Here is a 54,833-nt window from a genome sequence, read left to right on the forward strand (position 1 = left end):
GCCCCCAACAGCAACCAGCCCCCAACAGCAACCAGCCCCCAACAGCAACCAGCCCCCAACAGCAGCCAGCAACCACCAGCCAGCGAACAGCTAGCCGCGACGACGGAACCGCAGCGCCAGATGCGCGACAGACCCCCAGATCCCACGCCGGAACAGCAGCACGACGAGCACGAAGATGCCGCCGGTCACCAGGCCGATCGCCTCGAACCCGGAGAACGACAGCCAGTCCTCCAGGCGGACGACGAGCGCCGAGCCGAGCACGCCACCCCACAGCGTGCCGATGCCGCCGAGCACCACGACGATGACCGCCTTGCCGGACGTGGTCCAGTGCAGCACCTCGAGCGAGACGAACCGGTGTCCGATGGCGAAGAGCCCGCCGCCGAGGCCGGCGAGGAAGCCGGAGAGCACGAACGCCGTCAGTTTGTAGCGGTGCACCGGGTAGCCCAGCGCCCGAGCCCGGGCCGGGTTGTCCCGGATGCCGACCAGCACCCGGCCGAACGGCGAGTTGACGATTCGCCAGGCGGCCAGCAGGCCGAGCGCCACGATCGGCAGGATCGCGTAGTAGAAGTAGTAGTCGTCGCTGAGGTCCGTACCGAAGAACTCGCGCGGGACGCCCTGCAACCCGTTCTCACCCTGGGTGACCGAGCGCCACTCGTTCGCGATGTAGTAGACCATCTGCGCGAAGGCCAGGGTGACCATCGCGAAGTAGATGCCGGTCCGCTTCACCGCGAGGTAGCCGATCGGCACGGCCAGCACCGCCGAGGCGAGCGCCCCCGCCAGCACGGCCGCCGGGAACGGCAGGCCGGCGTGGATGGCCACCATGCCCGTCACGTACGCGGAGGTGCCCCAGAACGCGGCGTGCCCGAAGGACATCAGCCCGGTGAAGCCGAGCAGCAGGTCCACCGAGACGGCGAACAGCGCCCAGCAGAGGATGTCCACGGCCACCGCCGGGTACAGCCCGTTGGGCAGCCACAGCGCGGCCACCGCCGCGACGGCGAGCAGCGCGTACCGGACCCAGCCGGGGGCGCGGGCCACCGCGACCAGCCCGGACGGCGGGGTTGGGCGGGTCGCCTCGGCGGGGGTGTCCACGGCACTGGTCATGCCGTCACCTCGCTCCGCTCGGCGCCGTCATGAACTGTGACACTGAGCCGGCTGATTCGCTCGCTGCGCTCGCTCATGCCGGTGCCTCCTCTCGGCCGAACAGGCCGGCCGGCCGCCACAGCAGCACGACAGCCATCACGATGAACACGACGGTCTGGGAGACGAGCGGGTAGTCCGACAGGTACGCCTCGCCCCATGCCTGTACCAGGCCGATGCCGAAGCCGGCGGCGACCGAGCCGAAGATCGAGCCGAGCCCGCCGATCACCACCACCGCGAAGACCACGATGATCAGGTCCGCGCCCATCAGTGGGTTCACCGCGCGCATCGGTGCGGCCAGCACCCCGGCGAGCCCGGCCAGGCCGATGCCGAAGCCGAAGACCGGGGTGACCCACTTTCCCACGTCGATGCCGAAGGCCCGGGTCAGCTCGGGCCGTTCGGTGGCCGCCCGGACGACCATGCCGACCCGGGTGCGGCTGAGCGCCCACCACACGGCGACGCAGAGCAGCACCGTGAAGCCGAGGATGAACACCCGGTACGTCGGGAAGTCGAACAGCCCGAAGTCGACGGATCCTTCCAGCTCGCTCGGCGTGGTGTACGGGCTGGACTGGATGCCGTACCGGGTCTTGACCAGGTCCTGCAGGATCAGCGTCAGGCCGAAGGTGAGCAGGAAGTTGTAGAGCGGGTCGAGCCGGGTCAGCCGGTGGATCACCGTCCGCTCGAGGACCATGCCGAGCAGGCCGAGGGCGAGCGGCATGATCACCAGGGCCGCCCAGAACGGTATGCCCGCCTCGGCGAGCAGCACGTACGCCCCGAACGCGCCGAGCATGTAGAAGGCGCCGTGGGCGAAGTTGACCACCCGCAGCATGCCGAAGATGACCGCCAGCCCGAGGGCGAGCAGGGCGTAGAACGCCCCGCTCACCAGCCCGTTGAACGTGTTCTGCAAAAAGCCTGTCACAGCTTGCAGTCCGGCGACGGGGCGCGGAAAGCCTCCGCTGCCGGGATGGTCTTGAGGACCTTCACGTAGTCCCACGGCTCGCTCACCTCGGCCTGCGGCTTCACCTGGGCCAGGTACGCGTCGTGGACCACCCGGTGGTCCTCGGCGCGGATCTTGCCGTTGCGCAGGAAGAGGTCGTTGACCTCCTTGCCCTCCAGGCCCTTGACCACGGCGTCCGCGTCGTCGGTGCCGGCCGCCTGCACCGCCTCCAGGTACTGCGTGGCGGCGGAGTAGTTGGCCGCGTGCGCGAAGGACGGCCGGGTGCCGGTCTCCTTCTGGAACCGGTCGGCCCACTCCCGGTTCTGCTGGTCGAAGTTCCAGTACCACGCGTCGGTGTAGGTGGTGCCGGCCAGCGCCGCCGGGGTGAGCGAGTGGATGTCGGTGATGAACATCAGGCCCACGGCGAGGTCGATGCCCTTGTCCCGCAGCTTGAACTCGTTGTACTGCTTGACCACGTTGACCAGTTCGGCGCCGGCCTGCATGGTGCCGAGCACCTGCGGCTTCGGGTTGAGCGTCGGGGCCTTGAGCAGGAAGGAGGAGTAGTCACCGCTGGTGTTCGGGAACGGCGCGCCGTCCTTGCCGACCACGGTGCCGCCGGCCGCGCCGATCGCCGTGGAGAAGCTCTTCTCCATGTCCTGGCCGAAGGCGTAGTTCGGATACAGGATGTACCAGTTCTTGCCGACCTGCTGGGTGGTCACCGTGCCGGTGCCGTGGGCCAGCATGTACGTGTCGTACGCGTAGTGGAACGTGTACTTGTTGCAGCTCTTGCCGGTCAGGTCGGTGGTGGCCGCGCCGATGTTGAAGTAGAGCTTCTTCTTCTCCTTGGCGACATCGGCGACCTTGAGGGCGGCCGAGGAGGTCGGCACGTCGAGGATGGCGTCCGCGCCCTTGCGGTCGATCATCTCCTGCGCCTTGCTGTTGGCCACGTCCGGCTTGTTCTGGTGGTCGGCGGTCTCCACCGAGATGTTCTTGGTCACCGCCTTGTCGCCGTACTTCGCCTTGAAGTCGGCGATGGCCATCTCCACGGCCTTGACCGAGTTCTTCCCGGACAGCTCCGAGTACGCCCCGGACTGGTCGTTGAGCACGCCCAGCACGATCTTGTCGCCGGTCAGCTTCTGGTCCCCCGACGACTGGGGGCCACCGCCACCGCAGCCGGCGGCCAGCACCACCGCGGCCGACGCCGCGGCCACACCCACGGTCCTACGCATGTCCGTCCCTCCATCCGCGCACCGCGCGGCTCAGCGTCGACATCAGATTCCGAGGTACGCCAGCAGCTCGCGCTCCCGCGAGCGCACCTCGGAGTTGTCCATCGCCTCCGCGATGCGTCCCTCGGCCAGCAGGTAGTGCCGGTCGGCGACGCCGGTGGCGAAGTGCAGGTTCTGCTCGACCAGCAGCACGGTCACCCCGTGTCGCTTGGCCTCGCGCAGCAGGTCGCCGACCTGCTGCACCAGCAGCGGGGAGAGCCCTTCGGTGGGCTCGTCGCACAGCAGCAGCCGGGCGCCCATCCGCAGCACCCGGGCCAGGGCGAGCATCTGCTGCTCGCCGCCGGAGAGCTGGGTGGCCGCCGAGTCGCGGCGGGCGTACAGGGCGGGGAACGCCTCGTACACCCGCTCCAGCGGCCACGGGTCGGGGCCGACCCGGGGCGGCAGGGTGAGGTTCTCGGTGACGGACAGGGTCGCGTAGCTGCCCCGGTCGTCGGGAACCCAGCCCAGCCCGAGCCGGGCCCGCCGGTGCGCGGGTAGCCGCGTGACGTCCCGGCCGTCCAGCTCCACCGTGCCGCTCTGGCCGGCGTGCAGCCCCATCACGCAGCGCAGCAGGGTGGACTTCCCGGCGCCGTTGCGCCCGACGAGGGTCACCACCTCCCCGGCGGCGACGTCGAGGCTGACCTCGCGCAGCACCCGCGCCTCCCCGTACCAGGCGGAGAGGTTCTCAATGCGCAGCATCGGCGGCTCCCAGGTAGGCGGTGATCACGCGCTCGTCGGCGCGGACCTGCTCGTACGGGCCCTCGACCAGCACCTTGCCGGCCTGTAGGACGGTGACGGTGTCGGCGAGCCGGCCGACCACGCTCATGTTGTGCTCGACCATGACCACCGTCCGGCCCCGCCGGATCCGGGAGATCAGTTCCACGGTGCGGTCGACGTCCTCCAGCCCCATCCCGGCGGTCGGCTCGTCGAGCAGCAGCACCTTGGGGTCGAGGGCCAGCGCGATGGCGAGTTCGAGGGCCCGCTTGCGCCCGTACGCCAGCGCCTCGGCCGGCGCCTCGGCCAGCTCGGCGAGGCCGACCATGCCCAGCAGCTCCTCGGCGCGGTCGCGGTAGCGGCGCATCAGCTTCGCCGAGCGCCAGAACCGCCAGCCCAGCCCGCTGGGCGACTGCAACGCCAGCTCGACGTGCTCGCGCGCCGACAGCTGCGGGAACAGGCTGGTGATCTGGAAGGACCGGGCCACCCCGAGCCGGGCGACCTGCTCCGGTGGCAGGCCGGTGACGTCCCGGCCGGCCAGCTCGATCCGCCCGCCGGTGGGCCGCAGGAAGCCGGTGAGCAGGTTGAACAGGGTCGTCTTGCCGGCGCCGTTCGGGCCGACCAGGGCGTGCACGCTCTCCGGCGCCACGTCGAGGTCGACGCCGTCGACCGCCCGGAAGCCCCGGAAGTCGCGGGTCAGCCCGCGAGCCGTCAGGACCGCTTGCCCGGCCATCGCCACACCCTCCGCAGGTCCGTCGCGACGGCCGGTCGGTGACAGCGGTCACAGGGCCGTCGCGTGCAGGAAACCTACGGCGGGCCGAAGGAGTCGAACCATGTCGATTCCACACACATTCACCCCGACGGATACGGGTATCGCCGCCATAGGGCGCCCACCCGGGCATCCCTCTCGGCGGCCCCTGGGCGGGATCGGTTGCCGCCAATGGATGCGGACATGTGGCGGCGCCACGGCCGACCGGGCGACCCTGGGCCGCCGGCCCAGGGGCAGGCCCGCGCCACCCCGCGACCCCGGGCGCCTTGCCCAGGGCGGCTACTTTGATCAGCAGCTCAGCAAGCCATCCCCCGCGAAAGGCCCCGCACACATGCCGTCCGGCTTCACCCTGGCGATCGTCGTCGCCGTCGCCGCGATCATCGCCCTCGCCGTCGCACTGTTGAACCCGCGCCCGATGGTCCGGAAGCCCGCCTTCCTGACGGCGGCCGGCGCCCTGGTCGCCACCGTCCTGCTCACGGTCGCGTCCAGCGCCCACTCGGTGCCGATCCGCTCGGTCGGGATCGTCACCAGCTTCGGCAAGCCGACCGGCGAGGTCACCGGCTCAGGGCTGAAGTGGGTCGCGCCGTGGCAGCGGGTCGGCGAGTGGGACGCCGGGCGACAGAAGTACGACCACATCGGCAGCGACAAGTGCGTCCGCGTGCGCACCAGCACCCTCGCCGACGCGTGCGTCGAGGTGCTGGTGGAGTGGCAGGTCCGGCCCGAGAACGCCGCGCAGCAGTTCATGAACTACAAGGGCGACTTCGACAGCTTCCGCGGTCAGCGCGTCGGCGTCCAGCTCGACAGCGCCGTGAACGACGCCTTCTCCTCCTACAACCCGCTGGAGCGGATCGACTCGAAGACCGGCAACCTGAACGTCGACCTCAAGCCGTTCGCCGAGAGCATCAAGACCAACGCCAAGGGCCGGCTGGCCGAGGACGTCGACATCCTGTCGGTCACCATCACCCGGGTCAACCACGACGACAAGACCGAGGGCAACATCAAGGCCTTCCAGGACAAGCTCGCCCAGACCCGCAACCTGGAACAGGACCGCCGCAACGCCGAGATCCAGAAGCAGATCACCGAGACCAACGCCAAGGTGGACAAGGTGACCCGCTGCCTGGAGATCGCCGAGAAGAACGGCAGCTCGCCGGGCCTGTGCATCAACCCGGGCATCATCACCGGCGCCGACCGGTGAGCTGTCCGCCCACGCCGGTCACCCGGCGTGGGCGGCATCAGGCGGTCAGCGCGTCGAGGGCGAGGTCGACGTCGGCGTCCGTGGTGTACAGGTGGAACGAGGCGCGGACCCGCCCGGCGCGCACCGCCGCCCGGACGCCGGCCCGCTCCAGCCGCTCCCGGGCGCCGGGCACCTCGACGGTGACGATCGCGCTGTCCCCGGGCGGCCGGCCCAGGCCGGCGAGGAAGCGGTTGGCCAGCGCCACGTCGTACCGGTGCACCGCCGGCACGCCGATCTCGGCGAGCAGTTCCAGGGCGGGCGCGGCCCCGACCCAGCTGAACCATGCCGGGGAGAGGTCGAACCGGCGGGCGTCGTCGGCCAGCCGCAGCGGCGGGCCGTAGTAGGCGGCGTGCGGGTCCGGGGCGGCGTACCAGCTCGCGGCGTCGGGGCGCAGCCGCTCCCGCAGCTCGGGCGCCAGGTACGCGAAGGCGGCGCCGCGCGGCGCCATCAGCCACTTGTACGCCCCGACCGCGACCACGTCCGCCAGGCTCGCGTCGAACGGCAGCCAGCCGCAGGCCTGCGTCGCGTCCACCGCCACGAGCGCGCCGTGCGCGCGGGCGGCGGCCACGATCGCGTCGTGGTCGGCCACGGCGCCGTCGCCGGACTGGACCAGGCTGAACGCCACCAGGTCGGTGTCGGCGTCGACCGCGTCGGCGAGCCGGGCCAGCGGCACCGTCCGCACCTCGACGCCCCGCTCGGCCTGCACCAGCCAGGGGAAGAGGTTGGAGGTGAACTCCACCTCCGGCACCACCACCGTGGCCCCGGGCGGCAGCGCCGCCGCGACCGGGGCGAGCAGCTGGGAGACGCTGCCGCCGATCGCCACGTCGGCGGCCGGGACCCCGACGATCCGGGCGAAGGCCGCCCGGGCGCGCCCGGCCGCGTCGTTCCAGCCCTCCCAGGAGGTACGCCCCACCCGCCAGTCGGCGAGGGCCTCCTGCAGGGCCGCCCACGCCGGTTCCGGCGGCAGTCCGTAACTGGCGGTGTTCAACCAGCCCGGTTCCGGCTGCCACAGCTTCCGCGCCTGTTCCAGCTCCATGCCGCGACGCTAGGACGGCGGGCGCGGGACGGTCAGCGCCCAATTCGCCACCCGTGGCCCCGCCGGCCGCCGGGACATGGTCCGCCCGCCCCCCGCCGGGGTCGTCCGGCGGGGCGGCGGGGTGATCCGGCGGGACTGCGAGGCGCCGGGATCATCCGGCGGGGCGGCGGGGGCGTCCGGCGGAGCGGCGCGTCGGTCAGGCCCGGGCGCCGGTCAGCTGCGGCAGGGACGCGGGCGGCGTGGCCGGGGCCGGGTCGGCGTGGCCGTGGGCGTCGTCCTCGTCGAGCATGGTCGTCTCGTCGAAGGGGCGGGAACCTGGTCGACAACGCCCTGGAGGCGGTCGCCGACACCGACCCGCCCCGCCGGGTCCGCGTCTTCGTCGGCGCGGACGGCGACGCGGTCGTCGTACGGGTCGGCGACAGCGGGCCGGGGCTGGCGCCGGACCGGGTGGACGACGCGTTCCGCCGCGGGTGGTCGACCAAGAGCACCGGCCGTGGGCTCGGCCTGGCGCTGGTCGGCCAGGTGGTCCAGCGGTACGGCGGCCGCGCCGAGGTCGGCCGCTCGGTCGACGGCGGGACACTGTTCACCGTACGGCTGCCGGTCCCCGCCCCGGTCCGGGCGGTGACGCCGTGACGGACATCCGGGTCCTGGTGGTGGAGGACGAGCCGCTGCTGGCCGAGGCGCACCGCGCGTACACGGAGCGGGTGCCGGGGTTCACGGTCGTCGGGGTCGCGCACACCGCCCGGGACGCGATGACGATGCTGCGGCGGCGGGAGGAGCACCCGGTCGACCTCGTCCTGCTCGACTTCCGGCTGCCCGACCTGCACGGCCTGGAGGTGTGCCGGGCGCTGCGCGCCGCCGGCAGTCCCGTCGACGTGCTGGCTGTGACCTCGGCCCGGGACCTGGCCGTGGTCCGCAGCGCCGTCTCCCTCGGGGTCACCTCCTACCTGCTCAAGCCGTTCACGTTCGCGGCGTTCCGGGACAAGCTCAACCGGTACGCCGAGTACCGCCGCCAGGTCGTCGCCGAGGGCGAGGTGGCCGCCCAGCACGAGGTGGACCGGATGTTCGCCACCCTGCGCGGCCCGGCCACGCAGACCCTGCCGAAGGGTCTGGACCAGCAGACGCTGGGGGCGGTGCTCGGCTCGCTGTCGCGCGAGAGCGGCCGGTCCGCCACGGAGGTGGGGCTGCTCGCCGGCATCTCCCGGGTCACCGCCCGGCGGTACCTGGAGTACCTGGTGACGGTCGAGCGAGCGGTGCGCGCCCCCCGCTACGGGACGCCGGGCCGCCCGGAGATGGAGTACCGGACGGCGTGACCGTCGGGCGGGCCGGCCCGACGCCGCCCCGTACGGAGGCGATGGCGGGCACGGGCCGTGGCCGCGCTGTCAGCTGACGTTGGCCGGGCCGAGGACGCTCTTCAGGTCGCCCATCAGCGCGGTGGTCGGCGCGACCCGGAACAGTCCCATCCGCCACGTCTCGATCTTGCCGCCCCTGCGAAGCTTGACGTGCACCTCGGTGTCGCCGGGGTGCAGCACCAGGGTCTCCTTGAGCCGGTCGGCGAGCGGCGGGGTGAGCTTGTTCGCCGGGATGGTGAGGCTGACGGGCTTGCTGGCCGGGTTGCTGGTGATGTCCGGCATCTGCATGTCCATCGCCATGATGCGGGGGGTGTCGTCGCGGCGGTCCACCCGGCCCTTGACCACGACGATGGCGTCCTCGGCGATGTACTGGCCGATCACCTCGTAGGTGTTGGGGAAGAACAGGGTCTCCACGCCGCCGCCGAGGTCCTCCAGGGTGGCCGAGGCCCAGGCGCGGCCCTGCTTGGTGACCCGGCGTTGCACGCCGGAGAGGATGCCGGCGAGGGTGACCACCGCCCCGTCGGGGACGGTGCCCTCCTCCGAGAGCGTGGCGATGGTGCAGTCGGCCGCCGCGCCGAGGACGTGTTCCAGGCCGAACAGCGGGTGGTCGGAGACGTACAGGCCGAGCATCTCGCGTTCGAAGGCCAGCTTGTCCCGCTTGTCCCACTCGCTGTCGCCGATGGTCGGCATCACCGTCGTGGTGGTGGCCGCCTCGGTGTCGCCGAAGCCTGCGCCGAACAGGTCGTACTGGCCGACGGCCTCCTTGCGCTTGACGTCGGCGTACGCGTCGATGGCGTCGGCGTGCACGGCGAGCAGCCCCTTGCGCGGGTGGCCCATGACGTCGAACGCGCCGGCCTTGATCAACGATTCGATGGTCTTCTTGTTGCAGACCACCGCGTCGACCTTCGACAGGAAGTCGTAGAAGTCGGCGTAGGCGCCCTTCTCCTCCCGGCACCGCATGATCGCGCTGACCACGTTCGCGCCGACGTTGCGGATCGCCGCGAGGCCGAAGCGGATGTCGGCGCCGACCGGGGTGAACGGGCCGGCGGAGGTGTTCACGTCCGGCGGCAGGACCTGGATGCCCATCCGCCGGCACTCCGACAGGTACAGCGCCATCTTGTCCTTGTCGTCGCCGACAGAGGTCAGCAGCGCCGCCATGTACTCGGCCGGGTAGTGCGCCTTCAGGTACGCCGTCCAGTACGACACCAGGCCGTACGCGGCGGAGTGCGCCTTGTTGAACGCGTACCCGGCGAACGGCACGAGGACGTCCCACACGGCCTGGATCGCCTCGTCGGAGTAGCCGCGCTCGCGGCAGCCGTCCCGGAACGGCACGAACTCCTTGTCGAGGATCTCCTTCTTCTTCTTGCCCATCGCCCGGCGCAGCAGGTCGGCCTGGCCGAGGCTGTAGCCGGCGAGGATCTGCGCGGCGCGCTGCACCTGCTCCTGGTAGACGATCAGCCCGTACGTCGGGGCGAGGATCTCCCGCAGCGGCTCCTCCAGCTCCGGGTGGATCGGGGTGATCTCCTGGAGGCCGTTCTTGCGCAGCGCGTAGTTGGTGTGCGAGTCCACACCCATCGGACCCGGCCGGTACAGGGCCAGGACGGCGGAGATGTCCTCGAAGTTGTCCGGCTTCATCAGCCGCAGCAGCGACCGCATCGGCCCGCCGTCGAGCTGGAAAACCCCGAGGGTGTCGCCGCGGGCCAGCAGCTCGTACGCGGCCTTGTCGTCCAGCTCCAGCGCCAGGAGGTCCAGCTCCTTGCCGTGGTTGAGCTGGATGTTCTTGACCGCGTCGTCGATGATCGTCAGGTTGCGCAGGCCGAGGAAGTCCATCTTCAACAGCCCGAGCGACTCGCACGTCGGGTAGTCGAACTGGGTGATGATCACCCCGTCGGAATCCCGGCGCATCAGCGGGATGTGCTCGATGATCGGCTCGGCCGACATGATCACGCCGGCGGCGTGCACGCCGGTCTGCCGGATCAGCCCCTCGATACCCTTGGCGGTGTCGATCACCTTGCGCACGTCCGGGTCCGACTCGTACAGACCCCGGATCTCACCGGCCTCGGCGTAGCGGGGATGCTTCGGGTCGAAGATCCCCGACAGCGGGATGTCCTTGCCCATCACCGCCGGCGGCATCGCCTTCGTGATCCGGTCACCGACCGCGTACGGGTAGCCGAGCACCCGCGCCGAGTCCTTGATCGCGGCCTTCGCCTTGATCGTGCCGAACGTGGCGATCTGCGCGACCTTGTCCTCACCCCACTTGTCGGTGACGTACTTGATCACCTCACCGCGCCGACGCTCGTCGAAGTCGATGTCGACATCCGGCATCGAGACCCGCTCGGGGTTCAGGAACCGCTCGAAGATCAGCCCGTGCGGGATCGGGTCCAGGTCGGTGATGCCCAACGCGTACGCCACCAGGGAGCCGGCCGCCGAGCCACGGCCCGGACCCACCGCGATGCCCTGGCTCTTCGCCCATTGGATGAAGTCGGCGACCACGAGGAAGTACGACGGGAAGCCCATCTGCACGATGACGCCCAACTCGTACTCGGCCTGGACGACGTGCCCCTCCGGGATGCCGTTCGGGAACCGGCGGGCCAGCCCGGCGAACGTCTCCTTACGGAACCACGACTCCTCCGTCTCCCCCTCGGGGATCGGGAACCGCGGCATCAGGTTGTGGAACGCGAACATCCCGGCCGGGTCGACCTTCTCGGCCACCAGCAGCGTGTTGCGGCAGCCCTCAAGCCAGGCGTCGGAGTTGTCGACCGCGCGCATCTCGTCGGCGGACTTGATGTAGTAGCCGTTGCCGTCGAAGCGGAACCGGTTCGGGTCGGCGACGTTCGCCGCGGTCTGCACGCACAGCAGCACGTCGTGCGACTCCGCCTGGGCTTCGTACGTGTAGTGGGAGTCGTTGGTGACCACCGGCGGGATGCCCAGCTTGTGGCCGATCTCGAGCAGCTCGGTACGGACCCGGTGCTCGATGGGGATGCCGTGGTCCATGATCTCCAGGAAGTAGTTGTCCTTCCCGAAGATGTCCTGGTACCTGGCCGCGGCCTTCAGCGCCTCGTCGAACTGGCCCAGCCGCAGCCGGGTCTGCACCTCGCCCGACGGGCAGCCGGTGGTCGCCATCAGCCCGTCCGCGTGCTCGGCGAGGACCTCGGCGTCCATCCGGGGCCACTTGACGAAGAAGCCCTCGGTGTAGGCCCGGCTCGTGAGCTTGAACAGGTTGTGCAGGCCGGACTTGTTCGCCGCCCAGATCGTCATGTGCGTGTAGCCGCCGCTGCCGGAGACGTCGTCGCTCTTCTGCTCCGGCCGTCCCCACCGCACCCGCTGCTTGTGGAAGCGCGACTCCGGCGCCACGTACGCCTCGATGCCGAGGATGGGCTTCACACCCGCGTCCATCGCCTGCTTGTAGAAGTCGTTCGCGCCGTGCATGTTGCCGTGGTCGGTCATCGCCACCGCCGGCATCCCCTGACGGCTCACCTCGGCGAAAAGGTCCTTGAGCCGGGCCGCCCCGTCGAGCATCGAGTACTCGGTGTGCACGTGCAGATGCGCGAACGATTCACCCATGCAAGGCCCCCCCGGGTCGAAATCATGGTCGGCCGGAACCGGCCGGGCACCACCCTACCGAGGTCACCGGGGCGGCTCCACCGGCGCGCCGGGGTGTGGTGCGCCTCGCCGGAGGCGCCGCGCGTCCGGCGCTGCGCTGACCCACACCAGGGCATCGAAGATCCGAACAACTTCGGGGAAACTGTCACCTCGAAGCGCGCACCAGGCGACATCTTCCAGGAAGTTGCGCGCTCTCCCGTCAATCGAGGTCGCCGGGCCGGCTGAGCGCGCGGCGGGGCCGGCGCGTTGCCGCGCGACGGCCCCACCGCGCGGGGTCAGCAGGGGACGCTGTCCCAGCCCTCCGGGAGCCGGGGCACCGGCCAGTCGGGGTCGGGGCACCAGCGCGCCCAGGCCGGGTCCCACCACCGCCGCCCCGCGTCGAGCAGCGCGGCGATCCGGTCGCCCTCCGCCCGGATGGCCTCGGCCCTTCCCGGGTAGCGCCCCTCGACCAGACGCTGGGCGAACATCTCCACGTCCTTGAAGACGTACCGGTCGGCGTCCGCCGCCCACCACAGGTCCAGCTCGTGGTCCAGCGTGTCCACCCCGATCGGGGTACGCCGCACCGGATCCTGGAGGTTGAAGTACCAACCGGCGAACTCCCGCTCGGGGCCGGTCCAGAACACGTCGATCGAGTGCGCCTCGCCGGGCCGGTGCAGCATCAGCTTGCCGTGCCCGTGCCACCGGCGGCGCCCCGCCGTCTGCCACGGGTGCCGCCCGCAGGGGAAACTGCCCCGCTCGGGGAACCCGAACTCCGCGCCGGGCGGCAGGTAGAGCGCGAGCAGGCCGGGCGAGTCCTCGACGCAGATCGTCGGCACGGCGAACCAGATCTCTCCGCGCAACACCTCCCGCCGAACGACCACGTCGCCCGGCGCGAACCGCCGCCCGGCCGCCCCTCTGCCCGTTGCGCCCACCCGTTCCGTCCCGTCATCTCGCCCGGTACCAGAGACCTCCGGCCGCGCCTCGTCGGGGACGTCGAACGCGACGGGATCACCACCGCCCGGATTTCCGCGCGGGCCGGAGGGGCGGCGTGATCTGTGCGAGGATCGCCAACCGTGAGTGCGCCGGACCCAACGTACCTGCACACCCTCGCCGACGAGTGCGTGGACCTGGTGTCCCGGCAGTTCGGCCGACTGCTGGACTGGTCGCCGGAGAGCCTGTCGACCCTCGACGAGGTGTGCGCCGGCCTGCTCGCCGACGGGCCGCTGGCCGACGAGCGCCTCGACCTGTGGTGGCGGCTGGTCGGTGCCTACACCGGTGAAGTCACCGTCCGGGCCTACGGTGGCGAGTGGATCGAGCACGAGAGGTCGCCCGGCGCCCCGGCGGTCTCGGCGCTCGGCGTGACCGGGTTCCCGTTCGGGCTGGCCGCGCGGGTCCTCGACGGGGAACCGGACAAGAGCCTCGCCTCGTTCGTACGCGCCCTGCCGGCCATCGCCGAGCGCGCGAGACGCGACTGACGGCCGACGGGTGGTCCGGTAGTACGGTCGCGCGGCAGCAGACACGGAAACGCCGCCGAGCCGACGCGTGATCGGCTCGACAGCACACCAGGCGATTTCAGCCGACCGCCGCCATGACCCGTCACTGACGTCAGAAGGGATCTGATCACAACTCCCGCTGCGGTGGTCAGCTGATCCGTTCCTGACCCAGTTGCGGCACGAGCCTGGCCGCGGTCTCGAAGTCGGCGTCCTGATGAAGTACCACCAACTTCAGGCGGACGGCGGTGGCGATCACCAGGTGGTCCGCCACTGACAGTCCCTGATGCGCACTCTGGCTGGCCAATTCCTGCCGCACCGCCCGCACGACCTGCCAGGCGTCGTCTGGAACCGGAACCCAGGAGTACAGGTCGCGAAGCCCGCGCTCGACCCGGTCGTACGCTTTGGCATCCGCGATGGTCAGGGTTTCCACGAGCACCGGGTCACAGATGGCGATCAGGCCGCGGGCCGCCAGATCCGACCACCGCGGATCGACCTGACGACGGACCATGCGGACCAGAGCGCTCGTGTCGACCAGGTACTTCACCGGTCAAGCTCATTGAGCCGCTCGAAGTGGAATCCCCCCTCGTCGGCAACCTCCTGAAGGTCGGCCAGGGCCCGCTGCCGACGCTCGCGGCTGGACTCCACGGCCTGCCGGAGGGCCTCCGTCACCGTCTCCTTCTTGGTAGCGGTGCCGAGAGCGGCGGTCGCTTCTGCCAGAAGATCCTCATCGAGATCCAACAGCGTCTTGGCCATGAAATACACCTCCCGGACGATGATATATCCGGGAGGTGTAGATATCCATGGTCAGCCGACGGCCGCCATGATCTCGTCACTGACGTCGAAGTTCGCGTAGACGTTCTGCACGTCGTCGCAGTCCTCCAGGACGTCGATCAGCTTGAAGATCTTGCGCGCGCCGTCCTCGTCCAGCGGCACGTTCACGCTGGGGATGAGGGAGGACTCGGCCGACTCGTACTCGATGCCGGCGTCCTGCAGGGCGGTGCGGACGGCGATCAGGTCGCCCGGCTCGGAGACCACCTCGTACGCCTCGCCGAGGTCGTTGACCTCCTCCGCCCCGGCGTCGAGGACGGCCAGCATCACGTCGTCCTCGGTCGTGTCGCCCTTCGGCACGATCACCACGCCCTTGCGGGAGAACATGTACGACACCGAGCCGGCGTCGGCGAACGAGCCGCCGTTGCGGGTCAGCGCCGTGCGCACCTCGGTGGCGGCGCGGTTGCGGTTGTCGGTCAGGCACTCGATCAGCAGCGCCACGCCGTTCGGGCCGTACCCCTCGTACATGATCGTCTGGTAGTCGGCGCCCCCGGCCTCCAGGCCGGAGCCGCGCTTGACCGCCCGGTCGATGTTGTCGTTGGGGACCGAGTTCTTCTTCGCCTTCTGGATGGCGTCGTAGAGCGTCGGGTTGCCGGCCGGGTCGCCGCCGCCGGTGCGGGCCGCGACCTCGACGTTCTTGATCAGCTTGGCGAACATCTTGCCGCGCTTGGCGTCGATCACGGCCTTCTTGTGCTTGGTGGTCGCCCACTTAGAGTGGCCGGACATCTCCTACCTCCGTCTGTTGATCACGCCTGCGTCGACTGCCCGCGCCAGATCCACCTCTCCACCGGCGAACGCGATGGGCCGGTCGGTCGTTCCGTGGAAGGCCGCGGCGGGCACTGGGCCCTGCCGAACCGCGGCAATCCTACCGAGGCGGCGCGGGTCGGCGTCACACCCGTCACCCGGCACGTCCCGCGCAGGGCGCCCTTCCCGGCACGGAAAGGGCCGCGCCGCCGCTCAGGCGGCGCGGACCACGTCCACGAAGTAGCGGTGCAGCCGCAGGTTGGCGGTCAACTCCGGGTGGAACGAGGTGGCCACGAGGTTGCCCTGCCGGACCGCGACGATCCGCCCGGCGGCCGGGCCCTCGGTCACCTCGCCGAGGATCTCCACCCCGGCGCCGACCCGCTCGACCCACGGCGCCCGGATGAAGACCGCGTGGAAGGGCTCGCCCTCGACCCCGGCGATCGCCACCGGGGCCTCGAACGAGTCGACCTGCCGGCCGAACGCGTTGCGCCGGACGGTCATCTCGATGCCGGCGAAGCCGCGCTGGTCGGGGCGGCCGTCGAGCACCTCGGTGGCCAGCATGATCATGCCGGCGCAGGAGCCGTAGACCGGCATCCCGGCGGCGATGCGCTTGTCGATCGGCTCGCGCATCTCGAAGATGTCGGCCAGCTTGCTGATCGTGGTGGACTCGCCGCCGGGGATGACCAGGCCGTCGACCGCGTCCAGCTCCTCGGGCCGGCGTACCGGGCGGGCGTGGGCGCCCGCGCCGGTCAGGGCCGCGACGTGCTCGCGGACGTCACCCTGGAGCGCGAGCACGCCGATAGCGGGTGCCGTCACGTGTGTCACCTCTCGAAGCTTCCGTTTCCGCTCGATGCCCTGCTACGCGTGCGGGGGCCCCGGCGTCGGCCGGGGGGCCCCGCACTACGTCACCAGCCGCGCTCGGCCAGGCGGTGCGGCTGCGGGATCTCGTCGACGTTGATGCCGACCATCGCCTCGCCGAGGCCGCGGGAGACCTTGGCCAGCACGTCCGGGTCGTCGTGGAAGGTGGTGGCCTTGACGATCGCGGCGGCCCGCTGGGCCGGGTTGCCGGACTTGAAGATGCCGGAGCCGACGAAGACGCCCTCGGCGCCGAGCTGCATCATCATCGCGGCGTCGGCCGGGGTGGCGATGCCGCCGGCGGTGAACAGCACCACGGGCAGCTTGCCGGTCTCGGCGACCTCCTTGACCAGCTCGTACGGCGCCTGCAGCTCCTTGGCCGCGACGAACAGCTCGTCCTCGGGCAGCGACTGCAGGCGGCGGATCTCCTGGCGGATCTTCCGCATGTGCGTCGTCGCGTTGGAGACGTCGCCGGTGCCGGCCTCGCCCTTGGAGCGGATCATGGCCGCGCCCTCGGTGATCCGGCGCAGCGCCTCGCCCAGGTTGGTCGCCCCGCAGACGAAGGGGACGGTGAACGCCCACTTGTCGATGTGGTTGGCGTAGTCGGCGGGGGTGAGCACCTCGGACTCGTCGACGTAGTCGACGCCGAGCGACTGCAGGATCTGCGCCTCGACGAAGTGGCCGATCCGGGCCTTGGCCATCACCGGGATGGAGACGGCGTTGATGATGCCGTCGATCATGTCCGGGTCGCTCATCCGGGAGACGCCGCCCTGGGCGCGGATGTCGGCGGGCACCCGCTCGAGCGCCATCACGGCGACGGCGCCGGCGTCCTCAGCGATCTTGGCCTGCTCGGGGGTGACCACGTCCATGATCACGCCACCCTTGAGCATCTCGGCCATGCCGCGCTTGACGCGGGCGGTGCCGACGACGGGGGTGGCACTGGCGTTCTGGGGGGTGGTTTCGGGCACGGGTTATCGCTCCTCGGCGTACTCGGGGCTGGCTCGTTCGAATGTTACGACGGGGTCAACGCGCCACCGACAGCCAATCAGACCCAAGGTGGCCTGATTTGTGGCGGTCCTCACCCCGGCGGCGGACCTCAGGCCGGCACGTCCGCCGGCAGTTCCAGGGTGGGGTCGTCGATGTCGAAGTAGCGCGGCCACGGGTGGCGGCGCCCCATCCGCAGCAGCCGCACCAGCGGCCTGCCCCGCACCGCGCGGGCGTCCCGGACCAGGTCGGTGTGCACCTGGCGGGCCAGCGCCAGCCGCCGGCTCGCGGCGATCACCGCCGCGCAGTCCGCGTCGGCCGGGTCCAGCGGCACCGCGCGCAGCTGGCGGGTGAGGTCGTTCTCGGCCGCCTCCCGCCCCTCGGGCTCCGCGTCCAGGGCGATGCGGGCAGCCGCGTACAGCTCCACGCCGTAGCGCCGCTCGGCCAGCACCGCGGCGGCCGCCGCCCGGCGCAGCAGGTGCGCGTCGAGGGCCCGGGCCGCCGACTCCGCCCGGACGCGCAGCCGCTCGACCCGGCCGGCCGTCCAGACCAGGTACGCCACGACCAGCCCGACGACCAGGGTCGCGCCCACCACCCACCACATGCCCGGCATCGTAGTGCCGCCTCCTCCCACCCGGACGGGGCGGCGGTTCCGCGCGGCGCGCCCCGGCGGGGGACGGCCCGGCCCGCGCCGGCGTCGCCCGTCACGGCGGCCCCGGAGGCCCCGGAGGCCCCGGCAGTCACTCCGGTCCGCCCGGCTCCGCCCACTCCTGGTCGATGACCCGCCCGTCGGTCGCCTCGATCGCCGCCGCGTACACCTCCAGCACCCGGCGCGCGACCACGGGCCAGTCGAACTGCGCCACCACTTGGTCGCCGCAGGCGGTCAGCTCGGCCCGCCGCGCGGGGTCGTCGAGCAGGTCGACCAGGGCGTCGCGCAGCGCCGCCGCGTCCCCGGTGGGGAACAGCCGCCCGGCCCGGCCGCCGTCGAGCACGCGGCGGAACGCGTCCAGGTCGCTGGCCACGACCGTGGTGCCGGCCGCCAGCGCCTCGGTGAGGATCATGCCGAAGGACTCGCCGCCGGTGTTCGGGGCGACGTACAGGTGCACGCTGCGCAGCATGCGCGCCTTGTCCTCCTCGGGCACCAGGCCGAGGAAGGTGACCCGGTCGCGCAGGTCGGCGGGGAACTGGTCGAACAGGTCGTCCGGGTCGCCCGGCCCGGCCACCAGCAGCCGCAGCCCCGGGCGGCGGCGGGCCAGCTCGACGAAGGCGTCCCGCAGGATCGGGAAACCTTTGCGGGGCTCGGTGAACCGGCCGAGGAAGCCGACGGAGCCGCCCTCGCCGGGCCCGCACTCCCCCGGCCAGCCGGGCAGCGGCGCCACCCCGGTGAACTTGGCGACCGTCACGCCGTTGGGGATCTCCACCGCGCCGCCGTCCAGGTGCTCGACCTGCACCTTGCGGGCCAGCGCGCTGACGGCGATGCGGGCGGTGATGCGCTCCAGCACGATCTGGAGCGCGCCCTGCGCGGCGGCGAGCACCCGGGACCGGGTGATCGCCGTGTGGAAGGTGGCCACCACCGGGCCCCGGGCCGAGAGCACGGCGAGCATGGACAGGCTCAGCGTCAGCGGCTCGTGCACGTGCAGCACGTCGAAGTCGCCCCGCGTGATCCAGCGCCGCACCCGCGCGGTGGAGACCGGGCCGAACGCGATGCGGGCGACGGAGCCGTTGTACGGCAGCGGCACGGCGCGGCCCGCGGGCACCACGTACGGCGGCAGCGGGGAGTCCTCGTCGGCGGGGGCCAGCACGCTCACCTCGTGCCCGAGCCCGATCAGCGCCTCGGCCAGGTCCGTGACGTGGTTCTGGACCCCGCCCGGCACGTCGAACGAGTACGGGCACACGATGCCGATCCGCACGTCAGAACCGGCCCTCGTCCGCGGGCCGCCGCCGCGCCGCGCTCCTCGTGCCCACCACGCCTCCCCGCCTCAGACCGTTCCGTCGGTGGCCGGGGGCGCGGGGGCGTGCGGGACCCCCACGTCGACCGTGCCGCGCTGGTCCAGCCACATCCGCTGCAACATGTGCCAGTCCTCCGGGTGCCGGGCGATGCCGGCTGCCAGGGCGTCCGCGATCCGCTGGGTCAGCGCCCGGGCCCGCTGGTCGAGCGGCCCCTCGGCGGGGTCGGGCAGGGGCAGCGGCCCCTCCAGGGCGGCGCACGCCGCGTCCGGCTCGTACCACATGTGCGCCACGTAGAGCGGGGCGCCGGTGCGCAGGGCGAGCAGCGCCGGGCCGGGGGGCATCCGGGTCCGCCCGCCGAAGAAGTCGACCTCCACGCCCCGGGCGGAGAGGTCCCGGTCGGCCAGCAGCGGCACCACCGCGCCGGCCCGCAGCCGGTCCAGCAGCACGTCGAACGCGGGCCGGTCGCCGCCGGAGGTGGGCAGGATCTCCATGCCCAGGCTCCGGCGGAAGGCGAGGAACCGCTGGTAGACGCCCTCGGGCTTGAGCCGCTCGGCGACGGTGGTGATCGGCCAGCCGGTGGCCGCCACCCAGGCGCCGGCGGCGTCCCAGTTGCCGGCGTGCGGCAGCGCCACGACGGCGCCCCGGCCGGCGGCGACGTCGGCGGCGAGGTGCTCGACCCCCGCCGGGTCGAGCCGGAACCCGGCGAGTAGCTGCTCCCGGCTCAGCGCGGGCAGCCGGAACGCCTCCATCCAGTACCGGGCGTACGAGCGCAGGCCACGCCGGACCAGGTCGTCCAGCTCCGCCTCGGGCAGCTCGGGGCCGACCACCCGGCGCAGGTTGGCGCGCAGTCGGGCCGTACCCGAGCCGCCGGAGCGGTACGCCCGGTCGGCGCCCGCCCGGAACGCCGCGGCGGCCACGGGCCGGGGCAGCGCGCGGACCAGCCGCCAGCCGGCGACGTAGCCGAGCTCGGTGAGGTTCACCCCGCTCGCCCGCTCGGGGTGACCTCGCGTGCCTGTCGGTACACGTGCAGCATCCGCTGCCCCACGGTGAAGATCGAGACGGCGGCCAGCAGCCAGAGCGCGATCTGCAGGGCGTACGGGACGCCGAGGCCGGTGAGCAGCCCGCCGACGCCGACGATGAGCAGCCGCTCGGTGCGCTCGGCGATGCCCACGTTGCAGGTCATCCCGAGCCCCTCGGCGCGGGCCTTGACGTAGGAGACCAGGCCGCCGGCGGCGAGGCAGAGCAGCGCGGCGGCGACGCCGGCGTGGTCTCCCTCGGTGGCCAGCCAGTACGCGACCGCGCCGAAGACGGCGCTGTCGGCGATCCGGTCCATGCTCGAGTCGAGGAACGCCCCGAACCGCGTCGACCCGCCGCTCATCCGGGCCATCGTCCCGTCGAGCAGGTCGGTGAGCGCGAAGACCGTCACGACGAGGGCGCCGGCGACCAGGTGCCCGCGGGCGCCGAGGCCGAGCGCCCCGACGAGCACCCCGAGGGTGCCCGTCACGGTGACCGCGTTGGGGGACACGCCCGCGCGGAGCAGGCCGCGCGCGATCGGCTCGACGACGCGGGTCATCCCCGCGCGGGCCGACACTTGGAAGATCTTCGCCATGGCGGTCCCACGATAACGGCCGGCCGCCGACGGCGGTACGCCACGGTCGTCGCGCCGCCCGAAGTCTTGTGCGCGCTGCGTTACGGGTGTGAGATCGAGCGTGGGGGTGATGCAGGTCACCCGTCCGCCCGTCCCGTACCCGCTGTGCAGCAGATCACCGGAGGATATCGCCGCGGAACCCGCCCCGGGCCGCTCCCCCGTCGCGCGCGGCGGTCGCCACCAACCACCGGCTGAGGGAGGTGCGCCCCATGGCGCAGAAGAGTCAGGAGAAGGGTGTCACCGGCGGCGCGCCGGTGGTGACCGAGCCCGGCAGGGTTCGCAACGTGGTGCTCGTCGGGCACTCCGGTGCGGGCAAGACGACCCTGGTGGAGGCGCTGCTCACGGCGAGCGGCACCATCGGCCGGGCCGGCACGGTCACCGACGGCACCACGGTCTGCGACCACGACCCGGCGGCCGTCCGCCAGCAGCGGTCGGTGAGCCTGGCCTGCGCCCCGCTGCTGCACCGGGACGTGAAGATCAACCTGCTGGACACCCCGGGCTACGCCGACTTCGTCGGCGAGCTGCGCGCCGGCCTGCGGGCCGCCGACGCCGCGCTCTTCGTGGTCTCCGCGGCGGGCGGGATGGACGCCGCCACCGTCGCGCTCTGGGAGGAGTGCGCCGCGGTGGACATGCCCCGGGCGGTCGCGGTGACCCGGCTGGACCACCCGCGCGCCGACTTCGACGAGACCGTGGCGCTGTGCCAGCGGGTCTTCGGCGACAACGTGCTGCCGCTGTACCTGCCGATGCTGGACGACTCCGGCGAGTCCGTGGTCGGCCTGCTCGGCCTGGTCACCCGCCGGGTCTTCGACTACACCGCCGGCCTGCCGGCACAGGTCCGCGAGCCGGACCCGGAGCACCTGCCGGCCATCGCCGAGGCCCGCGACGAGCTGATCGAGGGGATCATCGCCGAGAGCGAGGACGAGTCCCTGATGGACCGCTACCTCGCCGGGGAGGAGCTCGACACCGAGGTGCTGATCGCCGACCTGGAGAAGGCGGTCGCCCGGGGGCACTTCTACCCGGTCGTGCCGGTCTCCGTCGACACCGGGGTGGGCCTGGACGCGCTGCTGGACGGCCTGGTCTCCGCGTTCCCGTCGCCGCCGGAGCACGAGCTGCCCGCCGTCGCCGGGCTGGACGGCTCGCCCCGGCCGCCGCTGACCTGCGACCCGGACGGCCCCCTCGTGGCCGAGGTGGTCAAGACGACGGTCGACCGGCACGTCGGGCGGGTCTCGCTGGTTCGGGTCTTCTCCGGCACGCTGCGCCCGGAGCTGACCGTGCACGTCGCCGGGCACGGCATGGCCGAGCGCGGGCACCCCGACCACGACGCCGACGAGCGGGTCGGGCACCTCTACAGCCCGCTCGGGGCGGCCCTGCGCGAGGTGCCCCTGTGCGTGGCCGGCGACATCTGCGCGATCACCAAGTCGGGCAGCGCGGAGACGGGTGACACGATCTCCGCCAAGGACGACCCGCTGCTGGTGGCGCCGTGGGACATGCCCGAACCGCTGCTGCCGGTGGCGGTCGTCGCCCGCAGCCGGGCCGACGAGGACGCCCTCGCCCGCAACCTGGCCCGGCTGGTGGCGGGCGACCCGACGCTGCGGCTGGAGCGCAACCCGGAGACCCACCAGCTCGTCCTGTGGACGATGGGCGAGGCGCACGCGGACGTGGTGCTCGACCGGCTGCGCGGCGGCGGCGTCGAGCTGGACACCGAGCCGGTGCGGGTGGCGTTCCGGGAGACCCTGACCGCGCCCGCGAAGGGGCACGGCCGGCACGTCAAGCAGTCCGGCGGCCACGGCCAGTACGCGATCTGCGACATCGAGGTGGAGCCGCTGCCCACCGGCGGCGGCTTCGAGTTCGTCGACCGGGTGGTGGGCGGCGCGGTGCCGCACAACTACATCCCGTCGGTCGAGAAGGGCGTGCGGACCCAGATGGAGCGCGGCCTCGTCGCCGGCCACCCGGTGGTGGACCTGCGGGTGACCCTGTTCGACGGCAAGGCGCACAGCGTGGACTCGTCCGACGCCGCGTTCCAGACCGCCGGGGCGCTGGCGCTGCGCGACGCCGCCGAGCGGGGTCAGCCGACCCTGCTGGAGCCGGTCGACGAGGTGGCCGTCCGGGTGCCCGACTCCGCCGTCGGCGCGGTCATGGGCGACCTGTCCGGCCGGCGCGGCCGGGTGCTCGGCACCGAGCCCGACCCGGAGGCGGACGGCCGCACCCTGGTCCGCGCCGAGGTGCCCGCCACCGAGCTGCTCCGGTACGCCATCGAGCTGCGCTCGCTGACGTCGGGGAGCGGCACGTTCCGCCGCGCCTTCGCCCGCTACGAGCCGATGCCGACCCACCTCGCCGAGCAGGTCCGCAAGGAGCACAACGGCGCTTCCTGACCCCACGCGACGTCGATCATGGACTTGTGGTGGGCACTATTTTGCAGTTGGCCCGTTTTGTCAGGCACCACAAGTCCATGATCGGCGCGGCTCAGGGGGGCGGCATGATCGGCGGCATGCGACGGCTCGGGGTGGACATCGGCGGCGTCGTCATCGAGGCGGTCGACGAGGGCGCGGACACCTCCTTCTTCGGCGGAAACTACCTGCGCACGCCACAGGTGGACGGGGCCTTCGAGGCGCTGGCCACCCTGGTCGGCGAGGTGTTCGGCCCCGAGGCGTACGTGGTGTCAAAGTGCGGTGAGCGGACCGAGCGGCGTACCCGGGAGTGGCTGGCCCACCACCGTTTCCACGAGCGCACCGGGATCACGCCGGACCGCCTGCACTTCTGCCGTACCCGGCCGGAGAAGGCGCCGATCGCCCGGCGGCTGGAGCTGACCGACTTCGTCGACGACCGGCTGGAGGTACTGGGCTACCTCGGCTCGGTGCCCAACCGCTACCTGTTCCGCCCGCGCCCGCGGGAGGTGGCCGCGCACGCGCCGCACCTGGGCGCGGTGCGCCGGGTGGAGAGCTGGCCGGAGTTGGTGGCGACGATCCTCGCGCCCTGACGCCGCCCCGCTCCGGCCGGCCCCACGCGCCGGTGCGCCCGGCACACCCCGCCGATCTTGCACTTTCGGCCCTGGCAAAAGCCGCATAGCGGCCATTCGAGGGGCCGAAGGTGCAAGATCGCGCACGGGAGGAGGACGCGCGGGAGCGCGCGGGAGCGTGAGAGCGCGCGGGAGCGTGAGAGCGCGCGGGAGCGTGAGAGCGCGCGGGGGGGGTCAGCTGGGCCAGGCGCGGACGAACAGGTCGCGGGTGTCGGCGAGCAGCTGCGGCAGGACCTTCGTCCGCCCGATGACGGGCATGAAGTTGGCGTCCCCGCCCCAGCGGGGCACCACGTGCTGGTGCAGGTGCGCGGCGATCCCGGCGCCGGCCACGCCGCCCTGGTTCATCCCGAGGTTGAACCCGTGCGCGTTGCTGACCTTGCGCACCACCCGCATCGCGGTCTGGGTGAACACGGCCAGCTCGGCGGTCTCCGGCTCGTCCAGGTCGGTGTAGTCGGCGACGTGCCGGTACGGGCAGACCAGCAGGTGACCCGGGTTGTACGGGTAGAGGTTCAGCACCGCGAAGACGTGCCGCCCCCGCGCCACGACCAGGCTCTCCTTTGGCGCCAACTGCGGCGCGCGGCAGAACGGGCAGCCGGTCGGCTTCTCGTAGCCCTCCGCGGGGCGGTCCTCGCCGGAGATGTACGTCATCCGGTGCGGTGTCCAGAGCCGCTCCAGGCCGTCGGCCATCCCGCCACCGTCCGCGTGCCGCTCCGCCCCAGTCACAGACGCGATCCTACGGACCGTCCCGCCGTCCTGCGAGCGTCGCTTGTCGCTGCAAATTTCCGCCACTCGTTGCGCAACTTATTGACGAATCCACGCCCAGCCATGAAACTCCCAGACATTGAAACACTTGCATTCAATGATGGAGGACCCGTGATTCGACGAATCGGCAAGATCCTCGCGGCCCTCGCGCTGACCGCCGCCAGCACGGTGATCGGCGTCACCGCCACCGCCGGGGCCGCCCACGCCGACGGCTGCTACACCTGGGGACGCACCCTGTCGGAGGGGATGTCCGGAGAAGACGTCCGCCAGCTCCAGATCCGCGTCTCCGGCTACCCCGGCTACGCCTCGCGGATCGCCCTCGACGGCGCGTTCGGCCCGGCGACCCGGTCCGCAGTGATCCGCTTCCAGCAGGCGTACGGCCTGGCCGCCGACGGCGTCGCGGGGCCGAACACGTTCAACCAGCTCTACGCCCTCCAGGACGACGACTGCACCCCGGTCAACTTCAGCTACGCCGAGTGGAACCGGTGCAACAGCGACTGGTCGGGCGGCGCGGTCTCGGCGAGCACCGCGAAGTTCAACGCGCTGGTCTCGATGTGGAAGCTCCAGGCCATGCGGAGGGCCCTCGGCAGCGTTCCGCTCTACATCAGCAGCGGGTTCCGCAGCTACGCCTGCAACAGCGCGGTCGGCGGGGCGGCCGGCAGCCGGCACCTCTACGGCGACGGGGTGGACCTGACCGGTTCGCCCACGCTCTGCCGGATGGCCCAGCAGGCCCGTTACCACGGCTTCACCAACATCCTCGGCCCCGGCTACCCGGGCCACAACGACCACACCCACCTGGGCAACTCGGCCAGCCAGTCCTGGTCGGCCCCGAACTGCGGGATCTGATTGCCGGACGACGAAGGCCCCCGCCGCGGCGGGGGCCTTCCCTGCGTCCCGACTCAGGCGGCCGACGGGCCGGAGTTGCTGCGCGAGTTGATCACGTCGAGGACGTGGGCGACCGCCTCGCCGACTGGCACCCCGTTGCGCTGGGAGCCGTCCCGGTAGCGGAAGGAGACCGTGCCGGCGGCCACGTCGTCGTCGCCGGCGATCACCATGAACGGGATCTTCTGCTGCTGGGCGGTGCGGATCTTCTTCTGCATCCGCTCGTCGCCCGCGTCGACCTGGGCCCGGACGCCCTCGGCGCGCAGCGCCGCCACGAACCCGCGCAGGTAGTCGGTGTGGTCCTCGCGGATCGGGATGCCGACCACCTGCACCGGAGCCAGCCAGGCCGGGAACGCGCCCGCGTAGTGCTCGGTGAGCACGCCGAAGAACCGCTCGATCGAACCGAACAGCGCCCGGTGGATCATGACCGGCCGCTGCCGGCTACCGTCGGCGGCCTGGTACTCCAGCCCGAACCGCTCCGGCTGGTTGAAGTCGACCTGGATCGTCGACATCTGCCAGGTCCGGCCGATCGCGTCCCGGGCCTGCACCGAGATCTTCGGGCCGTAGAAGGCCGCCCCGCCCGGGTCGGGCACCAGGTCCAGCCCGGACTCCTCGGCCGCGGTGCGCAGCGCCTCGGTCGCCTCGGCCCAGTCGGCGTCGCTGCCGATGAACTTCGGCGAGTCGTCGCGGGTCGACAGCTCCAGGTAGAAGTCGTCCAGGCCGTAGTCGCGCAGCAGGTCCAGCACGAAGGTGAGCAGGGTCGACAGCTCGCCCGCCATCTGCTCCCGGGTGCAGTAGATGTGCGAGTCGTCCTGGGTCAACCCGCGCACCCGGGTCAGGCCGTGCACCACGCCGGACTTCTCGTACCGGTAGACCGTGCCGAACTCGAACAGCCGCAGCGGCAGCTCCCGGTAGGACCGCCCGCGCGCCCTGAAGATCAGGTTGTGCATCGGGCAGTTCATCGCCTTGAGGTAGTAGTCCGCCCCCTCGAACTGCATCGGGGGGAACATCGTGTCGGCGTAGTAGGGCAGGTGGCCGGAGGTCTCGAACAGCTGCGCCTTGGTGATGTGCGGGGTGTTGACGAACTCGTACCCCGCCGCCTCGTGCCGGCGGCGCGAGTAGTTCTCCAGCTCCCGGCGGATGATGCCGCCCTTCGGGTGGAAGACCGCGAGGCCGGAGCCGACCTCGTCGGGGAAGCTGAACAGGTCCAGGTCCGCGCCGAGCTTGCGGTGGTCGCGCCGGGCGGCCTCCTCCAACAGCTTCAGGTACGCCTTCAGCTCGTCCCGCGTCGGCCAGGCCGTGCCGTACACCCGCTGGAGCTGCGGGTTCTTCTCCGACCCCCGCCAGTACGCGGCGGCCGAGCGCATCAGCTTGAACGCGCCGATCAGTCGGGTGTTCGGCAGGTGCGGGCCCCGGCACAGGTCCGACCAGCAGACCTTGTCCTCGCTCGAGGCGAGGTTGTCGTAGATGGTCAGCTCGCCCCCGCCGACCTCCATCACCTGCGAGGAGTCCAGCCCCTCGCCCTTGACCTCGATCAGCTCCAGCTTGAACGGCTCGTTGGCCAGCTCGCCCCGGGCCTCGTCCAGGCTGTTGAACCGTCGCCGCCGGAACCGCTGCCCCGACTTGACGATCTCCTGCATCCGCTTCTCGAGCTTGGCCAGGTCGTCGGGCTGGAACGGCTTGTCGACGGCGAAGTCGTAGTAGAAACCGTTCTCGATGGGCGGGCCGATGCCGAGCTTCGCCTCGGGGAAGACGTCCTGCACCGCCTGGGCCAGCACGTGCGCGGTCGAGTGGCGCAGCACGTTCAGCCCGTCCGGGGTGTCGATGCCGACGGGCTCGACCGTGGTGTCCTCGGCCGGCGTCCAGTCCAGGTCGCGGAGCTGACCCTGCGGGTCGCGGACCACGACGACCGCCTTCGGGCCACTGGTGGGCAGCCCGGCCGCGGCCACCGCGTCGGCCGCCGTCGTCCCGGCGGCGACGACGACGGGGTCGGCCACGACGGGGGTACGGGGTGCGGACACGGTGACTCCTCCAGCAGACGACGGACGCGGCCGAGCGACCGCCCTGCTGATGCTATAGGGCGGGGCAGGGCGACTTCTTGTCGCATTCGGTAGAGGAAGGACACGTCGTCGGTACGCGCCGCCGCGCCGGGCGACGCGGCGGCGCGTACCGTGCGCCGGTGCGCAGGGTGCTGGTGAGCGGATGTCTGGGCGGCCGGCCGGTCCGGTTCGACGCGAGCGGGGCGGCACCAGCCGGGTGCACGACGGGTCGTTCACCGGCCGCACCGTCCCCGGGCGCGGACTGGCCGCGGAACTGCTGGTCCGCGCCGGCATCCCCGTGTTCCACCAGGGCCAACTCCCGCAGGCCGCCGCCCTGCTCGACCGGCTCGACCGGCTCGACCGGCTCGACCGGCAACCGTCCGGCTGAGCGCGGCCGGGGCCCGGCCCTTGATCGACTCCATGTCGGCGACATGGCGCCATCCGACCCGCGTGCACCCCGCCATGGCGCCGACATGGGCGTGATCCGGCCCCGCGCCCCGCGCCCCGGCCCCGCGCCCCGGCAAAGCGGGCGGTCAGCCGGCCCAGTCGGGCAGCGGCTCCCGGGCGGCTAGCCAGTCGGCGGGCACCCCGCCGGGCGTGCCGACGCCGGTGCGGGCGGCGACGATCGCCCCCACGATGGCGGCGGTGGTGTCCACGTCCCCGCCCGCCGCCACGCAGGCGCGGATCGCCGCCGGGTAGTCGTCGAGGTGGGTGGCGGCCACCCAGAGCGTGAACGGGACCGTGTCCTGCGCGGTGACCCGGGAGCCGGTGCCGAGCGCGTCGGCGGCCACCGCCGCCGGGTGGCCCAGCAGGGCGGCGGCCCGGCGTACCCCCCGGTGCACCTCGCCGCTGGGGTCGAGGGCGGCGGCCACCGCGGCGAGCAGGCGCGACGGCGACGGGTGGTCCCCGTCGAGGCGGGCGCGCGCGGCCAGGGCGGCGGCCACCGCCACCGCCACCGCCCCGGCGATCCCCTCGGGGTGGGCGTGGGTGACCTCGGCGGAAGCCCGGGCCTGGGCCGCCGCGCGCCGGGTGGAGTCGGCGAACCAGGCCCCGAGCGGGCCGACCCGCATCGCCGCCCCGTTGCCGCACGAGCCCTGCCCGTCGAACGCGGACACGGCGGCGGCCGGCCACGGGGTGCCCGTTCGAATCAGCCGCAGGATGGTCACGGCACCGGGGCCGTAGCCCCGGTAGGGCTCGCAGCGCTCGGCGAAGGCGAGCGCCAGCCGGTCCCGGTCGATCGTTCCGGCTGCGGCCAACTCGACCACCACCGAGCACGCCATCTCGGTGTCGTCGGTCCACTGCCAGGGCGGCGGCGGCAGCCGGCCGGCCGCGAGGTCGGCGGGCGCCCGCCCCGGGACGAAGAACTGGGAGCCCAGGGCGTCGCCGACGGAGAGGCCGGCGAGACTGTCCCGGGCGAGCGCCAGGCGGGTGTCCGCGAAGAGCGTGAACGACATGGTCGTACCAGCTTGCCCGGTTCGCCCGTACGCCGCAACGCGATCAACTTGCCACGCCGAGTACCGTGCTGACGTGGCCACCGTGCTCCTGGTCGAAGACGATCACGTCGTACGCGGCGCGATGCTGCGGTCCCTCGCCGACCGGGGGCACGCCGTGCACGCCGTGGGCACGGCGCTGGACGCGCTGCGCCGGGTGGCCGCGGAGACCCCCGATCTGGTGGTGCTGGACCTGGGCCTGCCCGACCTGGACGGCTCCGACGCGCTGCGCATGCTGCGCGGCATCACCGACATCCCGATCATCATCGCCACGGCCCGTGACGACGAGCAGTCGGTGGTCCGGCTGCTGCGGGCGGGCGCGGACGACTACATGGTCAAGCCGTTCACCGGCGCGCACCTGGACGCCCGGATCACCACGGTGCTGCGCCGGGTGGGCCGGGCCAGCCGGACGGTGCAGCCGGCCGTGCACACCGTCAGCGGCCTGCGGGTCGACGTCGGCGAGCGCAGCGCGACGCTGGACGGGGTGCCGCTCGCGCTGACCCGGAAGGAATTCGACCTGCTGGCGTATCTCGCCGCGCGACCCGGGCGGGTAGTGTCCCGCCGGGAACTCTTGGAGGAGGTATGGCGGCAGCCGTCGGTCGGCGAGGACCAGACCATCGACGTTCACCTGTACTGGCTGCGCCGCAAGATGGGCGAGTCCGCGGCGAGGCCGCGCTACCTGCGCACCGTGCGGGGGGTGGGATTCCGGTTGGTGGCCCCGGACTGAGGGCGACGCTGGCCTGGCTCACCGCCGGCGTGTGCGCCCTCGCCGCGGCGGCCTTCCTCGTCCCGCTCGGGATCACCCTGGGCGACGGCTCCCGGGATGCCGCCCTCGCCGACGCCGCCCGACGCGCCGCGCTGGTCACCGGGGCGCTCGCGGTGAGCACCGAGCCGGCCGCCGTACGGCGCGCGGTGGAGGCCAGCGGCGACGACCCGGCCACCCGGGCGGTGGTGCACGGCCTGGGCGGGGACGCCCCGGCCGGGCGGGCCGACGCGGCGGCGCTGGCCCGGGCCGCCGCCGAGCGCCGGTCCGTGGTCACCGACACCCCCGGCGGAGTGCTGCGGCTCGACCCGGTGGTGCTCGGGGACACGGTGGCCGTGGTCGAGGTGTTCGTCCCGGACTCCGCGCTCGACGCCGGGGCGGGCAGCCGCTGGCCGCTGCTGGGCGCGGTGGCGGCGGCGCTGGTCGGGGCCGCCGTGCTGGTGGTGGACCGGGTGGCCGCGCGGACCGTCGACTCGGCCCGGGGCCTGGTGCGCGCCGCGGCCGCCGTGGGCGAGGGCGACCTCGGGGTACGCGTGGAGCCCAGCGGCCCGCGCGAGCTGGCCGAGGCCGGTCACGCGTTCAACCGGATGGCGCAGCGGCTGGTGGCGGCCCGCACGGACGAGCGGGAACTCGTCGCCGACCTGTCGCACCGGCTGCGTACCCCGCTGACCGTGCTGCGCCTGGACGCCGAGGGGCTGGACTCCGACGACACCAGCGTGGGCTCGTTCAGCGAGGCGGAGCTGGACCGGCGGCGGACGATCCGGCGCATCCGGCAGGCGATCGTCACCCTGGAGGGCGAGATCGACGTGCTGATCAAGACGACCCGCAAGGCGGTCGCGCACGAGACCGGGCCGGCGACGTGCGACGTCAGCGAGGTGGTCCGCGACCGGATGGTGTTCTGGGCGGCCCTCGCCGGCGACCAGCACCGGCCGCACCGGGTGATCGGTGCGCAGCTGCGCACCCCGGCGCCGGTGCCCCGGGCAGAGTTGGCCGCCGCGCTCGACGCGGTGATCGGCAACGTGTTCCGCTACACCCCCCAGGGCACCGCGTTCGAGGTCGCGGTCTCCCGGCGGGACGGGTACGTGGCGATCCGGGTCGACGACGCGGGGCCGGGCATCGCCAACCCGGACCGGGCGCTGCGCCGCGGCGCCAGCGACCAGGGGTCGACGGGGCTGGGCCTGGACATCGCCAAGCGCGTGGCGGTGCAGGCCAGCGGGTCGGTGAGCATCGACCGGGCCCAGCTCGGTGGCGCCAGCGTGGTGATGCTGCTGGCCGACCCGGACGCTGCCCCGCGGCAGGTCAACCGGTTCGGCCTGGTCGGCCGGATGGCCCGGGAGGCGCGCGAGCAGAAGACCACGGGCCGCCGCTGGCCCCGGCAGCGTCCCGCCGGGGACTGACCGGCCCACGGCGCCGGGCCGGGGCCCGCCCCGGCGGTCGCGCGGTTGTGCGCAGACGCAAGTCTTCCTTAGGTCTGCATTAACCACCGCCTCGTGCCGGGGCCGGGCTGGCAGGATCCGGTGCAGAACCATCAGCACCACCGGCCACTGCCCCGGGCCCTCCCCCTGGCCGGTGGAGCCGTGCGCGCGGCGGGAGCCCGATCCCCCCACAATCGTCTCCCGCCGCGCGCGCCGCCTCCGTTCAGCCTGCCGCCGCCAGGTACGCGTCGATCTCGGCGGCGATCCGCTCCTGCTCCGCCGGCTCCAGGAACGACGCGGTCACCGCGTCCCGGGCCAGCGCCGCCACCCCGTCCGGGCCGCGGTCGAGCAGCCGGGCGGCCACCGCGTACTCGTCGTTGAGGGTGGTGCCGAACATCGGCGGGTCGTCGGAGTTGACGGTGACCAGCACGCCCGCCTCGACGAGGCGGGGCAGCGGGTGCTCGTCGAGCGAGGCGACCGCCCGGGTGCGCACGTTGGAGGTGGGGCAGACCTCCAGGGCGATCCGCCGCTCGGCGAGGTAGGCGAGCAGCTCCGGATCGGCGGCGGCGGAGATGCCGTGGCCGATCCGCTCCGCGCCGAGGTCGCGCAGCGCGTCCCAGACGGTCTGCGGGCCGGTGGTCTCGCCGGCGTGCGGCGCCGAGCGCAGCCCGGCCGCCCGGGCCCGGTCGAAGTACGGCTTGAACTGCGGCCGGGGCACGCCGATCTCGGGGCCGCCGAGGCCGAAGCTGACCAGCCCGTCGGGGCGGTCCTCCAGGCAGATCCGCAGCGTCTCCTCGGCGGCCGGCAGCCCTGCCTCGCCGGGGATGTCGAAGCACCAGCGCAGGGCGATGCCGAAGTCGGCCTCGGCGCGCTTGCGGGCGTCCTCGATGGCCTCGCAGAACGCCGGGGACGGGATGCCGCGGTGCACGTGCGAGTACGGCGTGACGGTCAGCTCGGCGTACCGGACCTGCTGGCGGGCCAGCTCGCGGGCCACCTCGTGGGTGAGGATCCAGACGTCCTCCGGGTCGCGGATCAGGTCCACGACGCTCAGGTAGACCTCGATGAAGTGGGCGAAGTCGCGGAAGGCGAAGTAGTCGGCGAGCTTGTCCGGGTCCGCCGGCACCGGGCTGCGCCCCTCGTGCCGGGCGGCCAGCTCGGCCACGATCCGGGGCGAGGCGGAGCCGACGTGGTGCACGTGCAGCTCCACCTTGGGCAGTCCGGCGATGAAGGTGGACAGGTCGGTCACGAGTTCTCCTCTGCGCGGGCGCCCGTGCGGGCGACGACGAAGACCCGCCGGAACGGGAAGTACACCCGACCGCCCCGGACCGGGTACGCCGCGGCGAGGCGTACGCCCAACTCGGCGCGGAAGTCGGCCCAGCGCGCCCGGTCGAGGGCGGCCCGGACGGGGCGCAGCGCGGTGCCCTCCATCCAGGACAGCACCGGGTGGTCCGCGTCGGCGGGGGCCGGCAGCAGGTGCACGTACGTAGTCTCCCAGGCGTCGACCGCGCAGCCGGCACCGGCCAGCAGCGCGGCGTAGCCGACCGCGTCGTCGACCGGGGCCTCGCGCAGCAGCGGCGTCAGCTCGGCAGCCCACGGGCCGTCCCCGGCCACCTCGCGCAGGGCCCGGTGCGAGGGGGCGGCGAAGTTCCCCGGCACCTGGACGGCCAGGCACGCGCCGGCGGGCAGCTCGGCGGCCCACCGGGTCAGCAGCTCCCGGTGGCCCGGCACCCACTGCAGCACCGCGTTGCTGACCAGCACGTCGACGTCCGGCGCGGGCCGCCAGTCGCGGACGTCGCCGACGGCGAACCGGACCGGGGCGCCCAGGGCGGCGGCCCGCTCGACCATCTCCGGTGAGGAGTCGAGCCCGGCGATCCGGCTGGCCGGCCAGCGCGCGGCGAGGGTCGCGGTCAGGGTGCCCGGCCCGCAGCCGAGGTCCACCACCGCCCGGGGTCGCTCGACCGGGATCCGCGCCACCAGGTCGTGGAAGGGCCGCGACCGTTCGTCGCCGTAGCGCAGGTACGTCGCCGGGTCCCACATGGTCAACCTCCAAGCCACCACGGCGGGCGCCGCAGAAAACCGTACGTTCGTCTTGCAACACCGTACGGCCGACGGCCGCGCCGGACAAGCGGGTCACTAGGCTTCCGGGCATGGAGCGGCGCGACCAGCCCCGGCATCCGGCGGCGACCCCGCCGGCGACGGTGCTCGCGCGCCCGGGCGACGCGGCGCATGCTGGACCGGGCGGCCGGGCCCGGGCCGCGGGCGCAGGAGGAACACGATGAAGGAATGGCTCCCGCTCACCCTCGGCCTGCTCGCCGTGGTCGTCGGCGCCGTCTGGACGGTGCAGGGTCTGGGCTACGTGGCCGGCAGCCTGATGACCGACCACCGGATCTGGGTCCTCATCGGCCCGTTGGTGATCCTGGTCGGACTGGTCGCCATCTGGCGCGGCCTACGCGCCCGGCGCCACCGTTCCTGACCACCTGCCGGCGATCGGCGATCCGGCGGCGACCGACGATCCGGCGACGGACCCGCCCGGCCGGCGCGGGCCGCATCGCCCGGCCCGGCGCGGGCCGACCCGGACGGCCGCCGGCTGGCCGATCCGCACGGCCGGCACCGGCCGCCGGCGCCGTGTCGCGAAATGCGGAAAGCCCCGCATCCCGGAGGGACGCGGGGCTTCACTTCGATCCGGATGGATCGCCCCCTCGGCCGACGCCGCCGGCCGGGACTGGCTCAGAGCGGGCGAACCTGCTCAGCCTGCGGGCCCTTCTGACCCTGGGCGATCTCGAACTCCACCCGCTGGTTCTCCTCCAGCGTGCGGTAGCCGCTGGTCTGGATGGCCGAGAAGTGGACGAACACGTCAGCACCCCCGCCGTCGACGGTGATGAAGCCGAAGCCCTTGTCTGCGTTGAACCACTTCACGGTTCCCTGCGCCATGTGTATCTCCTTCTAAAACTGGCGGCCGAGCACGCCGTGCGGCCGATTGGCCGTTTTCGAGCAGCGGCGCCTGAGGCGGCCCCCTCGTGAAGGAGACTTCTCTCAACCCACGCCATCTCTCAACAGCGTGGAACAGCAAACCACGTAGCGAAAACTCTGCACAGCCTACCTGACGAAATTCTCCGACATGTGACCTGACGGACGCCGGAATTCCGCTGGGTGGGCCGATCCCACCATGCGAAAGGCCCTTACCCGGCCGTAGCCGATCAGGGCCCCACACGCGAATTTCCGCGGGTCGGCCGGCCAGGGCCGACAGCTTCCCGCCGGGTCAGTCGGGCCAGCGGCCGGTCAGCTTCCGGACACCGACGGCTCCGCCCCGGTCCACGGCCGCCCGCACCACCGCGAAGATGGCGCCCTGCAGCGCCGCGGCGGCCAGGATCTCGCCCCAGCCACGGTCCTCGTCGGTCGCGCTCGGCGCCTCGCCGTCCCCGGCGGTCACCTTCCACACCTGCCGGAAGATCACGCCCGCCACGGCGCCGGCGGCCAGCCCGAGCACCACCCCGACCGGCTTGTACGCGACCTTGCCGATGGCCTTGCTCACCTGCGCCTCCCCCGGACGACCAACAGCACGATCATGGTAGCCACCGCGCCGGCCGCGAGTGCCGCCCACGGCGCGGACCCGCCCCACAGGTTCGCCTTCCCGTGGCGCGCCTGGGCGCGGACGGACTCGGCCCGCTGCGCCGCCTGACCGCGCACCCGGGCCAGGGTCTGCGCCGCCTGCCCCCGCATCCGCGCCTTCGCCTGCTCCGTCGAACTCCGCAACCGGGCCTTGACGTCGGCCTTGGCGGCCAGCGCCTCCATCGTCTCGCCCAACTCCACGCGGGTCCGTCGGATCTCCTCCCGCAACGCCTCGGTGTCCCCGGTCCCGTTGCCTGTCATACCCGTCCCCTGTCCTTCACCGCGGCGGTGACGGTGTCCACGTCCGCCCGGACGCTGCGTACCGTCGCCGTCGGGACCGGCGGGACAGCCTGGCTGACCTGCTTCTTGCCGACCAGGGCGAGGATCCCGGCGACGGCGAAGAGCAGCACCGCCACGACCAGCGCGGCCGCCCAGCCCGGGATGACCAGCGCCAGCAGCAGGATCGCAGCCGCGACCAGCGCGCCCAGCCCGTACACGGCGAGCCCTCCGGCGCCGCCGAACAGGCCGATCCCGATGCCGGCCCGCTTGCCCTTCTGGGTCAACTCCGCCCGGGCCAGCGCCAACTCGTCCCGGACGAGACGGGAGATCTGCTCCGTGGCCCGCTGCACGAGTTCGGCGGTGGACGGCTCGCTCCCGTTCCGTGACGTGCGGTGGTTCACGACGTCAGCCATGCTGTCCTCCTTTCGTCATCACCGCGCTGTATGCCCGGAGTTCCCGCCCGCCAATCCTGCGCGGGAGCGGCCAGCCGCACTGGCCGCGCCGCGCAGCAGTCCCCCGGAAACCGCCCGTCAAACCCCCTGCCGGCCACACTCACCCGCCAGGTGCAACGCACCGGCCCCGCCGGAGGTCACGTGCCCCGCCCGCGCCGACGGCCCCCGTCGCCGCCCACGCGGGGCGGCGGCGGGGGCCGCGGGGCCGCGTCCTCAGCGGCGCGCCTCGACGGGCTCCTCCGGGCCGACGAACGCCTCGCTGCGCGCGTCGCCGTCCTCGCTGCCGCCGAAGAGCCGGGCGTCGTCGGGCACGTCGGCCTCGGGCAGCCGACGCGCCGGCCGGCGGGGCGCCACCGACTGCCAGGGCAGGGCGCCCGCGGCGTCGCCGACCTCGGCGCGCATCCGGGGCAGGGCGGTGGGCCGGTGGTCCCGCACCCAGCCGACGAGGTGCTCCCGCACCAGGCAGCGCAGGTCCCACAGGCTGCCCGCGTCCGCCGCGCTGACCAGCGCGCGGACCTTGACCAGGCCGCCGGTCGCGTCGGTCACCTGGAGCACGCAGACCCGCCCGTCCCACAGGTCGCTGCCCTCCACCAGCCGGCGCAACTCCTCCCGCATGGCCTGCACGTCGACCGACCAGTCGACGTCGAACTCGGCCGTGCCCAGCACCGCCGCCTCCGTCCGCGTCCAGTTCTGGAACGGCGTGCTGGTGAAGTACGAGGTGGGCAGGATCAACCGCCGGTCGTCCCAGATCTGGACCACCACGTAGCTGAGCGTCAGCTCCTCGATCCGGCCCCACTCCCCCTCGACGACCACCACGTCGTCGAGGCGCACCGCGTCGCTGAAGGCGAGCTGGAGGCCGGCGAGGACGTTGCCGAGCAGGCTCTGCGCGGCCAGCGCCGCCACCACACCGACGACGCCGGCGGAGGTCAGCACGCCGGCCCCCACGCCACGGACGCTGGGAAAGGTCATCAGCATCACGCCGACCGTCAGCACCACGGTCACCGCGATGGTCAGCCGGCGCAGCAGCACCACCTGGGTGCGTACGCGGCGGGCGTGCCGGTTGTCCGGCACGTCGACCCGGAACCGGGCCAGCGCCACGTCCTCGACCACCACCAGCAGCGAGGCGACCAGCCAGGCGACGGCCGTGATGACGGCGAGCACCAGCGCGTGCAACGCCACCTGCCGCCACCGGGCGTCGGCCGCGTAGCCGGTGCCGAGTCGGACGGCGAACTGCACGGCGAGGACGGTCGCCGCCACCTGGAACGGGCGGTGGGCGTGCTCGGCCAGCTCGGTCATCAGCAGCGATCGCCGCCCGAGCCGCCCGGTCAGCCGGTGCGCCACCGCGACGCAGAAAAGCGCGATCGCCGCCGCGGCGAGCGCGGCGACGACCGTGGTGAAGTAGTTGTGCAAGGTTTCTGTCCCCCTCCAGCCGGGCACGTCGTCGCGGGCAAAAGCCCAATGATGCCCGTCTCAACCCGATACGACCAGGTCAGACCCTGCGGTAGCGGGACTGGAGGAAACAGTAGACGCCGAAGGCGGCGATGCCGAGGGCGACGAGGGTGAGCAGCAGCGGGCCGTAGGACTGCTGCTGCAACAGGCGCAGGGCGGCATCCAGGCCGCGGGCCTTCTCCGGGTCGTACGTCAGCGCCGCCACCACGACCAGCAGACCGGCGATGCCGTACGCGACGCCCTTGGCGACGTAGCCGGCCGTGCCGAGCCGCCGGGCCAGGGTGTTGGTGCGCGGGGTCATCTCCCCCGTCTTCAGGTGCCGGAGGAACTTCTTCCTCGCCCCGTAGACCACGAGCCCGACGCCGATCGCGGCGAGCACCAGCCCGGCCAGGCCGACCAGCCAGCGCCCGCCGGAGGAGGTCATGAGCCTGCCGGTCAGCGCCTCCTGCTGGTCCGCGCTGGACCCGGCGCCGGAGAAGACCTTCCAGGCGATCCAGGCGAAGTAGAGATAGACCAGCGCGCGCCCGACGGAGGCGAGCCGCTCGGCGACCCGCTCGCGGCCCTGCTCGGGCCGGTGCCCGAGGGCGGCCTCCAGCGCCTGCCACACGGCCATGGCGAGCAGGCCGACGGCGATCGCCGCGCAGAGGAACCGGCCCAGCGGCTCGTCCGCCAGGGTGCGGAGCGCCCCGGACTGGTCGCCGCTGGCGCCGGACGACCGGCCGAACGCGATCTGCAGCGCCAGCCAGGCAAAGAGAAGATGCACGACCCCGTAGCCGATGAAGCCGGCCCGGGCGAGGAGTTCCAGCCACCTGCTGTTCGCGGCCCGCGCGGCGGTGGCCTCGGCATGGGTGAGTGACATGGCGTCACAATCTCCGTTCGCGAAGATTCCCAAACGTCGCCCACCGCCGGCGGGGCGGCCTCAGTTGCTGGGGTTACGCGAGACCCGGATCTTCACCTGGTCCTCGGTGACGCTGTCCAGCGTCACCGCGAAGCCGCCGACCTCGGTGGCCTGCTGGCCCACGGTCAGCGACAGCTGCTCGCCGGCGACCTCGACGGTCACCTGGTCGCCCTGGGCACCGACGAGCTTGGCCTCGACGCCGAGGATCGTGGCGTTCGCCTCGACGCCCCGGTCGAACGTGACCGTGCAGGCGTCCAGGCCGCAGTCGGTGGAGGCGCCCTCGGAGCTGCAACCGGCGAGCAGGGCGACGCCGAGCGCCAGGCCGGCCAGCAGGCCGCCGGCGCGGCGGGTGGGGATGCGCGGGGTGGTACCGAGTCGGTTCGTCACGCGATCAAGCGTACGAGGTGAAAGGAAATGCCCCTTGAGTGCAGCTCGTCGCGGTGACCGCCGGCAGCAACGCGATCGGCACCGTGCCGGACGGGGTGGACGGGTTGCTCGCGGAACTGGGCCGGCTGGCCCCGGCCGGCGGCACAATGACAGGGTGAGCTTCCTGGTCGAGGACAACTCCGCCCGCAGGCGGTTCGAGATCCTGGTCGACGACGCGCTGGCCGGGTTCGCCGCGTACGTCCCCCGCGGCGACGTCCTCGTGTTCACCCACACCGAGGTCGACCCCCGCTTCCGGGACATGGGGGTCGGCTCCGCGCTGGTGCGGGCCGCCCTCGACCAGGTACGGGATCGGGGCGACCGGATCGTGTCGGAGTGCCCGTTCATGACGGCCTTCATCGAGCGCCACCCGGAGTACGCCGACCTCGTCACGGCCGCCTGACGGCCCCCGCGAGCAGTTCGGCGGCGGCCCGGGCGGCGGCCCGGGTGGCGCCGTGCGTGGCGACGTGCACCGCCCCGGTGACCAGGGCCGGCACCCCCAGCTCGACCACCACCGCGTCCGGCCGGGCGGCGAGGGCCCGCCGCACGGCGGCCCGCATCCAGTCGTGCCGGTGCAGGTCGCGGACGACCAGCACCAGCGGTCGCCCGGCCGCGCCCACCGCCGGGTCGGCGGGTGGGTCCGCCGCGACGCGTACGGAGGTGGTGCCGGGGAGCAGGTCCGTGAGGGGGGCGGCCACGCCCCAGGGGGTCTCCGCGCCGATCGCGATGTTGCGCGGGGGCTCGAACTCGACCACGTGCGGGGCGGCGGCCAGCGGCAGTCCCGGGGCGTACGGGCCGGCCGTCACCCGGACCGCCCGGCGGGCCGCGGCCAGCCCGACCGGGGAGCCGTCGGGGTTCCCGGCGGGACGGGTGGGGGCGCCGGCGCGGGCGGCCACCGTCCAGGCGGCGAGCTGGGCGACCCGCTTGGCCGCCTCGGCCAGCCGTTCCTCGGGCAGCTCCCCGGAGAGCACCGCGGCGACGATCGCGGCGCGCAGCTCGTCGGCGGCGTCCTCGCCGGCCCGCTCGCCACCGACGCAGATCGCGTCGGCCCCGGCGGCGAGGGCGCGGACGGCCGCACCGGCGAAGCCGTACCGGTCGGCGACCGCCCGCATCTCCACCGCGTCCGTGACCACCACGCCCTGGAAGCCCATCTCGTCGCGCAGCAGGCCGCCGAGGATGCGGGGGCTGAGGGTGGCCGGCAGCCCGGGGTCCAGCGCCGGTACGAGCAGGTGCCCGGTCATCACCGCCTGCACCCCGGCCGCCACGGCGGCCCGGAACGGCACCAGCTCGGCGGCGTGGAGCCGCTGGCGGGTGCCGCCGATGCGGGGCAGGTCGTGGTGCGAGTCGACGCGGGTGTCGCCGTGGCCGGGGAAGTGCTTGGCGCAGGCGGCCACCCCGCCGGCCTGCAGACCGGCGACCCAGGCGGCGGTGTGCCGGGCGACCAGGGCCGGGTCGGAGCCGAAGGAGCGTACGCCGATCACGGGGTTGTCCGGGTTGGAGTTGACGTCGGCGTCCGGCGCGTAGTTGAGGGTGACGCCCACGGAGGCCAGCTCCCGGCCCAGGTCGCGGGCGACCTCCGCGGTCAGCTCGGGGTCGTCGATCGCGCCGAGCGCCAGGTTGCCCGGCCGGGAGCTGCCCCGGGCGGACTCGATGCGGGTGACGTCGCCGGCCTCCTCGTCGATGCCGACGACGACGTCCGGCCGCTCGGCGCGCAGCGCGGCGGTCAGCGCGGCGACCTGGTCGAGGTCGACGATGTTGCGGGCGAACAGCACCACCGAGCCGAGCCCCTCACCGAGCCAGCGGCGGACCCACGGCGGTGGGGTGGTGCCCACGAAGCCCGGTTGCAGGACGGCGGCGGCCAGGCTCGCCAGGTTCCCCGTCGGTGCGCTGCTCATGCGGCTGCCGTACCCCCGTCTGTTTCCGTCTCGGATCCCGGCCGCGGGCCGCGGCGGTGCTGCCATGGTCACACCGCGCCACGTAATAGTCAATAAACCTTACTGTTACGGGCTGGCGTCGCCGGGGCCCTCGTGGAAGAGTTCCGGCATGTTCCCCTCGACGTTCGCCGACGCCACGAGCGCGGCCGACGTGCCCGGCGTACGCCTGCTCGGCCTGGTCGTCGGCGGCCTGCTCCTGCTCGTCGCCATCCGGGCGATGTTCCGCCGCTGACAGTCGCCGCCTCCCCGTCGGCGCGGTCCGGCGGGTTGAGCCCGGCGCGCCGGGGTACGGCCTCGTTGTCCACCCGGTGCGACCGGCACCGCGACACGGCGAGGGGGAACGATGAAGATCGGCTATTTCCTGTCCTGCGAGGAGTACACCCCGGCCGAGCTGCTGGATCAGGCACGAGCCGCCGAGCGGGCCGGCTTCGACGCGCTGTGGATCTCCGACCACTACCACCCGTGGACGGACGCCCAGGGCCAGAGCCCGTTCGTCTGGTCGCTGATCGGGGCGCTGAGCCAGGTCTGCTCGCTGCCGGTCACCACGGCGGTGACGTGCCCGACCATGCGCATCCACCCGGCGGTGGTCGCCCAGGCCGCGGCCACCAGCGCCGTGCTGTACGACGGCCGGTTCGTCCTCGGCGTCGGCAGCGGCGAGGCGCTCAACGAGCACATCCTCGGCGCGGCGTGGCCGCAGGCCGACGTCCGGCTGGAGATGCTGGAGGAGGCCGTCGAGGTGATGCGGAAGCTGTGGCGGGACACGTTCGTCAACCACCACGGCAGGCACTACACCGTCGAGCACGCCCGGATCTACACCCGGCCGGACACCCCGCCGCCGGTCTACGTCTCCGGCTTCGGCCCCAAGGCCGTCGACCTGGCCGCCCGCGTCGGCGACGGGTTCGTCTGCACCAGGCCCGACGCCGACCTGGTCCGCCGGTTCCGCGACAACGGCGGCGGCGACAAGCCCTGCCAGGCCGGCTTCAAGGCCGCGTACGCCGACAGCGAGGACGAGGGCGCGCGGATCGCGTACGAGAAGTGGCCCAACGCGGGCGTGCCGGGCGAGCTGTCCCAGGTGCTCCCCTCGCCCCGGCACTTCGAGCAGGCCGGGCAGCTCGTGCAGCCAGAGATGATGAAGAAGTCCTTCGTCTGCGGCAACAGCGCCGACGCGCACCTGGAGATGATCGAGCAGTACGCCAAGGCCGGCTTCGACGAGGTCTACGTGGCCAACACCGGCCCCCACCACCAGGGCCTGTTCGACCTGTACCAACGCGAGGTGCTCCCCCGGCTGCGCTGAGCCCTCCGAGTACACAGCACGTCCGCGAGAAACCACGGATGCATCCGCACCCAGCTCAGGTCGACGGAGAGCCCGGGAAACGGCCACGGGCCCCGCCCGGTGAGTCCCAGCACCGCCCAGCCGAGCACGAGCGCGAGGGCCAGCAGGACCGGCAGCCGGGAAGCGCCCCTTCGCCCAGCCCCGGCCTGCGGTGTCGCAACAGGACGGTCGTCGGTCATCGGCACATTGTGCGGCAGCAGCACAACGCCACCTCGTCCGAAGGCCGGGTCGTGGACAACCCTGTGCGGCCCCCTGTGGAGCTGCCCCGTTCGTGCTACCCGCTCCCGCGGCCGGCCCGGCCGTCCGCCGCCCGCCGGGGCGGGGCATGTCGTGGAGACCCAGACCCCGCGCTGCCCCACCTACGCGGGCAACTCCAAAGGCCGCAACCTGCCGACCCACCCTCCGCGCGGCGCGGGCCAGGTGATCCTCCGCGCGGCACGGGCCGTATCCCTCCGCGCGGGACCGGTCAGGGCGGGAGGACGCCGCGCAGCAGGGTGCGGGTCAGGTCGTCGACCAGCCGGGCCGAGGGCTCCGGGGCCGGGCCGGGCCGGTGCAGCAGGTGGTTGAGGACGAGGTCGTGGCACACCCCGACGACCAGCGCGGCGAACGCCTCCGGGCTGGCGTCCGCCGCCACCCGGCCGAGGTCCCGCTCGGCGCGCAGGTAGTCGGCCAGCTCCGTCCGCAGGCTCTGTCCGCCGCCGAGCGGGTCGGGCAGTTCGGTCAGCCGGGCGAGCAGCTTGGGCTGGGCGACCAGGCCGGCCATGGCCGGCAGGACCGCCACGTGCAGCGCGAGCGCCCGGTCCAGGTACGCCCGGACGTTCGCCTCCACCGTGCCGTCGCCCGGCCGCGGGGGCGCCCCCGCCAGTGCCGCCTCGGCGGCCCGCACGTGCGCGGCCAGCGCGTGGGCGAGCAACTCCTCCTTGTCGGCGAAGTGGTTGTAGAGCACACCGTCGGCCACCTGCGCCTCGCGGGCGATGTCGCGCACGGTCAGCCCGACCGCGCCCCGGCGGGCGACCAGCCGTCCGGCGGCGGCGATCAGGTGCTCGCGCAGGCTCCGCTCGCCGCCGCGCAGCGCCGCGGCTCTCCTCGGTGACATCACGGGCATCCTAGGTCGTCACCCGCCCGGGGGGCGGTTCGGACCCGTGGCCGGCACCGGCCCCCGTGTCCGGCGCCGGCCACGGACCGGGGTCAGGCCGGACGGGTGGCGGTGACCAGCCAGGCGGTGCCGCGCAGGCGTACGCCGTCGGGGCCCGCATGGGCGCGCAGCGCGTCGGTCAGCGCGGCGCACGCCTGGTCGGCGGTGGCGGGGTCGACGCGGTCGAGCTGGTGGCGCAGCGGGCCCCAGCCGGCGAGGAACCGCCCGGCGTCGGCCGGGTCGGCCCCCCACCACCCCGACGCCTCGGCCGGCGCGCACGAGACGTCCGCGAAGCCGGCGGCGGCGAGCACCCGTCGGACGACGGCCGGATCGGCGAGCGAGAGCGGCTCGGCGGCGGCCGTGCCGTCGGTGCCGGGCGGCGGCAGATGGGCGGCGAGGGCAGCGAGGACCCTGCCGAGATCGCCGTGCCGGAGGTCGTCGAGGCAGACGAATGCCAGCCGCCCGCCGGGGCGTAGCGCCCGGCCGACGTTGCCGAACGCGGCGACCGGGTCGGCGAAGAACATCACCCCGAACCGGCTGAGCGCCACGTCGAACGACCCGGCGGCGAACGGGTGGACCTGCGCGTCGCCCCGGACGAAGCGGACGTTCGCCACGCCCTCCCGCTCGGCCGAGGCGGCGGCCCGGTCGAGCATCGGCGCGGACAGGTCGACGCCGAGCGCGTGCCCGTCCCCGGCGCGGCGGGCGGCCAGCCGGGTGAGCTGGCCGGTGCCGCAGCCCACGTCCAGAACCCGGTCGCCGGGTCGGACGGCTGCCAGCAGCGCCTCGTTGAAGCCGCTGTTGACGGCGTCGTACCGGGCCTGGTGGTCGGCCCAGTGCCGGCCCTCGTACCCGTTCCACGCCTGCGACTGGTGGCTGTTGACGATCACGCTGCTCGGCCTCCCCGTTATGAACAAGCATTCATGAGTTCTCGTTCATGATGGATGCCACGCCGGCCGGCGTCAACCGCCCGCACCGCCCGGCGGGTGCGGTTTCGGCGGAGCCGGCCCCGGGTACCTCCAGCCCTCGATGAAGCTGTCCACGTACTCCACGACGCTGCGCCGTGCCGCGCGCAAGCTGTTCGGCTGGACCACGCTGCGGCCCAACCAGCTCGCCGCGATGCGCGCCGTGATGAAGCGCCGCGACGCCCTGGTGGTGCTGCCCACCGGCGCCGGCAAGTCGGCGATCTACCAGATCCCGGCCAGCCTGATCCCCGGCCCGACCGTGGTCGTCTCCCCGCTGCTCGCCCTCCAGCAGGACCAGATCGCGGCGCTCAACGAGCGCCGGCGCCCCGAGCTGCGGGCGGTGCGGATCAGTTCGGACGAGACCCCCGCCCAGCAGGCGGAGGCGATCGCGGAGGTACGTGCCGGCCGGGCCGAGTTCCTGTTCATCACGCCCGAGCAGCTCGCCAACCCCGAACGGACGGCCGAGGTCCAGGAGATCGGCCGGGCCGGCCGGGACGGCGAACCGGCCCGGGTGCTGCTGCTCTGGCAGGCCGAGGACGTCGGACTGCGGCGGTTCTTCACCGGCGGGCTGCCCGACGCCACCGAGCTGCGGGACCTCGCCGCCCTGCTGCGCCGGGAGCCGCACACCAAGGGCGCGCTACGGGAGCTGACCGGCCTGGGGCCACGCAGGCTCGGGCAGTACCTGTCGCTGCTGGAGCAGGTGGGCGCGGCCGAGCCGCGGGGTCAGCGCCTGGGGGCGCCGCGGTACTCCCCGAAGCCCGTCGAGGCCGGGCGGGCCGCCCTCGCCGAGGCCGAGCGCCAGCAGTCCGTCACGCGGTCGCGTACGGACATGATGCGCGCCTTCGCCGAGACGACCGGCTGCCGCGGGCAGGCGCTGCTGGCCTACTTCGGCGAGCAGATGACCGAGGTCTGCGGGCACTGCGACAACTGCCTCGCCGGCACCAGCGTCGCCGACGACGGGGCCCGCGGACCGTTCCCGGTGCACAGCCAGGTGCGGCATCCGGAGTGGGGCGGCGGGCTGGTGCTCAGCTACGAGGACGACCGGATGACGGTGCTCTTCGACGAGGTCGGGTACAAGACCCTGTCGGTGCGCGTGGTGTCGGAACAGGGACTGTTGACCCTGGACTAGCCTGAGCCCGGCCCCGCGCGCCGGGGTCCACAGCAGAGAGCGAGAGGAGCGTTGTCGTGATCGAGCAGCCGGCGTACACCGGGTTCGGTTTCTCCGACGAGGAGTGGGGGCTGCTGGTCGGCCTGCCGCAGTCGGTGCTGACCGCGGCGAGCGCCGCCGAGCACGACGGCGCCCGCCGCACCATGGCCGAGAACGCCGCGGGCCTGGAGACCATCTCCGCCGGCCGGGAGTCGGCCAGCCCGCTCGTGGCCGCCGTCGCCGGCGAGATCGTCGTGCGGGTGGGCGATCCGGAGGCGGGCGAGGAGCTGCCGCTGATCGAGCCGGCCGATCCCCGCGCCGCGATCGAGGACGTGCTGAGCCGGGCCGCCGGGGCCGCCCGCCTGCTGGCCGCCAGGGTGGACGAGGGCGAGGCCGGTGCGTACAGGCACTGGCTGGTGGAGATCGCCGAGCACGTCGTGAGCGCGGCGTCCAGCGGGGGCATCCTCGGCCTCGGCGGCGACGTCGTCAGCGACTCGGAGCGGCGCTTCCGCGACCGGCTCGCCCAGGTCCTCAACGACTGAACAGCAGACGATCAGGCGGCTGTCACCGGAGCGCCCGGGGCGCCCTGGGCCGCCGAGTCCGGGGCGCCCTGGGCCGTTGAACCGTCCGGGGCGCACTCGGCGTCGGCGGGCGGCACGGTGGCGCCGCGCAGCGCCGTCAGCGCGATCGCCAGGCCGAGCACCATGACCGCCGCGCCGGCCAGCGCCGCCGCGTGCAGCCCGTCGGCGAAGGCGACGCGCGCCGCGTGCAGCACGGCCGCACCCGGGCCGGCCGGCAGCTGCTGGGCCACCGCCACGGCGCCGCCGAGGGTCTCCCGGGCGGCGGCGACCGCGTCCCCGGGCAGCCCGGCGGGCAGGGCGTCGGTCATCTCCCGCCGGTACACCGCGCCGCCCACGCTGCCCAGGACGGCCATGCCGAGCGCACCGCCGAGTTCGCTGCTCGACTCCGCCAGCGCCGAGGCGACGCCGGCCCGCCGCGGCGGCGCGGCGCCCAGGACCAGCTCGGTGACCAGGGACATCACCAGCACCAGGCCGGCGGCGTAGACGCTCGCGCCGACCAGCAGCACCCACAGCCCCGACTCCGCGGTGACCCGGGTGAGCACCGCGAAGCCGCCGGCCGCGACCGCGAAGCCCGCCCCGATCAGGTACGCCCGGGGCACCCGCCGGGCGAGCGCGGTCGCGGCCGGGGCCACGCCGCCCACGGCGAGGGAGGGCACGAGGCTCCACAGCGCCGCCCGCAGCGGGCTCAGCCCGAGCACCGACTGCAGGTGCTGGGTGGTGAAGATGGCGAAACCGACCATGGCGAACATCGCCAGCACGTTGACCGCGAGCGCGCCGCCGAACGCCGGGCGGCGGAACAACGCCAGGTCCAGCATCGGGTACGCGGCCACGCGCTGCCGCCACAGGAAGAGCGCCCCGAGCGCGACGCCGGCGACCAGGGTGAGGCCGGGCAGCGGGGCCCAGCCGTCGCGGGTGAGTTCCTTCAGGCCGTAGACGAGCGGCAGCAGCGTGCCGAGCGACAGCGCCGCGCCCACCAGGTCGAAGCGGCCGGCGGCCGGGGCGCGAGACTCCGGCACCAGGGCCGGGGCGAGCAGCAGGAGCAGCAGCATCGCCGGGATGTTGATCAGGAAGACCGAGCCCCACCAGAAGTGTTCGAGCAGGACGCCGCTGAGCACCGGGCCCAGGGCGACCCCGCCGGTCAGCGCGGCGGTCCAGATGCCCACCGCGGTCCCCCGCTGGCGCGGGTCGGCGAACATGGCCCGCACCAGGGCCAGGGTGGAGGGCATCAGGGTGGCCCCGCCGACGCCGAGGGCGGCGCGGGCGGCGATCAGGGTGGCCGGGCCGTCGGCGTACGCGGCGAGCACGGAGGCCGCGCCGAAGGCGGTCGCGCCGAGCAGCAGCAGCCGGCGCCGGCCGATCCGGTCGCCGAGGGCGCCCGCCGTGACGAGCAGCCCGGCGAGCACGAAACCGTAGACGTCGAGGATCCAGAGTTGCTGCGTGCCGGTGGGGCGCAGCTCCGCGCTGATGAACGGGACGGCGAAGTAGAGCACCGAGACGTCCATCGAGACCAGCAGCAGCGGCAGCATCAGCACGGCGAAGCCGATCCACTCGCGCCGGCCGGCGCGGGGTGGTTGGTGCGTCCGGGACATGGGAGGACTCCTTCTGCGTATGACATACGCGTTACTGCGTAGACGATACGCAGAACTAGGATGAGCGGCAAGGAGGAGACGTGGAACCGACGGACGACGACACCGCGACGGCGCTGCCGCTCGCGATCGAGGTCGCCTGGGGCCTGCGCGGGCGCGCCGCGAAGGGCCCCCGACCCGGCCTGACCGTGGCCGGGATCGTCGACGCGGCGGTCCGGGTGGCCGACGCCGAGGGGCTCGCGGCGGTGTCGATGGGCCGGGTGGCCCGGGAGTTGGGGGCGGCCACCATGGCGCTCTACCGGTACGTCGGCGCCAAGGACGAACTGCTGACCCTGATGGTCGACGCCGCCTACGGCGCCCCGCCGCGCGTCGCCGAACCGGGCGGATACTGGCGGGACGGACTGGCCGGCTGGGCCCGGGCGGAGCGGGCCGCCCTGCACCGGCATCCGTGGATCCTCCAGGTGCCGATCAGCGGCCCCCCGGTGACCCCGCACGCGCTCGCCTGGATGGAGCAGGGGCTGCGCTGCCTCGCCGGCACGGGGCTGACCGAGGCCGAGAAGATGTCGGTGATCCTGCTGGTCACGGGCTACGTGCGCAACGAGGCGCTGCTCGGCGTGCAGATCGCCGAGGCGGCCCGCGCGGCGGGACGGGAACCCGGGCAGATCATGCCGGACTACCGGCGGCTCCTCACCCGCCTGACCGACCCCGACCGCTTCCCGGCCCTGCACGCCGTCATCGCCGCCGGCGTCCTGGACCGCGACGACGACCCCGACGACGAGTTCGACTTCGGGCTCGACCGGGTGCTCGACGGCGTGGCGGCGCTCGTCCGGACCCGTACCGCCTGACCCGGGCCGGGTTCCGGGGCGGCGACGAGTTCACGGGGTCCCCTACGTCGAGAATGAGGGACAGCGCGAGAGGAGGCCGGTGATGAGCACGTTGCGGGTCGAGACGATGGACACGACCCTGCTGCCGCCGCCGGAGCGGTGGCCGTTCTGGGTGGACGTGAGCGCCCGCGTCTCCGCGCCCATCGCCATCACCAGCGACCACGCCGCGGACTTCCAGGGCCGGGCCCGGCTCGTCGCGCTCGGCGGCGGGGTCGCCCTCACCCGGTTCCGCTACCAGTCCCTGGCCGGGCGGCGGACGCACCGGCTGATCCGGCAGGCCGACCCCGAGGTCTACCAGGTGGCCCTGCCCCTGTCCGGAGCCAGCGCGATCAGCGCCCGCCGGCGGGACACGATGTTGGGCAGCGGGGACTTCACCCTGGTCGACTGGGGGCGGCCACACGCCATCATGCACGCCCCCGGCCCGCGCGGCCAGGAGGCCGCGTCCTCGGTCACCGCGGTCATCCCCCGGGCCCTGCTGCCCCTGGAACCGGACAAGGTGGACCGCCTGTCGGCGGCGCGGATCTCGGGAACGGAGGGGCCGGGGGCGCTGCTCGCCCAGCACCTGCACCAGATCACCCGGCACCCCGAGCAGTTCCGGGTCAGCGACGCCCCGCACCTGGCCGACGTCACCCTCAGCCTGGTCTCCCTGCTGCTCGCCCGCCACCTCGACACCGAGGCCCGACTTCCCGCCGAGATGCGCCAGCAGGCACTGCTCACCCAGGTACGGGACTTCATCGACCGGCACCTCGGCGACCCCGACCTGTCACCCCAGGCCGTCGCCGACGCCCACCACGTCGCCCTGCGTACCCTGCACCGCCTCTTCGCCGACGAGGAGGAGACGGTCGCCGGCACGATCCGCCGCCGCCGCCTCGAGCGCTGCCGCCGCGACCTGACCGACCCGCTGCTGGCCGACCGGCCCGTCCAGGCCATCGCCGCCCGCTGGGGCTTCCGGGACAAGGCCCACTTCAGCCGCGCGTTCCGCGCCGCGTACGGAACGAGCCCGCGGGCGTACCGGGAGGGACGGCGTGCCGGCACGGGCCCGGCGCCGTCGGAGTAGCCTCCCCGGACCGGCCCGTTCCACACCCCCGACCGGTCCGGCTGGCCAGGCCCCCGACCCGGAGGAAGAGCGCATGTTGCAGCGACACACCGTCGACACGACGGTGGTGGCACCGGCCGACCGGTTCGGGATGTGGCTGGACCTGATCGCCCGGACATCCGCTCCGCTGCGGATCCACAGTGACCACACGGCCGACTTCGCCGCCCGCGCGGACGTCGTCGAGCTGGGGCCGATCCAGCTCATCAGCTACCGCTACCCCTCGCTGCACGCGGTCCGGCCCCGCAAGCTGGTGCGCTGCTCCGACCCGGAGGTCTACTCGCTCGCCCTGACCACCACCGGCCGCAGCGGGATCAGCCAGCACGGCCGCAGCAGCGGGTTCGACACCGCCGACTTCACCTTCTACGACTGCTCGCAGCCGCACGAGGTCTCCCACACTGGGCGCCACGCCGGCCGGGAGCCCGCGACCACGGTCGCGGCGCTCGTCCCGCACGCCGCGCTGCCGCTGCCGGTGGACCGGCTCGCGCCCCTGTTCGCCGGCCGGCTCTCCGGCACCGCGGGGCTGGGGGCGCTGCTCGCGGACTACCTGGTCCGGATCACCCGGCACCCCGAGCAGTACCACGCCGCCGACGCCGACCGGCTCGGCACCGTCGGGCTGGACCTGATCTCCACCATGCTCGGCCGGTACCTCGTCTCCGAGGACGAGGTGCCGGCGGAGGTCCGGCGCCGGGCGCTGCTCACCCGGATCCGGGCGTTCGTCCGGGAGAACCTGGACGACCCCGCGCTCGCCCCCCGGACGATCGCCGACGCCCACCACGTCTCGGTCCGGTCGCTGCACCGCCTCTTCGAGGCCGAGGAGACCACGGTCGCCGAGTACGTGCGGACCAGCCGGCTGGAGCGGTGCCGGCGGGACCTGGCCGACCCGACGCTGCGCGACCGGCCGGTCCAGGTGCTCGCCCTGCGCTGGGGCTTCCAGGACAAGGCCCACTTCAGCCGCGCGTTCCGGGCCGCGTACGGCACCACGCCGCAGGCGTACCGCAGGGAACAGGCACGGATCGTCAACGAGCAGGCGTCCACGGTCAACTCGGACGGCGGGAAGTCCCCACATACTGGGGACGGGCCGGTCACCGGGTAGCACCGGTGGGACGGCCCACAGGTAACGGGGGGCCGTGGCGAGGCGCCCGCGACCGGTAGCGTCGCGGGCGGCCGCCCGGTGCCGTGGCCCGTACCCGCGACGTCGGCGCGGAACGGCCACGCCCTCCCCGCGTGGACGGTCACCGCCTCGCCCCGGCTCCGGCCCCGTCGCGTCCCCCCAGGACCGGCGGCGAGGCCGGTCACAACTCCTCCAGCAGTTCCAGCACACGCCGCTCGGCCTGCTCGCGCGGCGTCCGGGGCGGCACCGGCGCCACCACCCCGTCGTGGAACAGGTCGACCACCCGGGGGTCCACGTAGGAGGTCCGCGCGACGGTCGGGGTGTTGCCGAGCAGCTCCGCCACCTCCCGCATCACCGCGGCCACGGCTCTCTTCCGGGCGGTCGCCGAGCGGGCCGGTCCGGCGGCGGCCAGCTCGGTCGCGGCCAGAACGGTGGCGTGCCAGGTACGGAAGTCCTTCGCCGTCATCTCGCCGCCGCTGGCGTCGCGCAGGTACTCGTTGACCTCGTCGCTGCGCACGTCCCGCCAGTCCCGCCCGTCCCAGTAGCCGAACAGCCGCTCCGCCCGGCGCCGCCGCCGGCGCAGGTCGAGCAGCACCTGGCACAGCTGCGGGTCCTCGATCCGCCGAACCTGCTCCACCCCGCCCTTGGCGGGGAACGCGAAGACCACGCAGCCGCCCCGGCTGCGGGCGTGCTCCGGGCGCAGGGTGGCCACGCCGAAGGTGGCGTCGTCGCCGACGGCGTACTGGTCGCTGCCGACGCGGAACATGCCCATGTCGAGCAGCCGGGTCACCGTGGCGAGCACCCGGTCCCGGTTCAGTCCCCGGCCCGCCAGGTCGCGGGCCACCCGCTCGCGCAGCACGGGAAGGCGGTGGGCCACCTCCAGCACGTGGTCGAACTTCGCCTCGTCGCGCCTGCGCCGCCACTCCGGGTGGTAGAGGTACTGCTTGCGGCCGGCGGCGTCGATCCCGGTCGCCTGGATGTGCCCGTTGTGGTGGGGGCAGATCCACACGTCCCGCCACGCGGGCGGGATCACCAGGTCCCGCAGCCGGGCCAGCTCGTCCGGGTCGCGGACGGGCGCGCCGTCGGGGCCGAGGAAGAGCCAGCCCCTGCCGCGGCGGCGGCGGCCGTACCCCGCCCTGCCCGGATCGCTACGCCGTAACCGCACCGGAGATCCGCACCGCCCGTTCCGCCTCGTCCACCGCGGCCAGCACCTCGTCGAGCCCGACGGCCGCCAACACCGGATCGGTCCTACCCCCGTCGCGCCCCGGCCAATCCCCCGCCGAGCTGCGCTCCCGGCCCAGGTCGGGGGCCGGGTGCCCACGGTCGCCGGCCCAGAGCACCCGGTGCCGGGGGCGGTCGGCCGGCGGGCCCCACCGCGCCGGCGGCACCGGGCCGAAGAGCACCACGGACGGCGTGCCGTACGCGGTGGCGAGGTGGGCGATTCCCGTGTCGTTGCTGACCACCAGCCGGGCGTACGCCACGAGGGCGGCCAGGTCCCCGAGGTCGGTGCGGCCGGCGAGCACCGCCTCCGGCGCGAGCCCGCCGTGGTCCGCGACCCACGCCGCCAGCTCCCGCTCCTCCGCCGACCCGGTGACCACCACCCGGTGCCCGCGCTCGGTCAGCCGGCGGGCCAGCGCCGCGTACCGCCCGGCCGGCCAGCGCTTGGCCGTCAGCTTCGTGCCCGGGTGCAGCACGGTCACCCCGGTCGGCGCGGGCCCCGGCGCGGGGCGGCGCAGAGCCAGGTCGTTGCGGTCGGCGGGGACGCCGTACCAGGCGAGCAGGCGGACCCAGCGGTCGACCTCGTGCTCGTCGTCGCGCCACCGCGGCCCGTCGACGTGGCCGGCGTCCGGGTTGGCGAAGGCGAGCAGCCGCCCGGGGCAGGTGGCCGCGAGCACCCGGTGCGAGCGCGGGCCGCGCCCGTGGAGGTTGACGGCGAGGTCGGGGGGCGGGCCGGCCCAGGGCAGCGGGCCGAGGCCGGAGACCGCGACGAGGCGGTCGACGCCGCCCACCAGCTCGACCAGGGGGCCCAGCCACCGGGGGGCGACGAGGGCGAGCTCGCTGTCGGGCGCCGCGGCGCGCAGGGCGCGCAGCGCGGGGACCGCGGTGGCGAGGTCCCCGACGCCGAGGGCGCGCAGCACGAGAATCACGGGTACGAGGTCTCCCGCTCGGCGCAGACGACCAGCTCGCGTACGGCGCAGCCGGCCGGCTGGGACAGCGCGAACATGACGGCGGCGGCGGTGTCGGCGGGGTTGTTGAGCACGGCGTCGGGCCCGGGCCGGTACTGCGGGTCGCGGTCGTCGAAGAACGCGGTGCGCATGCCGCCGGGGACGAGCAGGGTGACGCCGACGCTCCCGGCGAGCTCGGCGGCCAGCGCCCGGGTGAAGCCGACGACGCCGAACTTGGCGGCGCAGTACGCCGTGGCGTCGCTGACGGCCTTGACGCCCAGCGTCGAGGCGATCGTGACGATGGTGCCCCGGGACGCCTCCAGCCACGGCAGGGCCGCCCGGATCACCGCGACGGTGGCGAGCAGGTCGACCGCGACGACCCGCTCCCACGTCTCGGCGGGGACGTCGGCGAGCCGGCCGGGGACGTCGATGCCGGCGGCGGTCACCACGGCGTCCAGCCCGCCGGAGCGTTCGGCCAGCTCGCGGGTCGCCGCCTCGGCGGACCGGGTGTCGGCCAGGTCGCACTCCACCCACGGCACCCCGTCGGCCGGGGCGTGCCGATCCAGCACCAGGGGCCGCCCGCCGGCCCGGGCCACGGCCGTCACCACCGCCGCCCCCAGCCCGCTGGACCCGCCGGTGACCAGGACGGTCGGCCCCGCCCCGGGGAGATCGCCCGTCATCGCGCCCCCTCCGCCGTCGCGCGGTCCACGCCCGCCCCGGGCCCTCGGCCGCCGGCCCCGCCACCGCGGGCGGCGGCGATCATGTCGGTGGTCGAGCGCCCGTTCAGGTACGGCACCACGACCGTGTGCCCGCCCCAGCGGCGCAGCAGCTCCGCCTCGGGCAGCGCCGGCTCGCCGCCGCCGGTGGCGTAGTCGCCGCCCTTGACCCAGATGTCCGGCCGCAGCCAGGTCAGCGCCGCCTCCGGGGTGGCCTCGTCGAAGATGACCACCGCGTCGACGCAGCTCAGCGCCGCCAGCAACCGGCCGCGGTCGCTGTGCGGCACCACCGGCCGGTCCGGCCCCTTCAGCCCGGCCACGCTCGCGTCGGAGTTCAGGCAGACGACCAGGCAGTCTCCGAGCTGGCGGGCCGCCTCCAGGGTGGCGACGTGGCCGGCGTGCAGCAGGTCGAAGCAGCCGCCGGTGGCGACCACGGTGCCGCCGGCGGCGCGCACCTCGGCGACGACCGCCGCGGCGGCCCCCACCCCGATCCGCTCGCCGCCGGGCCGGGACACCGCCACGGGGGCCGTCCGCACGGGCGGGGGCAGGGCGGCGGCCACGCCCCCGGCCGCCACGTACGCCGACGCCTCCTCGACCGCCGCCTGCACCGCCTCGGAGACCAGCGCCCCCCGGGACAGCGCGATGCTGGCCGTGGCCGCGAACCGGTCCCCCGCGCCGCAGGTGTCGCCCTCGGCGTTGGCCGGCGCGGGCACCACCAGCGGGGTCGAGCCGGCGTGGCAGAGCAGCGCCCCGTCGCCGCCCAGCGTCACCGCGACCGCCCCGGCCTGCCAGCGCTGGCGCAGTCCCTGCGCGCCCCGCGACGCGGTGGCCAGCCGGGACACCCCCGGCGCGGTCTTCGCCAGCTCGCGTACCTCCGACTCGTTCGGCGTCGCCAGGTGTACGCCGGGCACCGCGGCCGGGCCGCGCGGGTGCGGATCCCACACCACCGGGGCGCGGGTCGCGGCGAGCGCCGCCCGCAGCGCCGGCTGCCGGGCCACCCCCCGCCCGTAGTCGCTGACCAGCACCGCGGACGCGCCGGCCAGCAGCCGCAGCACGGCGTCGCCGGGCTCACCGGGCTCCCCGGGCGGCCCGCCCCGGTCGTGCCGCAGCAGCACCCGACCCCGGGCCCGCAGCCGGATCTTCTCCGGCGTGGCGCCGCGCAGCGGCAGCGGGTACACCCGCACCCCGGCGGCGGCGAGCAGCGTGCTCAGCCGGGCGGCGCCCTCGTCGTCCGCGAGCGCGGTCACCAGGGCCACCTCGGCGCCCTGCGCGGCGGCGAAGACCGCCGCCAGGCCCGCCCCGCCGGGCCGGTCGACGGCCGCGGACTCGTCGAGGACCGGCACCGGTGAGTCCGGACAGAGCCGGTTCACCAGCCCCTCCACGTCCCGGTCGAGCAGGATGTCGCCGACCACCACCACCGGTCCCGTCATGCTCGCCTCCCCCGTCCGGTCTCGACCTGGGCGTCGCCGTCGCCGTCCAGCACCACCTCGACGCCGGCGCGCACCGGCTCTGCCCCGTCGGGGACCGGCGGCCCTGCCGGCACGGCCGGCTCGGGGCCGGCGGGGGTCGACGTCCCGGGCCGGCCCGCCGCCCGGCCGGGCCGCGTGGCGGTCGTCCGACCCGCGGCCGCGAGCGCCGCGGGCAGCACCCGGTCGACGTACTCGCAGAGCACGTGGGCGGAGACCAGGTGCAGTTCCTGGACCACCTGGCTGTCCGGCGAGGCGATGGCCAGCGCGTCGTGGCAGGCGTCGGCGAGGGGGTTGGGGGCGGGTCCGGTGAACGCCCAGCAGCGCAGGCCGGCCTCCCGTCCGGCGCGGGCGGCGGCGAGCAGGTTCGCGCTGACGCCGCTGGTGGACAGCAGCAGGAGGATGTCCTCGGGCCGGCCGTGGGCGCGTACCTGCCGGGCGAAGACCTCGTCGTAGCCGTAGTCGTTGCCGATCGCGGTGAGGGCGGACGTCTCGGCGTGCAGCGCGATGGCCGACAGCGGCTGCCGCTCGTCGCGGAGCCGCCCGACGAGTTCGGCGGTCAGGTGCTGCGCCTCGGCGGCGCTGCCGCCGTTGCCGGCCACCAGCAGCCGACCCCCGGCCGCCAGCCGGTGCGCCAGCTCGCCACCCCAGCGGGCCAGCAGCTCCTCGCAGCGCCGGTACGGCAGCAGCGCCGCCGCGAGGCTCGCCAGGT

The 54,833-nt window shown here is 74.0% G+C and carries 57 protein-coding genes (1 of these 57 running past the window's edge); 19 read left to right on the forward strand and 38 right to left on the reverse strand.

Annotated elements, in window-relative coordinates; all coding sequences use genetic code 11:
- Positions 1 to 90: 90 nt before the first annotated feature.
- From ABGB16_RS17565 to ABGB16_RS17585, 5 genes are all read right to left on the reverse strand, one after another.
- On the reverse strand, positions 91 to 1,101 hold the full coding sequence (locus ABGB16_RS17565) for a branched-chain amino acid ABC transporter permease (RefSeq protein ID WP_347669151.1): 1,011 nt from the start codon (positions 1,099 to 1,101) through the stop codon (positions 91 to 93).
- Positions 1,102 to 1,174: 73 nt separating this feature from the next.
- Positions 1,175 to 2,056: a branched-chain amino acid ABC transporter permease gene (locus ABGB16_RS17570; protein WP_347669152.1), complete on the reverse strand. Its 882-nt coding sequence runs from the start codon at positions 2,054 to 2,056 to the stop codon at positions 1,175 to 1,177.
- Entirely contained in the window at positions 2,053 to 3,303 is a 1,251-nt protein-coding gene (locus ABGB16_RS17575) for an ABC transporter substrate-binding protein (protein WP_347669153.1), read from the reverse strand. Before ABGB16_RS17575 ends, ABGB16_RS17570 begins: the two co-directional genes overlap by 4 nt.
- Before the next feature lie 42 nt (positions 3,304 to 3,345).
- Positions 3,346 to 4,038, reverse strand: a complete 693-nt coding sequence (locus ABGB16_RS17580; protein WP_347669154.1) for an ABC transporter ATP-binding protein — start codon at positions 4,036 to 4,038, stop codon at positions 3,346 to 3,348.
- Entirely contained in the window at positions 4,025 to 4,786 is a 762-nt protein-coding gene (locus ABGB16_RS17585) for an ABC transporter ATP-binding protein (protein ID WP_347669155.1), read from the reverse strand. The genes ABGB16_RS17580 and ABGB16_RS17585 overlap by 14 nt, the downstream gene beginning before the upstream one ends.
- A gap of 367 nt (positions 4,787 to 5,153) precedes the next feature.
- On the opposite strand from ABGB16_RS17585, the gene ABGB16_RS17590 reads away from it, so the two are divergent.
- Entirely contained in the window at positions 5,154 to 6,017 is an 864-nt protein-coding gene (locus tag ABGB16_RS17590) for an SPFH domain-containing protein (protein WP_347669156.1), read from the forward strand.
- Positions 6,018 to 6,054: 37 nt separating this feature from the next.
- Here the strand turns inward: ABGB16_RS17590 and ABGB16_RS17595 are convergent, their stop codons facing one another.
- Positions 6,055 to 7,092 carry an aminotransferase class V-fold PLP-dependent enzyme gene (locus tag ABGB16_RS17595; protein ID WP_347669157.1) on the reverse strand — a complete coding sequence of 346 codons (1,038 nt, stop codon included), beginning with the start codon at positions 7,090 to 7,092 and terminating at the stop codon, positions 6,055 to 6,057.
- A 315-nt stretch (positions 7,093 to 7,407) separates the two neighbouring features.
- Between ABGB16_RS17595 and ABGB16_RS17600 the strand changes: the two genes are divergently transcribed.
- Both ABGB16_RS17600 and ABGB16_RS17605 read left to right on the forward strand, forming a co-directional pair.
- Positions 7,408 to 7,725, forward strand: a complete 318-nt coding sequence (locus ABGB16_RS17600) for an ATP-binding protein (protein ID WP_347669225.1) — start codon at positions 7,408 to 7,410, stop codon at positions 7,723 to 7,725.
- Positions 7,722 to 8,405 (forward strand): response regulator, encoded by a 684-nt coding sequence (locus ABGB16_RS17605; RefSeq protein WP_347669158.1) that lies wholly within the window; start codon positions 7,722 to 7,724, stop codon positions 8,403 to 8,405. The genes ABGB16_RS17600 and ABGB16_RS17605 overlap by 4 nt, the downstream gene beginning before the upstream one ends.
- Before the next feature lie 69 nt (positions 8,406 to 8,474).
- On the opposite strand, the gene dnaE is transcribed toward ABGB16_RS17605, so the two are convergent.
- Together dnaE and ABGB16_RS17615 are read right to left on the reverse strand one after the other, a co-directional pair.
- A complete protein-coding gene (gene dnaE, locus ABGB16_RS17610; protein WP_347669159.1) occupies positions 8,475 to 12,008 on the reverse strand; it encodes a DNA polymerase III subunit alpha in 3,534 nt (1,177 codons plus the stop codon).
- Between the two features lie 314 nt (positions 12,009 to 12,322).
- A complete protein-coding gene (locus ABGB16_RS17615) occupies positions 12,323 to 12,958 on the reverse strand; it encodes a DUF402 domain-containing protein (RefSeq protein ID WP_347669160.1) in 636 nt (211 codons plus the stop codon).
- Between the two features lie 141 nt (positions 12,959 to 13,099).
- On the opposite strand from ABGB16_RS17615, the gene ABGB16_RS17620 reads away from it, so the two are divergent.
- A complete protein-coding gene (locus ABGB16_RS17620) occupies positions 13,100 to 13,501 on the forward strand; it encodes a hypothetical protein (RefSeq protein WP_347669161.1) in 402 nt (133 codons plus the stop codon).
- 166 nt (positions 13,502 to 13,667) lie between these two features.
- Here the strand turns inward: ABGB16_RS17620 and ABGB16_RS17625 are convergent, their stop codons facing one another.
- The 9 genes from ABGB16_RS17625 to pgsA form a co-directional block, all read right to left on the reverse strand.
- Positions 13,668 to 14,063: a PIN domain-containing protein gene (locus tag ABGB16_RS17625; RefSeq protein ID WP_347669162.1), complete on the reverse strand. Its 396-nt coding sequence runs from the start codon at positions 14,061 to 14,063 to the stop codon at positions 13,668 to 13,670.
- The gene (locus ABGB16_RS17630; RefSeq protein ID WP_347669163.1) at positions 14,060 to 14,272 is read right to left on the reverse strand and encodes a type II toxin-antitoxin system VapB family antitoxin; all 213 of its coding nucleotides are present in this window, start codon (positions 14,270 to 14,272) and stop codon (positions 14,060 to 14,062) included. Before ABGB16_RS17630 ends, ABGB16_RS17625 begins: the two co-directional genes overlap by 4 nt.
- Before the next feature lie 51 nt (positions 14,273 to 14,323).
- A complete protein-coding gene (locus ABGB16_RS17635) occupies positions 14,324 to 15,073 on the reverse strand; it encodes a YebC/PmpR family DNA-binding transcriptional regulator (RefSeq protein WP_347669164.1) in 750 nt (249 codons plus the stop codon).
- 231 nt (positions 15,074 to 15,304) lie between these two features.
- Positions 15,305 to 15,907 (reverse strand): pyridoxal 5'-phosphate synthase glutaminase subunit PdxT, encoded by a 603-nt coding sequence (gene pdxT / locus ABGB16_RS17640; RefSeq protein WP_347669165.1) that lies wholly within the window; start codon positions 15,905 to 15,907, stop codon positions 15,305 to 15,307.
- Positions 15,908 to 15,996: 89 nt separating this feature from the next.
- On the reverse strand, positions 15,997 to 16,914 hold the full coding sequence (gene pdxS, locus ABGB16_RS17645) for a pyridoxal 5'-phosphate synthase lyase subunit PdxS (protein WP_347669166.1): 918 nt from the start codon (positions 16,912 to 16,914) through the stop codon (positions 15,997 to 15,999).
- A 128-nt stretch (positions 16,915 to 17,042) separates the two neighbouring features.
- Entirely contained in the window at positions 17,043 to 17,543 is a 501-nt protein-coding gene (locus ABGB16_RS17650) for a hypothetical protein (RefSeq protein WP_347669167.1), read from the reverse strand.
- A gap of 127 nt (positions 17,544 to 17,670) precedes the next feature.
- Positions 17,671 to 18,840, reverse strand: a complete 1,170-nt coding sequence (locus ABGB16_RS17655) for a glycosyltransferase family 4 protein (protein ID WP_347669168.1) — start codon at positions 18,838 to 18,840, stop codon at positions 17,671 to 17,673.
- Between the two features lie 69 nt (positions 18,841 to 18,909).
- The gene (locus ABGB16_RS17660) at positions 18,910 to 19,860 is read right to left on the reverse strand and encodes a phosphatidylinositol mannoside acyltransferase (RefSeq protein ID WP_347669169.1); all 951 of its coding nucleotides are present in this window, start codon (positions 19,858 to 19,860) and stop codon (positions 18,910 to 18,912) included.
- Positions 19,857 to 20,489: a phosphatidylinositol phosphate synthase gene (gene pgsA, locus ABGB16_RS17665; RefSeq protein ID WP_347669170.1), complete on the reverse strand. Its 633-nt coding sequence runs from the start codon at positions 20,487 to 20,489 to the stop codon at positions 19,857 to 19,859. The genes ABGB16_RS17660 and pgsA overlap by 4 nt, the downstream gene beginning before the upstream one ends.
- Positions 20,490 to 20,737: 248 nt before the next feature.
- Here pgsA and ABGB16_RS17670 point away from each other — a divergent pair, with 248 nt between their 5' ends.
- Together ABGB16_RS17670 and ABGB16_RS17675 are read left to right on the forward strand one after the other, a co-directional pair.
- Entirely contained in the window at positions 20,738 to 22,900 is a 2,163-nt protein-coding gene (locus ABGB16_RS17670; RefSeq protein ID WP_347669171.1) for an elongation factor G-like protein EF-G2, read from the forward strand.
- A 116-nt stretch (positions 22,901 to 23,016) separates the two neighbouring features.
- On the forward strand, positions 23,017 to 23,505 hold the full coding sequence (locus ABGB16_RS17675; protein WP_347669172.1) for a hypothetical protein: 489 nt from the start codon (positions 23,017 to 23,019) through the stop codon (positions 23,503 to 23,505).
- A gap of 213 nt (positions 23,506 to 23,718) precedes the next feature.
- On the opposite strand, the gene ABGB16_RS17680 is transcribed toward ABGB16_RS17675, so the two are convergent.
- Entirely contained in the window at positions 23,719 to 24,231 is a 513-nt protein-coding gene (locus tag ABGB16_RS17680; protein WP_347669226.1) for an HIT domain-containing protein, read from the reverse strand.
- Between the two features lie 186 nt (positions 24,232 to 24,417).
- Here ABGB16_RS17680 and ABGB16_RS17685 point away from each other — a divergent pair, with 186 nt between their 5' ends.
- Positions 24,418 to 25,152, forward strand: coding sequence for a D-Ala-D-Ala carboxypeptidase family metallohydrolase (locus ABGB16_RS17685; protein WP_347669173.1), 735 nt, complete (start codon positions 24,418 to 24,420; stop codon positions 25,150 to 25,152).
- A gap of 53 nt (positions 25,153 to 25,205) precedes the next feature.
- Here ABGB16_RS17685 and thrS read toward each other — a convergent pair whose 3' ends face one another.
- Complete coding sequence (thrS, locus tag ABGB16_RS17690) at positions 25,206 to 27,209, reverse strand: threonine--tRNA ligase (protein WP_347669174.1); 2,004 nt, start codon at positions 27,207 to 27,209, stop codon at positions 25,206 to 25,208.
- A gap of 181 nt (positions 27,210 to 27,390) precedes the next feature.
- Between thrS and ABGB16_RS17695 the strand changes: the two genes are divergently transcribed.
- Positions 27,391 to 27,615 carry a hypothetical protein gene (locus ABGB16_RS17695; protein ID WP_347669175.1) on the forward strand — a complete coding sequence of 75 codons (225 nt, stop codon included), beginning with the start codon at positions 27,391 to 27,393 and terminating at the stop codon, positions 27,613 to 27,615.
- A gap of 145 nt (positions 27,616 to 27,760) precedes the next feature.
- On the opposite strand, the gene ABGB16_RS17700 is transcribed toward ABGB16_RS17695, so the two are convergent.
- On the reverse strand, positions 27,761 to 28,681 hold the full coding sequence (locus tag ABGB16_RS17700; RefSeq protein WP_347669176.1) for an ADP-ribosylglycohydrolase family protein: 921 nt from the start codon (positions 28,679 to 28,681) through the stop codon (positions 27,761 to 27,763).
- Positions 28,682 to 28,754: 73 nt separating this feature from the next.
- Between ABGB16_RS17700 and ABGB16_RS17705 the strand changes: the two genes are divergently transcribed.
- Complete coding sequence (locus tag ABGB16_RS17705; RefSeq protein WP_347669177.1) at positions 28,755 to 29,444, forward strand: response regulator transcription factor; 690 nt, start codon at positions 28,755 to 28,757, stop codon at positions 29,442 to 29,444.
- A 29-nt stretch (positions 29,445 to 29,473) separates the two neighbouring features.
- Positions 29,474 to 30,877, forward strand: a complete 1,404-nt coding sequence (locus ABGB16_RS17710; protein ID WP_347669178.1) for a HAMP domain-containing sensor histidine kinase — start codon at positions 29,474 to 29,476, stop codon at positions 30,875 to 30,877.
- Positions 30,878 to 31,118: 241 nt separating this feature from the next.
- On the opposite strand, the gene ABGB16_RS17715 is transcribed toward ABGB16_RS17710, so the two are convergent.
- Together ABGB16_RS17715 and ABGB16_RS17720 are read right to left on the reverse strand one after the other, a co-directional pair.
- Positions 31,119 to 32,141, reverse strand: coding sequence for an adenosine deaminase (locus ABGB16_RS17715; protein WP_347669179.1), 1,023 nt, complete (start codon positions 32,139 to 32,141; stop codon positions 31,119 to 31,121).
- On the reverse strand, positions 32,138 to 32,932 hold the full coding sequence (locus ABGB16_RS17720) for a trans-aconitate 2-methyltransferase (protein ID WP_347669180.1): 795 nt from the start codon (positions 32,930 to 32,932) through the stop codon (positions 32,138 to 32,140). Before ABGB16_RS17720 ends, ABGB16_RS17715 begins: the two co-directional genes overlap by 4 nt.
- 238 nt (positions 32,933 to 33,170) lie before the next feature.
- On the opposite strand from ABGB16_RS17720, the gene ABGB16_RS17725 reads away from it, so the two are divergent.
- Positions 33,171 to 33,368: a hypothetical protein gene (locus ABGB16_RS17725; RefSeq protein WP_347669181.1), complete on the forward strand. Its 198-nt coding sequence runs from the start codon at positions 33,171 to 33,173 to the stop codon at positions 33,366 to 33,368.
- Between the two features lie 254 nt (positions 33,369 to 33,622).
- On the opposite strand, the gene ABGB16_RS17730 is transcribed toward ABGB16_RS17725, so the two are convergent.
- The 7 genes from ABGB16_RS17730 to ABGB16_RS17760 all read right to left on the reverse strand — a co-directional run bounded on the left by ABGB16_RS17730 (position 33,623) and on the right by ABGB16_RS17760 (position 37,969).
- Positions 33,623 to 33,826, reverse strand: a complete 204-nt coding sequence (locus ABGB16_RS17730; protein WP_011905669.1) for a cold-shock protein — start codon at positions 33,824 to 33,826, stop codon at positions 33,623 to 33,625.
- A 328-nt stretch (positions 33,827 to 34,154) separates the two neighbouring features.
- A complete protein-coding gene (locus ABGB16_RS17735; protein WP_347669182.1) occupies positions 34,155 to 34,427 on the reverse strand; it encodes a DUF4235 domain-containing protein in 273 nt (90 codons plus the stop codon).
- Positions 34,424 to 34,765 carry a DUF3618 domain-containing protein gene (locus ABGB16_RS17740; RefSeq protein WP_347669183.1) on the reverse strand — a complete coding sequence of 114 codons (342 nt, stop codon included), beginning with the start codon at positions 34,763 to 34,765 and terminating at the stop codon, positions 34,424 to 34,426. The genes ABGB16_RS17735 and ABGB16_RS17740 overlap by 4 nt, the downstream gene beginning before the upstream one ends.
- A complete protein-coding gene (locus tag ABGB16_RS17745; protein ID WP_347669184.1) occupies positions 34,762 to 35,196 on the reverse strand; it encodes a phage holin family protein in 435 nt (144 codons plus the stop codon). Before ABGB16_RS17745 ends, ABGB16_RS17740 begins: the two co-directional genes overlap by 4 nt.
- Before the next feature lie 252 nt (positions 35,197 to 35,448).
- Positions 35,449 to 36,645: a mechanosensitive ion channel family protein gene (locus ABGB16_RS17750; protein WP_347669185.1), complete on the reverse strand. Its 1,197-nt coding sequence runs from the start codon at positions 36,643 to 36,645 to the stop codon at positions 35,449 to 35,451.
- Positions 36,646 to 36,724: 79 nt separating this feature from the next.
- Positions 36,725 to 37,543: a DUF1206 domain-containing protein gene (locus ABGB16_RS17755; protein ID WP_347669186.1), complete on the reverse strand. Its 819-nt coding sequence runs from the start codon at positions 37,541 to 37,543 to the stop codon at positions 36,725 to 36,727.
- Between the two features lie 60 nt (positions 37,544 to 37,603).
- A complete protein-coding gene (locus ABGB16_RS17760; protein WP_347669187.1) occupies positions 37,604 to 37,969 on the reverse strand; it encodes a hypothetical protein in 366 nt (121 codons plus the stop codon).
- A gap of 154 nt (positions 37,970 to 38,123) precedes the next feature.
- Here ABGB16_RS17760 and ABGB16_RS17765 point away from each other — a divergent pair, with 154 nt between their 5' ends.
- Complete coding sequence (locus ABGB16_RS17765) at positions 38,124 to 38,408, forward strand: GNAT family N-acetyltransferase (RefSeq protein ID WP_347669188.1); 285 nt, start codon at positions 38,124 to 38,126, stop codon at positions 38,406 to 38,408.
- On the opposite strand, the gene ABGB16_RS17770 is transcribed toward ABGB16_RS17765, so the two are convergent.
- On the reverse strand, positions 38,395 to 39,900 hold the full coding sequence (locus tag ABGB16_RS17770; RefSeq protein ID WP_347669189.1) for a glycoside hydrolase family 3 N-terminal domain-containing protein: 1,506 nt from the start codon (positions 39,898 to 39,900) through the stop codon (positions 38,395 to 38,397). The genes ABGB16_RS17765 and ABGB16_RS17770 overlap by 14 nt on opposite strands.
- 148 nt (positions 39,901 to 40,048) lie before the next feature.
- Between ABGB16_RS17770 and ABGB16_RS17775 the strand changes: the two genes are divergently transcribed.
- Both ABGB16_RS17775 and ABGB16_RS17780 read left to right on the forward strand, forming a co-directional pair.
- Positions 40,049 to 40,171, forward strand: coding sequence for a hypothetical protein (locus ABGB16_RS17775; protein WP_347669190.1), 123 nt, complete (start codon positions 40,049 to 40,051; stop codon positions 40,169 to 40,171).
- Between the two features lie 111 nt (positions 40,172 to 40,282).
- Positions 40,283 to 41,233, forward strand: coding sequence for a TIGR03557 family F420-dependent LLM class oxidoreductase (locus tag ABGB16_RS17780; protein WP_347669191.1), 951 nt, complete (start codon positions 40,283 to 40,285; stop codon positions 41,231 to 41,233).
- Between the two features lie 505 nt (positions 41,234 to 41,738).
- On the opposite strand, the gene ABGB16_RS17785 is transcribed toward ABGB16_RS17780, so the two are convergent.
- Both ABGB16_RS17785 and ABGB16_RS17790 read right to left on the reverse strand, forming a co-directional pair.
- Complete coding sequence (locus ABGB16_RS17785; RefSeq protein ID WP_347669192.1) at positions 41,739 to 42,368, reverse strand: helix-turn-helix domain-containing protein; 630 nt, start codon at positions 42,366 to 42,368, stop codon at positions 41,739 to 41,741.
- Between the two features lie 92 nt (positions 42,369 to 42,460).
- Positions 42,461 to 43,294, reverse strand: a complete 834-nt coding sequence (locus tag ABGB16_RS17790; RefSeq protein WP_347669193.1) for a methyltransferase domain-containing protein — start codon at positions 43,292 to 43,294, stop codon at positions 42,461 to 42,463.
- Between the two features lie 139 nt (positions 43,295 to 43,433).
- Between ABGB16_RS17790 and ABGB16_RS17795 the strand changes: the two genes are divergently transcribed.
- Positions 43,434 to 44,498 carry a DUF3553 domain-containing protein gene (locus tag ABGB16_RS17795; RefSeq protein ID WP_347669194.1) on the forward strand — a complete coding sequence of 355 codons (1,065 nt, stop codon included), beginning with the start codon at positions 43,434 to 43,436 and terminating at the stop codon, positions 44,496 to 44,498.
- 56 nt (positions 44,499 to 44,554) lie between these two features.
- A complete protein-coding gene (locus ABGB16_RS17800; RefSeq protein ID WP_347669195.1) occupies positions 44,555 to 45,058 on the forward strand; it encodes a hypothetical protein in 504 nt (167 codons plus the stop codon).
- A gap of 11 nt (positions 45,059 to 45,069) precedes the next feature.
- Here ABGB16_RS17800 and ABGB16_RS17805 read toward each other — a convergent pair whose 3' ends face one another.
- A complete protein-coding gene (locus ABGB16_RS17805; RefSeq protein WP_347669196.1) occupies positions 45,070 to 46,686 on the reverse strand; it encodes an MFS transporter in 1,617 nt (538 codons plus the stop codon).
- Positions 46,687 to 46,766: 80 nt separating this feature from the next.
- On the opposite strand from ABGB16_RS17805, the gene ABGB16_RS17810 reads away from it, so the two are divergent.
- The 3 genes from ABGB16_RS17810 (at position 46,767) to ABGB16_RS17820 (ending at position 49,756) form a co-directional block, all read left to right on the forward strand.
- Positions 46,767 to 47,528 carry a TetR/AcrR family transcriptional regulator gene (locus ABGB16_RS17810; RefSeq protein WP_347669197.1) on the forward strand — a complete coding sequence of 254 codons (762 nt, stop codon included), beginning with the start codon at positions 46,767 to 46,769 and terminating at the stop codon, positions 47,526 to 47,528.
- A gap of 82 nt (positions 47,529 to 47,610) precedes the next feature.
- On the forward strand, positions 47,611 to 48,624 hold the full coding sequence (locus ABGB16_RS17815) for a helix-turn-helix domain-containing protein (RefSeq protein WP_347669198.1): 1,014 nt from the start codon (positions 47,611 to 47,613) through the stop codon (positions 48,622 to 48,624).
- Positions 48,625 to 48,697: 73 nt separating this feature from the next.
- Complete coding sequence (locus ABGB16_RS17820; RefSeq protein ID WP_347669199.1) at positions 48,698 to 49,756, forward strand: helix-turn-helix domain-containing protein; 1,059 nt, start codon at positions 48,698 to 48,700, stop codon at positions 49,754 to 49,756.
- 199 nt (positions 49,757 to 49,955) lie between these two features.
- Here ABGB16_RS17820 and ABGB16_RS17825 read toward each other — a convergent pair whose 3' ends face one another.
- The 5 genes in view from ABGB16_RS17825 to ABGB16_RS17845 are tightly spaced (each overlapping or abutting the next) and all read right to left on the reverse strand, a layout consistent with a single transcriptional unit that may run on beyond the window.
- Positions 49,956 to 50,939 carry a DNA topoisomerase IB gene (locus ABGB16_RS17825; RefSeq protein WP_347669200.1) on the reverse strand — a complete coding sequence of 328 codons (984 nt, stop codon included), beginning with the start codon at positions 50,937 to 50,939 and terminating at the stop codon, positions 49,956 to 49,958.
- The gene (locus ABGB16_RS17830; protein ID WP_347669201.1) at positions 50,923 to 51,921 is read right to left on the reverse strand and encodes a glycosyltransferase family 9 protein; all 999 of its coding nucleotides are present in this window, start codon (positions 51,919 to 51,921) and stop codon (positions 50,923 to 50,925) included. Before ABGB16_RS17830 ends, ABGB16_RS17825 begins: the two co-directional genes overlap by 17 nt.
- The gene (locus ABGB16_RS17835; protein ID WP_347669202.1) at positions 51,918 to 52,619 is read right to left on the reverse strand and encodes an SDR family oxidoreductase; all 702 of its coding nucleotides are present in this window, start codon (positions 52,617 to 52,619) and stop codon (positions 51,918 to 51,920) included. The genes ABGB16_RS17830 and ABGB16_RS17835 overlap by 4 nt, the downstream gene beginning before the upstream one ends.
- Complete coding sequence (locus ABGB16_RS17840; protein WP_347669203.1) at positions 52,616 to 54,085, reverse strand: PfkB family carbohydrate kinase; 1,470 nt, start codon at positions 54,083 to 54,085, stop codon at positions 52,616 to 52,618. The genes ABGB16_RS17835 and ABGB16_RS17840 overlap by 4 nt, the downstream gene beginning before the upstream one ends.
- Positions 54,082 to 54,833, reverse strand: the 3' portion of a protein-coding gene (locus ABGB16_RS17845; protein WP_347669204.1) for an SIS domain-containing protein. 55 nt of this gene lie beyond the right edge of the window; the window shows 752 of its 807 coding nt (coding positions 56-807); its start codon lies beyond the right edge, outside the window; its stop codon occupies positions 54,082 to 54,084. The genes ABGB16_RS17840 and ABGB16_RS17845 overlap by 4 nt, the downstream gene beginning before the upstream one ends.

The sequence above is a fragment of the Micromonospora sp. B11E3 genome, assembly GCF_039871625.1.
Taxonomy (GTDB): Bacteria; Actinomycetota; Actinomycetes; order Mycobacteriales; family Micromonosporaceae; genus Micromonospora.

What these genes read in the sequence shown, in the direction of transcription:
- ABGB16_RS17565 (WP_347669151.1), bottom strand. Translation starts at nt 1,101, where the DNA reads ATGACCAGTGCCGTGGACACCCCCGCCGAGGCGACCCGCCCAACCCCG.
- ABGB16_RS17575 (WP_347669153.1), bottom strand. Translation starts at nt 3,303, where the DNA reads ATGCGTAGGACCGTGGGTGTGGCCGCGGCGTCGGCCGCGGTGGTGCTG.
- ABGB16_RS17580 (WP_347669154.1), bottom strand. Translation starts at nt 4,038, where the DNA reads ATGCTGCGCATTGAGAACCTCTCCGCCTGGTACGGGGAGGCGCGGGTG.
- ABGB16_RS17585 (WP_347669155.1), bottom strand. Translation starts at nt 4,786, where the DNA reads ATGGCCGGGCAAGCGGTCCTGACGGCTCGCGGGCTGACCCGCGACTTC.
- ABGB16_RS17590 (WP_347669156.1), top strand. Translation starts at nt 5,154, where the DNA reads ATGCCGTCCGGCTTCACCCTGGCGATCGTCGTCGCCGTCGCCGCGATC.
- ABGB16_RS17595 (WP_347669157.1), bottom strand. Translation starts at nt 7,092, where the DNA reads ATGGAGCTGGAACAGGCGCGGAAGCTGTGGCAGCCGGAACCGGGCTGG.
- dnaE (WP_347669159.1), bottom strand. Translation starts at nt 12,008, where the DNA reads ATGGGTGAATCGTTCGCGCATCTGCACGTGCACACCGAGTACTCGATG.
- ABGB16_RS17630 (WP_347669163.1), bottom strand. Translation starts at nt 14,272, where the DNA reads ATGGCCAAGACGCTGTTGGATCTCGATGAGGATCTTCTGGCAGAAGCG.
- ABGB16_RS17635 (WP_347669164.1), bottom strand. Translation starts at nt 15,073, where the DNA reads ATGTCCGGCCACTCTAAGTGGGCGACCACCAAGCACAAGAAGGCCGTG.
- ABGB16_RS17650 (WP_347669167.1), bottom strand. Translation starts at nt 17,543, where the DNA reads ATGCCGGGCATGTGGTGGGTGGTGGGCGCGACCCTGGTCGTCGGGCTG.
- pgsA (WP_347669170.1), bottom strand. Translation starts at nt 20,489, where the DNA reads ATGGCGAAGATCTTCCAAGTGTCGGCCCGCGCGGGGATGACCCGCGTC.
- ABGB16_RS17670 (WP_347669171.1), top strand. Translation starts at nt 20,738, where the DNA reads ATGGCGCAGAAGAGTCAGGAGAAGGGTGTCACCGGCGGCGCGCCGGTG.
- ABGB16_RS17675 (WP_347669172.1), top strand. Translation starts at nt 23,017, where the DNA reads ATGCGACGGCTCGGGGTGGACATCGGCGGCGTCGTCATCGAGGCGGTC.
- ABGB16_RS17680 (WP_347669226.1), bottom strand. Translation starts at nt 24,231, where the DNA reads ATGGCCGACGGCCTGGAGCGGCTCTGGACACCGCACCGGATGACGTAC.
- ABGB16_RS17695 (WP_347669175.1), top strand. Translation starts at nt 27,391, where the DNA reads ATGTCTGGGCGGCCGGCCGGTCCGGTTCGACGCGAGCGGGGCGGCACC.
- ABGB16_RS17700 (WP_347669176.1), bottom strand. Translation starts at nt 28,681, where the DNA reads ATGTCGTTCACGCTCTTCGCGGACACCCGCCTGGCGCTCGCCCGGGAC.
- ABGB16_RS17720 (WP_347669180.1), bottom strand. Translation starts at nt 32,932, where the DNA reads ATGTGGGACCCGGCGACGTACCTGCGCTACGGCGACGAACGGTCGCGG.
- ABGB16_RS17725 (WP_347669181.1), top strand. Translation starts at nt 33,171, where the DNA reads ATGAAGGAATGGCTCCCGCTCACCCTCGGCCTGCTCGCCGTGGTCGTC.
- ABGB16_RS17730 (WP_011905669.1), bottom strand. Translation starts at nt 33,826, where the DNA reads ATGGCGCAGGGAACCGTGAAGTGGTTCAACGCAGACAAGGGCTTCGGC.
- ABGB16_RS17740 (WP_347669183.1), bottom strand. Translation starts at nt 34,765, where the DNA reads ATGACAGGCAACGGGACCGGGGACACCGAGGCGTTGCGGGAGGAGATC.
- ABGB16_RS17745 (WP_347669184.1), bottom strand. Translation starts at nt 35,196, where the DNA reads ATGGCTGACGTCGTGAACCACCGCACGTCACGGAACGGGAGCGAGCCG.
- ABGB16_RS17755 (WP_347669186.1), bottom strand. Translation starts at nt 37,543, where the DNA reads ATGTCACTCACCCATGCCGAGGCCACCGCCGCGCGGGCCGCGAACAGC.
- ABGB16_RS17770 (WP_347669189.1), bottom strand. Translation starts at nt 39,900, where the DNA reads ATGAGCAGCGCACCGACGGGGAACCTGGCGAGCCTGGCCGCCGCCGTC.
- ABGB16_RS17775 (WP_347669190.1), top strand. Translation starts at nt 40,049, where the DNA reads ATGTTCCCCTCGACGTTCGCCGACGCCACGAGCGCGGCCGACGTGCCC.
- ABGB16_RS17780 (WP_347669191.1), top strand. Translation starts at nt 40,283, where the DNA reads ATGAAGATCGGCTATTTCCTGTCCTGCGAGGAGTACACCCCGGCCGAG.
- ABGB16_RS17785 (WP_347669192.1), bottom strand. Translation starts at nt 42,368, where the DNA reads ATGTCACCGAGGAGAGCCGCGGCGCTGCGCGGCGGCGAGCGGAGCCTG.
- ABGB16_RS17795 (WP_347669194.1), top strand. Translation starts at nt 43,434, where the DNA reads ATGAAGCTGTCCACGTACTCCACGACGCTGCGCCGTGCCGCGCGCAAG.
- ABGB16_RS17805 (WP_347669196.1), bottom strand. Translation starts at nt 46,686, where the DNA reads ATGTCCCGGACGCACCAACCACCCCGCGCCGGCCGGCGCGAGTGGATC.
- ABGB16_RS17815 (WP_347669198.1), top strand. Translation starts at nt 47,611, where the DNA reads ATGAGCACGTTGCGGGTCGAGACGATGGACACGACCCTGCTGCCGCCG.
- ABGB16_RS17820 (WP_347669199.1), top strand. Translation starts at nt 48,698, where the DNA reads ATGTTGCAGCGACACACCGTCGACACGACGGTGGTGGCACCGGCCGAC.
- ABGB16_RS17835 (WP_347669202.1), bottom strand. Translation starts at nt 52,619, where the DNA reads ATGACGGGCGATCTCCCCGGGGCGGGGCCGACCGTCCTGGTCACCGGC.
- ABGB16_RS17840 (WP_347669203.1), bottom strand. Translation starts at nt 54,085, where the DNA reads ATGACGGGACCGGTGGTGGTGGTCGGCGACATCCTGCTCGACCGGGAC.